This is a genomic window from Nocardioides sp. 1609 (assembly GCF_004522105.1).
Lineage (GTDB): Bacteria > Actinomycetota > Actinomycetes > Propionibacteriales > Nocardioidaceae > Nocardioides.
The window spans coordinates 57,231-104,950 of the sequence record NZ_SPUJ01000009.1; the positions used below are offsets into that span (position 1 = coordinate 57,231).

Annotated in this window: 33 protein-coding genes; 17 read left to right on the forward strand and 16 right to left on the reverse strand. The window is 72.2% G+C overall.

Going from position 1 to position 47,720, the window contains the following annotated elements; all coding sequences use genetic code 11:
• Positions 1-93: 93 nt before the first annotated feature.
• A complete protein-coding gene (locus E4623_RS21040) occupies positions 94-2,571 on the reverse strand; it encodes an alpha-L-rhamnosidase C-terminal domain-containing protein (RefSeq protein ID WP_134768545.1) in 2,478 nt (825 codons plus the stop codon).
• Between the two features lie 631 nt (positions 2,572-3,202).
• Between E4623_RS21040 and E4623_RS21045 the strand changes: the two genes are divergently transcribed.
• Positions 3,203-4,405: a hypothetical protein gene (locus E4623_RS21045; protein WP_134768546.1), complete on the forward strand. Its 1,203-nt coding sequence runs from the start codon at positions 3,203-3,205 to the stop codon at positions 4,403-4,405.
• Between the two features lie 145 nt (positions 4,406-4,550).
• Here the strand turns inward: E4623_RS21045 and E4623_RS21050 are convergent, their stop codons facing one another.
• Positions 4,551-6,461, reverse strand: coding sequence for a GAF domain-containing sensor histidine kinase (locus E4623_RS21050; protein ID WP_134768547.1), 1,911 nt, complete (start codon positions 6,459-6,461; stop codon positions 4,551-4,553).
• Positions 6,462-6,471: 10 nt separating this feature from the next.
• On the opposite strand from E4623_RS21050, the gene E4623_RS21055 reads away from it, so the two are divergent.
• The 3 genes from E4623_RS21055 (at position 6,472) to E4623_RS21070 (ending at position 11,668) form a co-directional block, all read left to right on the forward strand.
• Positions 6,472-8,502, forward strand: a complete 2,031-nt coding sequence (locus tag E4623_RS21055; protein ID WP_134768548.1) for an ATP-binding protein — start codon at positions 6,472-6,474, stop codon at positions 8,500-8,502.
• 179 nt (positions 8,503-8,681) lie between these two features.
• A complete protein-coding gene (locus tag E4623_RS21060; protein WP_134768549.1) occupies positions 8,682-9,332 on the forward strand; it encodes a hypothetical protein in 651 nt (216 codons plus the stop codon).
• A 968-nt stretch (positions 9,333-10,300) separates the two neighbouring features.
• On the forward strand, positions 10,301-11,668 hold the full coding sequence (locus tag E4623_RS21070; protein ID WP_134768551.1) for a hypothetical protein: 1,368 nt from the start codon (positions 10,301-10,303) through the stop codon (positions 11,666-11,668).
• A 189-nt stretch (positions 11,669-11,857) separates the two neighbouring features.
• Here the strand turns inward: E4623_RS21070 and E4623_RS21075 are convergent, their stop codons facing one another.
• The 8 genes from E4623_RS21075 to E4623_RS21110 all read right to left on the reverse strand — a co-directional run bounded on the left by E4623_RS21075 (position 11,858) and on the right by E4623_RS21110 (position 21,835).
• A complete protein-coding gene (locus E4623_RS21075; protein ID WP_134768552.1) occupies positions 11,858-13,642 on the reverse strand; it encodes an ABC transporter ATP-binding protein in 1,785 nt (594 codons plus the stop codon).
• Entirely contained in the window at positions 13,617-15,374 is a 1,758-nt protein-coding gene (locus E4623_RS21080) for an ABC transporter ATP-binding protein (RefSeq protein WP_134768553.1), read from the reverse strand. Before E4623_RS21080 ends, E4623_RS21075 begins: the two co-directional genes overlap by 26 nt.
• 26 nt (positions 15,375-15,400) lie before the next feature.
• Positions 15,401-16,402, reverse strand: coding sequence for a 2-dehydropantoate 2-reductase N-terminal domain-containing protein (locus tag E4623_RS21085; protein WP_167736792.1), 1,002 nt, complete (start codon positions 16,400-16,402; stop codon positions 15,401-15,403).
• A complete protein-coding gene (locus E4623_RS21090; RefSeq protein WP_134768555.1) occupies positions 16,399-17,568 on the reverse strand; it encodes an acyl-CoA dehydrogenase family protein in 1,170 nt (389 codons plus the stop codon). Before E4623_RS21090 ends, E4623_RS21085 begins: the two co-directional genes overlap by 4 nt.
• Complete coding sequence (locus E4623_RS21095) at positions 17,568-18,734, reverse strand: LLM class flavin-dependent oxidoreductase (protein ID WP_134768556.1); 1,167 nt, start codon at positions 18,732-18,734, stop codon at positions 17,568-17,570. The genes E4623_RS21090 and E4623_RS21095 overlap by 1 nt, the downstream gene beginning before the upstream one ends.
• Positions 18,731-19,906, reverse strand: coding sequence for an LLM class flavin-dependent oxidoreductase (locus E4623_RS21100; protein ID WP_134768557.1), 1,176 nt, complete (start codon positions 19,904-19,906; stop codon positions 18,731-18,733). Before E4623_RS21100 ends, E4623_RS21095 begins: the two co-directional genes overlap by 4 nt.
• 194 nt (positions 19,907-20,100) lie before the next feature.
• Positions 20,101-20,919: a sulfurtransferase gene (locus E4623_RS21105; RefSeq protein WP_245155204.1), complete on the reverse strand. Its 819-nt coding sequence runs from the start codon at positions 20,917-20,919 to the stop codon at positions 20,101-20,103.
• A 13-nt stretch (positions 20,920-20,932) separates the two neighbouring features.
• Complete coding sequence (locus tag E4623_RS21110) at positions 20,933-21,835, reverse strand: LysR family transcriptional regulator (protein ID WP_134768559.1); 903 nt, start codon at positions 21,833-21,835, stop codon at positions 20,933-20,935.
• Positions 21,836-21,976: 141 nt separating this feature from the next.
• Between E4623_RS21110 and E4623_RS21115 the strand changes: the two genes are divergently transcribed.
• Genes E4623_RS21115 through E4623_RS21130 form a run of 4 tightly spaced genes read left to right on the forward strand, consistent with a single transcriptional unit; the run spans position 21,977 to position 25,987 of the window.
• On the forward strand, positions 21,977-22,744 hold the full coding sequence (locus E4623_RS21115; RefSeq protein WP_134768560.1) for an alpha/beta hydrolase: 768 nt from the start codon (positions 21,977-21,979) through the stop codon (positions 22,742-22,744).
• A 2-nt stretch (positions 22,745-22,746) separates the two neighbouring features.
• Positions 22,747-24,105, forward strand: coding sequence for an FAD-linked oxidase C-terminal domain-containing protein (locus E4623_RS21120; protein ID WP_245155205.1), 1,359 nt, complete (start codon positions 22,747-22,749; stop codon positions 24,103-24,105).
• Between the two features lie 14 nt (positions 24,106-24,119).
• Positions 24,120-24,620 carry a flavin reductase family protein gene (locus tag E4623_RS21125; RefSeq protein ID WP_134768561.1) on the forward strand — a complete coding sequence of 167 codons (501 nt, stop codon included), beginning with the start codon at positions 24,120-24,122 and terminating at the stop codon, positions 24,618-24,620.
• Between the two features lie 5 nt (positions 24,621-24,625).
• Positions 24,626-25,987 (forward strand): MBL fold metallo-hydrolase, encoded by a 1,362-nt coding sequence (locus E4623_RS21130; RefSeq protein WP_134768562.1) that lies wholly within the window; start codon positions 24,626-24,628, stop codon positions 25,985-25,987.
• 25 nt (positions 25,988-26,012) lie between these two features.
• On the opposite strand, the gene E4623_RS21135 is transcribed toward E4623_RS21130, so the two are convergent.
• Positions 26,013-28,331 (reverse strand): molybdopterin-dependent oxidoreductase, encoded by a 2,319-nt coding sequence (locus E4623_RS21135; protein WP_134768563.1) that lies wholly within the window; start codon positions 28,329-28,331, stop codon positions 26,013-26,015.
• A 216-nt stretch (positions 28,332-28,547) separates the two neighbouring features.
• Here E4623_RS21135 and E4623_RS21140 point away from each other — a divergent pair, with 216 nt between their 5' ends.
• The 7 genes from E4623_RS21140 to E4623_RS21165 all read left to right on the forward strand — a co-directional run bounded on the left by E4623_RS21140 (position 28,548) and on the right by E4623_RS21165 (position 37,131).
• A complete protein-coding gene (locus tag E4623_RS21140; RefSeq protein WP_134768564.1) occupies positions 28,548-30,212 on the forward strand; it encodes an ABC transporter substrate-binding protein in 1,665 nt (554 codons plus the stop codon).
• Between the two features lie 7 nt (positions 30,213-30,219).
• Entirely contained in the window at positions 30,220-31,272 is a 1,053-nt protein-coding gene (locus E4623_RS21145) for an ABC transporter permease (protein ID WP_134768565.1), read from the forward strand.
• 67 nt (positions 31,273-31,339) lie between these two features.
• Positions 31,340-32,218, forward strand: a complete 879-nt coding sequence (locus E4623_RS21150; protein ID WP_134768566.1) for an ABC transporter permease — start codon at positions 31,340-31,342, stop codon at positions 32,216-32,218.
• Positions 32,197-33,927, forward strand: coding sequence for an ABC transporter ATP-binding protein (locus tag E4623_RS21155; protein ID WP_134768567.1), 1,731 nt, complete (start codon positions 32,197-32,199; stop codon positions 33,925-33,927). The genes E4623_RS21150 and E4623_RS21155 overlap by 22 nt, the downstream gene beginning before the upstream one ends.
• Entirely contained in the window at positions 33,924-35,015 is a 1,092-nt protein-coding gene (locus E4623_RS23060) for an LLM class flavin-dependent oxidoreductase (RefSeq protein ID WP_209020815.1), read from the forward strand. Before E4623_RS21155 ends, E4623_RS23060 begins: the two co-directional genes overlap by 4 nt.
• On the forward strand, positions 35,012-35,977 hold the full coding sequence (locus E4623_RS23065; protein WP_280633688.1) for an NAD(P)-dependent oxidoreductase: 966 nt from the start codon (positions 35,012-35,014) through the stop codon (positions 35,975-35,977). The genes E4623_RS23060 and E4623_RS23065 overlap by 4 nt, the downstream gene beginning before the upstream one ends.
• Positions 35,978-36,000: 23 nt before the next feature.
• On the forward strand, positions 36,001-37,131 hold the full coding sequence (locus tag E4623_RS21165) for an LLM class flavin-dependent oxidoreductase (RefSeq protein ID WP_134768569.1): 1,131 nt from the start codon (positions 36,001-36,003) through the stop codon (positions 37,129-37,131).
• Between the two features lie 126 nt (positions 37,132-37,257).
• Here E4623_RS21165 and E4623_RS21170 read toward each other — a convergent pair whose 3' ends face one another.
• Positions 37,258-38,076, reverse strand: a complete 819-nt coding sequence (locus tag E4623_RS21170; protein ID WP_134768570.1) for an NAD(P)-dependent oxidoreductase — start codon at positions 38,074-38,076, stop codon at positions 37,258-37,260.
• A 65-nt stretch (positions 38,077-38,141) separates the two neighbouring features.
• Here E4623_RS21170 and E4623_RS21175 point away from each other — a divergent pair, with 65 nt between their 5' ends.
• Positions 38,142-38,600, forward strand: a complete 459-nt coding sequence (locus tag E4623_RS21175; RefSeq protein ID WP_134768571.1) for a MarR family transcriptional regulator — start codon at positions 38,142-38,144, stop codon at positions 38,598-38,600.
• Positions 38,601-38,775: 175 nt separating this feature from the next.
• Here E4623_RS21175 and E4623_RS21180 read toward each other — a convergent pair whose 3' ends face one another.
• The 3 genes from E4623_RS21180 to E4623_RS21190 all read right to left on the reverse strand — a co-directional run bounded on the left by E4623_RS21180 (position 38,776) and on the right by E4623_RS21190 (position 45,139).
• The gene (locus E4623_RS21180) at positions 38,776-39,390 is read right to left on the reverse strand and encodes a GNAT family N-acetyltransferase (RefSeq protein ID WP_134768572.1); all 615 of its coding nucleotides are present in this window, start codon (positions 39,388-39,390) and stop codon (positions 38,776-38,778) included.
• A gap of 1,061 nt (positions 39,391-40,451) precedes the next feature.
• Complete coding sequence (locus E4623_RS21185) at positions 40,452-43,274, reverse strand: amidase (protein ID WP_167736793.1); 2,823 nt, start codon at positions 43,272-43,274, stop codon at positions 40,452-40,454.
• Between the two features lie 533 nt (positions 43,275-43,807).
• On the reverse strand, positions 43,808-45,139 hold the full coding sequence (locus tag E4623_RS21190) for a HEPN domain-containing protein (protein ID WP_134768574.1): 1,332 nt from the start codon (positions 45,137-45,139) through the stop codon (positions 43,808-43,810).
• A 740-nt stretch (positions 45,140-45,879) separates the two neighbouring features.
• Between E4623_RS21190 and E4623_RS21195 the strand changes: the two genes are divergently transcribed.
• A complete protein-coding gene (locus tag E4623_RS21195) occupies positions 45,880-46,458 on the forward strand; it encodes a hypothetical protein (protein WP_134768575.1) in 579 nt (192 codons plus the stop codon).
• A 393-nt stretch (positions 46,459-46,851) separates the two neighbouring features.
• On the opposite strand, the gene E4623_RS21200 is transcribed toward E4623_RS21195, so the two are convergent.
• Complete coding sequence (locus E4623_RS21200) at positions 46,852-47,310, reverse strand: hypothetical protein (protein WP_134768576.1); 459 nt, start codon at positions 47,308-47,310, stop codon at positions 46,852-46,854.
• Positions 47,311-47,720: the final 410 nt, after the last annotated feature.

Genomic DNA, 47,720 nt, shown 5'->3' on the forward strand with positions numbered 1-47,720 from the left:
GCGAGACTCTCCGGTCAACGTCGAGCGGACCCATGACCCCTCGAGCCGGTTGCGGTCGGACGGGTCCGACCGCAACCGGGTCTCGCGCGAGGATCAGCGGCGGACGGTGAGCACGACGACCTCGGACCTGCTCGCCTCGACCTGCGCGCTGTCCTTGAAGACCAGCCGGAGGCGGTGCCGTCCCGGGGCGAGCTTGGGGAGACGTACGACGCGTCGCTTGCCGCCGGCGGCGAGGCTGACGCGGGCCCTGACCTTCGAGCCCTCCTTGACCAGGAAGACCCCTCGGGGGTTGGCCAGACCGCGCACCGCGACCTTGGCGATGGCGACCGCACGGGTTCCGCGGTCGACGGTGGCCTTGCGCAGCTTCAGGGTCGCTCTCGAGGGGAGCTTGGTCGTCGGGGGCGTGACGGCCGGTGCTGCGGTGAACTCGTAGGTGCCCCCGCGCGAGACGGTGACGACGAGGTCCCCGTCGACCACCGATGCCGCGGTGATGCCGGTGGTCGGCGTGAACTCCTGGTGGGCCCACACGGTGACGCCGTTGACGGCGACCGAGGCGGTGGCCGACGGCAGCGGGATGCGGACCGTGCCGGACGTCGACGCCGGTGCTGCGAGGTCGAGGTCGAAGGTCGAGGCGGCGCGCTGCCACACGACGTCGATGGTGTCGCCGTCGGCGGTGGGGACGCTGCCCTGTGCCCACGTCAGGTCGCCCGGTTGCGGGGCGACCTCCCAGGAGGCGTAGCCGGGGTCGACGGGAGCCACACCGAGGACGTCCTCGGTGAGGACGTTGGTGATGCCAGCGCCCCAGCCGTGGGCCATGCTGTCGGCCGGGCGGAGCACGACGCCGTTGCGGTCGAGGAACTCCCAGGTGGTGCCGGTGTAGTACGGGCCGGTCGGGTCGACCTGCTGGCCCCAGTAGGTACGGGCGAGGTCGAGCCCGTCCTTCTCGGCGCCGGCGGCGAGTCGTCCCTGGACCGTCCAGTAGTTGGTGAGGGGCTCGACCTCGTGGCCGTTGCCGTCGGCTCGGCTGGAGCCGCCGGCGATCTGGGTCATCTCGATCCCGTAGGGGGTCTCCGCGCCCTCCAGCGTCTTCAGCAGCGCCGCGGAGCGACCGTCCGGCACCACTCCGAGTCGGAGGGCGTTGGCGTTGGCGTCGGTCGCGATCGTGGCGGCGTTCGTCGGGATGTCGAGGCTCAGCGGGAAGGCGCCGAGCTCGTCGTTCCAGAGGTGGTCGAGCATGGCCTGCTTCAGCGCCGTGGCGTCGTCGGCGTAGGCCGCAGCCTTGGCACTGTCGCCGAGCTGGTCCTCGAACCAGCTCGCGCGCTGCAGGAGCTCGAGGTAGACCATGTTGTACTCGCTGACCTCGCCGGAGAGGGGCGTCTGCCAGTAGTCGGGCTCGGAGACGACGTCGACCAGGCCGCGCTCGTTGATCTTGGTCGCCTGGTAGGCGATGGCGGCCTCGATCTGACCCTTCAGGCTCGCCGCGAACTCCTCGTCGCCGGTGTAGCGCAGGTAGTCGATCGCCGACAGCGCGGTGTAGTTGGAGTAGCTGTCGGAGTAGTACATGAGGAACGGCAGCCAGGTGGTCCCGGCCAGCCGGCCGTCGGGGCGCTGGTTGGCGAAGAGGTCCTGGATCGAGCCCTGGTAGTAGGAGCTCGCCTCGGGCCCGAACGCCTGGTGCGCGACGGGTCCCTGGATGACGATGTCACCGGACCAGACGCCGCGGTCGCGCTTGGCGCCGTCGAACATCACGTCCATGCTCTTGCCGGTCACCTCGGCCGAGGCCATCGTCATGGCGTTGGTGTAGGCGCCGGAGTACCAGGCGCGGTTGAGGGTGTCGTCGCTGGAGAGGAAGTGGCCGGCGTAGTCGTCGGCGTCTGCGGCGTAGGCGGCGTTCGTCAGCCGGTTGGAGGAGATCGTGATGGTCCCCGGGGTCGTCAGCTGGACGGCCTGGAAGCGGAACCCGCCGTACAGGTTGGTGGGGGTCACGTCGCCTGCGGCCGAGACGGGGACGGTCTGGGTCGAGGTGAGACCGAATCCGCCGCTGTCGCCGACGATCTGGTCGGCCGACCCGGCGGTGACCGGGGTCCGGGCGTAGAGGGTGCCGTCGACGGGGGTGTCGATGCCGACCCCGGACCCGGTCGCTCCCGCGGTGCCGACCGAGGTGACGACGGCGGTCAGGTCGCCGACGTAGATCCGCTGGCCGACTCGGAGTCCCGCGGTGGAGGCCACCTTGATGACCGTGTCGCCCTCGCCGGCCTGCGTGGCCAGCGTGGTGGGTCGGTAGAGGCCGAACCGGGTCTCGCTGGTGCTGACCTTCAGGGCGACGTCTGTCGCGCCGTCCGCGGGAGTCACCGAGTCGGCGGTGATCGTGAACCGGCCGCTGTGGAGGATGCCCCAGTCCAGCAGGACGGTCGCCGGGTCGGCGGCATCGACCGTCGTCAGGGTCGCCGAGCCCGTTCCGTCGACGAGTGCGCGCGCGTTGGTGACCGATCCGGAGGTGTTCACCACCTTCTCCGCGGACTGCACCGCCTCCCCGTCGCCCAGCACGTAGTCCCGCCACTGCGCGGACATCGGCAACCGCGCTGTGTCGGCGACCCCCGCCGGGTCTTCAGCCGCCTGGGCGGGCGCGGCAAGGCCGCACACGAGGAGGGACGCGGTTGCGGCGACGGCGATCGATACCGTCCTGCGCGGACGGCGCCCCTCGGGGTGTCCTTGCGAGAGATGGTGCACGGTTTCTCCTCTGCTCCGGGTGGGTGTGTCCGCACGGCGCCGGCGTGTCCGTCACCGACGAGCGACGAGGGCTCGGGTGGGGACGCCACGACGCCGCGTCGGACTGATCGGCTGTGGACACGCAGCCGGCGCGGCCACCCCATGTCGTACGACCGAGTGAATCGTTTCAGGTGGCGCTCGTCACTCTCGCCCACCGCGTGTGACTGACGCAACACATTGGCCGGATCGCACCCATTCCCTCTTCGTATACCCGGCTATGACCGCCCGTGCCACCGGACCGGACCGGTCGCCACCTGGTCCGGCTCGCTCGGAGCGAGCGTCGGTGAGAGTGCTGTCGGACGCGTCGACACGTGCGGTCGGACCGGGTCCTGGCTCCGGCGAGACCACCACCTGAGGTTCGACGACGGTCACCGCGACACGTCCCTGATCGCTTGCTGACAGGTCGCTGACATCCGCCCGCCAGGATGCCGCCATGACACGCATGACAACGCTGATCCGCCTCTCCGTGGCCGTGGTCCTGGCCGCCGCACTGCTGGCCGCGCTGCCGCTACCTGCCGGCAGTGCGAGCGTCGACAACCCGGTCCCCCCGGCCGTTCGGGTCTTCGACTACGACCTGGGCGACGGGGCCATGACCGTCGCCGGTTTCCACGCCATGGACCCACGTGGGATGCCATCGCCGGACCTGGCGCCCATCGAGCTGACCGGCCGGGTCTACGCCCCAGCGGACGCAGCCGGGCGTCGACTACCGCTCGTGGTCATCGCCCACGGCCTCTTCTGGAGCTGCGCCGACGAGGAGGCCGACAAGGTCGAGATGGGCTGGCCGTGCCAGGGACCCTTCACCGGTATCGACAGCGACCGAGGCTACGACCACCTCGGCCGCACCCTCGCCGCGCGCGGCATGGTGGTGGTCTCGGTCGGCGCCAACGGCGTCAACGCCGGTGAGCTCGGCGATGTTGCCGACCGGGCTCGCGCCAAGGTCGTCTTCCGTCACCTCGCGATGTGGCGCGACCTGGTCGAGCACGGCACGGGCCCGCTCGTCGGCGCGTTCCACTCGGCCCGTACCGGCGCCGCCGTCGACCCGGACCTCGACGGTGCAGCCGACCTCCGCAACGTCGGACTGGTCGGGCACTCCCGCGGTGGACGCGGGATGATGTGGGCCGCGGCGGAGAAGAACAGGGACAAGGTCCCCGAGGGTGTCCGGATCAGCGCCGTCTTCGGCCTCGCGGCAGCCGGGCCGCCCTTCATGGACAAGAACTTCCGGCGCGTCCAGGTCACTGACACTCCCCTGATGACCTGGTCCGGGACCTGCGACGCGACCGGTCGCGACGAGTACAACAGGCTCGCCCGCCGCCAGGGCAACCCGGTCAACATCGGTATCACCGTGCACGGCGCCAACCACAACAACCTCAACACCCGGTGGGCCGCCGGCGGCGGTGCTGGCGGCGAGGACGACGCTCTCCACCCGGCGGGCCACCCCGGACGCTGCACGGACGGATTCTCCGACGAGACGTCACGCACCCTTGGCCCCCGCGCCGAGCGGACCGTTGCGGCTACGTACGTGCGGGCCTTCCTCGCCCGCTACCTCCAGCACGACCGGTCCTACGACCCCATCCTGCGTGGACGCGTCCACCCGGTCGCCGGGCTCACCCAGGTCGAGGTACGCCGATACCGTTGAGAGCCGCGACTGCGCCTCCGGTCCGCACGAGCGGGTCCGAGGTCGCTGATCTGGCTGTCTGGGTGCCGTCGTCCGAGCCTGGGGTGATCGTCCACACCGACCCCGGGGCCCAGGTCACCTCCGGATCGTGGCAGGCACTCGCACCTCAGCCGGGGATCGTGAGGGTCACCGTCGTGCCCTGACCGAGCTCGGACTCGAGCTGGACGGTGCCTCCGTGGTCCTCGGCGATGCGCCGAACCAGAGCGAGACCGATGCCAGAGCCCGGTATCGCCTGCGCGTGCACGGTGTGGCTTCGGTAGAAGGGATCGAAGACAGCAGTCTGCTCGTCCGCAGCGATGCCGAGGCCTGTGTCGGTGACTTGGAACGTGACGTTGTCGTCGTGCGAACGCACCTCGAGCCCGACGGATCCGCCGTCGGGGGTGAACTTCACGGCGTTGCTCAGCAGGTTGAGCAGTGCTCGCTCCAGCTCCAAGGCGTCCGCCGAGACCACGAGGCCTTCGGCGACATCGATGGACGTCCCGAGATCGCGCCCGATCAGGTCTGGCTGGAGGCCCTCCCAGGCCAGGTCGACCAGGGCCATGACGTCGACGGTGGTTCGGACGCGGTCGCTGGCGGTGGCGTCGATGCGCGCCAGGTTCAGCAGGTCCTCGATGAGGTGGAGGAGGCGTCGACTGTTGCGGTCCACACGGTCGACCATGGCGCTCTGGGAACTGGACAGCTCGCCGGCGGCGCCGTCGGCAAGGAGCTCGGTGTAGCCGAGGATGCTGGTCACCGGGGTGCGGAGCTCGTGGCTCGCGGTGGCGATGAACCCACTGCGGGCGACGTCGAGGGCCTCGAGGTGCCGGACGACGATCTCCTGCTGTCGGACCGTCTCGCGAAGCAGGTGCTCGGTCCGGCGGCGAGCACTGACGTCGTCGCCGACGACGACGTACCCCTCGACTCCTCCGTTGACGTCCTGCACGACGCTGACCTGGACCGAGATGACCCGATGTGAGCCGTCGGTGGCCTCGAGGATCCAGTCCGCTGCACCGCCCGCGCCACTGTCGGCACCGGCGCTGGCGCTAGAGACGTCGGGTCGAGCGATCCGTGCGAGGTCTCCCAGCGTCCATGAGCCGACGATGGACGCGCTGTCGTGCTCCAGCGCGAGCACGGCCGCACGGTTCATCATCGTCACCACCCCCTCGCCGTTCGCGAGGACGATCATGGTGTTCTCGGCACCGTCGAGAACGCTCAGGAGTCGCTGGTGGTCGAGCTGCGTCTCTCGCCTGCTCAGACCCAGGGCGATCTCGGTCTCGACGGCGGTCACCAGGTCGCCGAGCCCCGTCAGCTGGTCCTCGGTCCACGTGCGTGGCACGACGTCGACCACGCAGAGCGCGCCGAGGACCTCTCCGTCCGGGTCGTGGAGGGGGAGGCCCGCGTAGGACACCACGCCGTCCTCCAGGACCGCCGGGTGCTGGGACAACACCGGGTGGACCCGAGCGTCCTCGACGACGAGGGGCGCATCGTTGATGACGACGAACTGGCAGAACGAGTGCGAGATCGGCCGGTCGCGCAGATCGGAGTCCGAGCCGTCCGCACCGTAGACGCTGGGATGGATCTGGCGGTCCGAGGTGACGAGGGAGACGGCGGCAGTGGTGGCTGCCGTGGTCTGGGCCGCGAGGCGCGTGATGGAGTCGAGGGCCAGTCTGCGTCTCGCATCGATCAGCCCGGTCTTGCGAAGACTCTCCAACCGGTTCTTGGCCCTGAGCCTGCCGTCCCGATCGGTGAAGGTGAATGGGACGGTGACACTTGAGCTGGTCATAGACGTCCATCTGCGTGGGGTCTCCCAGGACAGCACAGTCTGGGCCTGATCGCGGCTTCCTAGCGATGTTCCGTGAGGACCGGGGACAGGACTGGTCGCTCGCGAGGCAGAAGAGTGTCGCTCCCGGGCCGACGTGCTGCCACCGCAGGTTCGCTCAGTCCCGGTGACCCTCCGAGGGGCGCTGGACCATTTCGCTCGCTCAGACGCCGTGATCTGATCGGCACTTGCCCCGCGCGTGCGGCCGGATGCCCCCATACTCTCGAGGGTGAGGGAGCGACTCGCGGCGGTCGCCGGCCAGGTTGCCCGTGCCGCGGAGCACCGGGGCGCCGGCTTCGACCCCGCCGTGGCGGCGTCCCTCGCCGCGGTGGTGGAGGTCCTGTGCGAGGAGTACGGCGGCCTGCCCACCTTCGAGGACCCGTGGAAGGACGGGGCGGAGCCCGACCGGGCGAGCCTGCTCACCGACCGGTTCGGTCTCGACGGCCACGAGGTCCGGCTCCTGGTCACCGTGGCGGCAGGTGAGCTCGACCTCACCTTCGCCGGCGCCTACGACCTCCTCGGTGGTCGGCCCGGTCACGGTCTCGTCACTGCCGGCCTGGCCCTCGAGCTCTGCGGTCTGCCCACCGCCACCGCCGCCGGCGGACGGCGGCTCGCCCCGAGCAGCACCCTGCGGCGCACCGGCCTCATCGAGGTCGCCCACCCCGAGGCGCCCGAGGCCTGGCTGAACCGCCTCCTGCGGGTCCCCGACCGCGTACGCCGACACCTGCTCGGCGAGCACGCCGGCGGGCCCGAACCCGACGTCGAGCGAGCGCGCGTGCAACCAGTGCCGGTCCGTTCCGACACCTCACGGGAGGTGGCCCGCGCGGTGCAGCGCGGCGCCCGGCTCCTCCACCTGCACTCCTGGCCCGGTGCGGCGGGGATCGCCACGGCGGCGGCGGGTCTGGAGGAGGTGGGCCTCACCCCGCTGGTCGTCGACGTGCGCGTCGTCGCGATCGAGGACGTCGTCGAGGTGCTGCGCCGCGCCGTCCTGGAGGCGGCACTGACTGGCGGCGCCCTGGTGGTGACCGGCGGCGAGGTGCTGCTCTCCGACCGGGACCGGCGGCGGCTGCTGGAGCCGCTCGACGGCGCGCCGGTACCGGTGGTCCTCGTCGCCCACGGCGCCTGGCACCCGCGCGCGCTCTCCTCGGTCCCGCTCAGCCTCGCCGCGCCCCACCCCACCGGCAAGGACCGCGAGCGGCTGTGGCGCGAGCACCTCGGCGCCGAGGTGCTGGAGGACAGCGACTCCCCGCCGGTCTCCACGCTGCGGCTCACGCCGGAGGAGATCGCAGCGACGGCAGGCTACGCCCGCACGGTGGCCGCCCGCCTGGGCGAGCCCCTGAGCACCCGGCTGGTGCGCGAGGCCGCACGCGCCATGAGCGTGGGCGCGAGCCGGGGCGAGGGCGACCTCGGCCGCGGCCCCGTCCGGGTACCCGCCACCTTCGCCGACCTGGTGCTGCCCGACCACACGCTCGGCGAGATCAAGCGGATCGTGCGCTGGGCCAGCCGGCGCGACGACGTCATCGCCCGCACCCAGGTGCACGGCAAGGCCGGCAAGGGCACCGGCCTCGCGGCGCTGCTCACCGGCAACCCCGGTACGGGCAAGACGCTGGCCGCGAACGTGGTGGCCGACGAGCTCAATCTCGAGCTCATGCAGGTCGACCTCTCCTCGATCGTCGACAAGTACATCGGCGAGACCGAGAAGAACCTGGAGAAGGTCTTCGCGGAGGCCGAGAGCCGCGACGTCGTGCTGTTCTTCGACGAGGCCGACGCCCTCTTCGGCAGCCGCTCGGTGGTCAACGACGCCCGCGACCGCTACGCCAACCAGGAGATCAGCTACCTGCTCCAGCGCATCGAGCACTTCAACGGCATCACGGTGATGGCCACCAACCTGCGCGGGAACCTCGACGCCGCCTTCTCCCGCCGCATGCAGTTCATCGTCCACTTCCCCGACCCCGACGAGCCCACCCGGCGCCGCCTGTGGGAGCACCACCTCACGATGGCGGGAGCGCTCGACCCCGACGACCCGGTCGACGTCGCCTACCTCGCCCGCACCCTCGAGCTCGCCGGCGGCGACGTCCGCAACGTGATCCTCGGCGCGACCTACGACGCCGCCTGGGACGAGGCCCCGATCGGCATGCGCCACGTGTGGGCGGCGGTGGTGCGCGAGCACCGGAAGCTCAGTCGGATCGACCCCGTCGCCCCTCCTCCACCGGACGCCGACGTCGGGACCGGACCGGCACGACCACCGGCGTCGGCCTGATCCGTGGGGACGGCACTCGCCCCGTCCGCGGGCGCTAGCGTGCGCGGGACGGCACCTACCGCTGCGACTCTCGAGGAAGCGAGCTCCGCCATGGCGACACCGGGCAGCCGAGAGGCACGGCGGGGACGGGCCCGGACCGACCATGGCGAGGGCGGGGAGAGGTACGCCGCCCTCGCCGGGTGGAGGTGAGCGCGCTCGAGCGGTTCCTCCGGGCCGGGGACCTCGACGCGGCCGCGGTCGCCCGCGACCTCGTCGTCGACCTGTCTGCCGCCGACCTCGAGCGGGTGGCGCGCGCCGTCGACGGCGCCGAGGGGCCACAGGCACGGGCCAACCTGCTGATGCATCCCTCGGTGCTCCCCGCGGCCAGGCGCGGCGAGGCACTGGAGTCGGGACTGCGCGAGGGTCCGCGATCCTACGCCGCGCTGGCGGCCGCCGTCGGCCTGGACGAGGTGGACGTCGGCGACCTGGGCGAGCGCCGCGCCGGCGTCGTGGCGGCCCTGCTCGACCTCGTCGAGGCCGACACCGGCCTGGTGGCGACCCGGGCCGCGGCGGCGTCGTTCGGCCTCCTCACCGCGCCCGAGGCGGCCGAGGCGGTGCCGCTGCTGGTCCACCCGACTGCGCAGGTGCGACGCGCCCTGCTCGGCGCCGTCCTGCACGCCGTCGGCCCGACCGGGTTGAGGGCGGTGCTCGACTCCCCCGGGTTCGCCGACCCCGACGTCACTGACGAGGTCCGTCGCGCGTTCGAGGCCGACGGCTTCGTGCTCGACGACGCCGTCGCCCCGCTGCCGTCGCTGTCGTTCCTGCCGAACCTGGCGGACTGGCGGGGCTGAGCAGGATCGGGCCCGATGTCCAGAGGCCGCCCACCGACCGCGGAGCCAAGCCCCCCACGAGCTTCCTCGGCCGCCCGGGTCTCGCGGACTGGTCTGGACCTGCGGGCTCCAGTTCCCGCCGTGGTCGCTGGATCCCCGTCCCGCGTCCTACCCTGGGTCGACCGTCGGCCGAGGAGGGTGACCCCGTGGGACGAGGCAAGCGGAAGACGCGGCACGCACCGGCCGCGGCGTCACCGGCTGCGACACCCCGCCCGGTCGCCGCAGCCCCGCCGCCGCGGTTCCACCCCGCAGCCCCGGTGACCGGGCGCGCCTTCGGCCACGGGCTGCTCGGCCGCAACCGGCAGGCAGCCGGAGCGCCGGCTGGACCGGTGGCCCCGGCACCAGGAGGCCACGCCCCTGCTGCCGCACCGGCGGCGGTCACGGCTCCGACGGCGGCCCCGGCCCCGGCCTGGGACGTCGAGACCCCGCAGCGTCGGAGCGAGTCGGTGGGCGACACGCCGAAGCGCTCCCTTCCCCGCCGCGCGCCGCGGTCGGCGCCGACGTCGGCCACAGCGGCGGCGCACGCCCCTGCCTCCGCACCAGCGGCCATCACGGCTCCGACGGCGGCCCCGGCCCCGGCCTGGGACGTCGAGACCCCGCAGCGTCGGAGCGAGTCGGTGGGCGACACGCCGAAGCGCTCCCTTCCCCGCCGCGCGCCGCGGTCGGCGCCGACGTCGGCGCCCGGCCCCTCGCCCGCCGCGGGGCCGGTCGTCCTCGCCGCCGAGCTCGCACCCGGCGCGCCGTCGAGCGCGGCCCCTGCTCGACCGAGCGCCCGGACCGGCGCGCCGGCGCGCCTCGGTGCTCGCGCCAAGGCCGGCCGGAGGCCTGCTCCGGCATCCACGAGCGCCGCTCCGGTCGCGTCCCAGGCCCCCCGCGTCGTCGGGAAGACCCCCGGGACCGGTGAGACCCGCGCGCACCAGCCGTTCGCGATGGCCCGGCTCGGCCAGCCCTACCAGAGCGAGGAGGGCATGGCCCGCGTGCACGTCGGCGCAACCATCGCCGAGGAGCTCGCCAACCTCAAGGTGCTGACGCGTGCCGTGGCGAACATGACGGCGGTCGCCGAAGGTCTCGCCGAGATCGAGGGCGGCGCCGAGCTCTGGCGGGCCCAGTCGAGCGACCGCGACCAGCGTCGCCTCGCCCGCGCTGCCCGCCAGGCCGCGCGGGACGCGCGAGCGGCGGCACGCAAGGCAGCCGATGCCGCGAGCGGGCCTGTCGAGCTGAAATACCTCGCGGCGGGCGAGGACCCTGCTGAGAGCCTCGATCTCGACTCCGAGTCCGAGGACGAGGACGACCTCACGGAGGCCGACCTCGACGACATGGAGGCCGACCGCGACGACTGGGAGGCGCGGCAGGACGACGAGGCGCTGTTCGGCAACACCCAGCTCGGCCGGACCGGGGACCTGCTCAAGCTGCAGGCCACGGTGGTCGGATCGGTCGCACTCATCGAGAAGGGAGCGCTCGCCGCCCTGATCGCCGGCGCCCCACCGCACGAGGCGCTCCAGGTCCTGGTCGCCCGGCAGGTGCGAGAGCAGCAGAGAATGACGCGGCAGGAGTTCGCCGTCACGCCCGAGGGCGACCTGGACACGTCGCAGGGCGACCTCTTGAACCGCACGGTCGGCTACGACCGCGGCAAGGCCCAGGACGACACCCACGTCGCATTCAAGAACGGGAAGCTCGTGCACGGGCCGAAGGCCCAGAAGCAAGGTGCGGTCGACACCGCAGGCGGTGTCACCCACTTCTCCGGCCCCGGTTGGCAGATCTTCGCAGTCAGCTCCCACAACCAGCTGCACGTGGCCGACCACAAGATCGGCAAGTACCACCACTCCAGCCTGCTCGCCGGCGAGGACGTCGCGATGGCCGGCGAGATCCGCGTGGAGAACGGAGTCATCAAGGAGATGTCCGCGAAGAGCGGCCACTACCGGCCCAAGCGCGAGAACTGTGTCCAGTTCCTGCACTGGCTCGAGAAGGACGGCATCCCGCTCGACTTCGCGTTCGGCGGGCATGGCGAGAAGACGGTCCTGGCCTCCGACTACGTCCGCGGGATGGATACGACAGGTGTCACGAAGCCGGCGCTCGGCTACCAGGGAGCGAAGACCGCCTGGATCGTCGCCGCCTTCCGCGCAGAGCATGGGGAGGGCGCGCTGCAGACGAAGCTGGACAAGCACGAGTGGAAGCTCCGCGACGGCGACGTCGTCGACGCCAGCGGCGCGCTGGTGGATCCCAAGCTCGTGCGCACGGTCCTGAAGGCAAAGCTCACCAAGAAGCCGGCTCCCGAGGTGTCGACGTTCTTCGGCTGAGCTCAGCTGGCCTTCGGCTACGAGTCGTCGGACCCACGAGATGGGGTGGTGCGTGCGCGCGGGCGGGCCCGATGAGGCCCTGACTCTCGATCTGATGACAGACCGGCTCACCATGGAGCACGACGAGGCTGGTCGAGTGACGTGGTGCAGGATCGGCTGGCTCACCGGTCCGCCCACCACGCTCCTCCCTCAGCGCCAGGCCGCGAACAGGTCGGCGTAGGTGCCCGGAACGGACACCAGGTCGTCGTGGTGACCCGACTGCACCACCCGGCCGGCCTCGAAGACCAGCACCATGTCGGCGCGCTCGGCGGTGGCCATCCGGTGTGCGATCGAGACCGTCGTCCGGCCCTCGGTCAGCACGCCGAGTGCGGCCTGCACGCGGACGTCGGTCGCCGGGTCGACCGCGCTCGTGGCCTCGTCGAGGATCACCAGGTCGGGGTCGACCAGGGCCGTGCGGGCCAGGGCCACCAGCTGCCGCTCACCCACCGAGAGCAGGTCGCCGCGCGAGCCGACGCGCGTCGCGAGCCCGTCGGGCAGCTCGGCCAGCCAGTCGGCGAGGCCGAGCGCGGCGAGCACGCGGCGTACGTCGTCCTCGTCCACCTCGGGCAGGCCGACGGCGATGTTGTCGCCGAGCGTGGTGTCGAAGAGGAACGGGTCCTGCGGCACGATCACCACCCGTCGCTCCAGCGCGGCGTCGGCGATCGTCGCCAGCGGCCGGCCGCCGAGGCGGATCTCCCCGGTCACCGGCTCGATGCGTCGGGTGAGCAGCTTGGCGAAGGTGCTCTTGCCGGAGCCCGACTCCCCCACGACCGCGACGTGCTGGCCCGGCTCGACCCGCAGCGTGAGGTCGTGCACGACGACCGGCCCGCCGGCGTACGCCGCCGAGACGCCGTCGAGGTCGACCCCGACCGGTCCGTCGGCGAGCCCGGCGGCGTCGCCGGCGACCACGGCCGACGGCGTCGTCACCAGCTCGAGGGTGCGGCGCCAGCCGACGAGCGCGTTCTGCGCCTCGCCGAGCGACTGCACCAGGAACTGCAGCGGGCGCACGAAGAAGGTCACCAGGAACACCATCGCCACCAGCTGTCCCGAGCTCAGCGACGGGGCCGGGCCCCACTCCTGGTGCGTCGTCCAGGCGACGCCGAGCACGATCACGATGACCGTCATCGTCGAGATCGCGACCTCGCCGAGCGCGGTGTTGCCGTGCAGCGGCACGAGCGTGCGCAGCTGGCTGGCGCGGGTGCGGTCGACGGCGTCGTCCAGCTGACGGCGCATCCGCTCGGCCGTGCCGGTCACCCGGATCACCGGTGCGCCGATCACGGCCTCGGCGACGACACCCTGCATCGCCGCGACGTCGGCGCGCACGACGGCGAAGCGCCGCGCCACCACCCGCTGCAGCCGCATCATCGAGAACAGCAGCACGCACGCCAGCGCCACCACCGGCACCGTCAGCTGCCAGCAGGACGCCGCCATCACCACCGTGGCCAGCGCGAGCTGCGCGAGGTTGGTGATCATCTGCACGCCGCCGTTCTGGGTGAACGTCGTGATGGTGTCGACGTCGCTCGTCAGCCGCGCGACGAGATCGGTGCTGCGCACCTGGTCAGCGGTGGTGGCCGACATCTCGTGCGCCCGGGCCAGGCCCTGGCGGCGCAGCGACGCCAACGCCATCTCCGTGCGCCGCTGCACGCGGCGGTTGAGCGCCCACGACGAGACGCCGGCCAGCACCACGGCCAGCGCGCCGACCATCAGCGCGCGCTCGACCGCCGAGGGCGCCAGCCCCTGGTCGATCGCGCGCTGCACGGTGAGCGGCGCGACGATCCGCCCGGCGCCGGCGGCGAGCGCGAGCACGAGGGTCACGGCCAGGCCGGTCCGCAGCACAGGCGTGACCCGGACGCCGAGCGCGACCAGACCGCGCGGCGTCACGTGGCCGAGGTCGACGAGACCCGGGAGCTCAACCCGCGAGGGCGTGGTCGTCATCGCCGCTCCTCCCTGCGCCGGACGCGGTCTCGTAGGCCGCCACGATCAGCCGGTACCCCGGGTTGCGCTCGCGGAGCTCGTCGTGGGTGCCGGTGTCGACGACCCGGCCGTCGGCGAGGAAGGCCACCGTGTCCGCGATCGCGAGCGACGCAGGTCGGCTCGCGACCAGCACGACCGTCGGGCCGCCGGCGTCGACCAGCGCCCGGAGCCGGGCCAGCACCCGCAGCTCGACGCGGGGGTCGAGCGCCGACGTGGCGTCGTCGAGGACGAGCAGCCGCGGCTCGCGCAGCAGCGCTCGGGCCAGGCACACCCGTTGCCGCTGGCCGCCCGACAGCGTGGCTCCGCGCTCACCCACCACCGAGTCGAGGCCGAGCGGCAGCGCGGCGACGAAGTCGGCTGCGTCGGCCACCTCGAGCGCCGCCCAGACCTGCGCCTCGGTGTAGGTGCGGTCGAGGAGCAGGTTGTCTCGGATGCTCGAGCTGAACAGGAACGGCGACTGGCCGACCAGCCCGAGGCTCGCCGCGCGGGTCGCCGCGTCGAGGTCGGCCAGCGGCGAGCCGTCGAGCAGCACCTCGCCCGCGTCGGCCCCGACCTGCCCGCAGACGAGGTCGACGAGGGTGGTCTTGCCCGAGCCCGTGGATCCGACGACGGCGCAGACGCTGCCCGGGGCCACCGCCAGGTCGATGCCGCTCAGCAGGATCGACGACCCCCGGACGACGTCGGCGGCGCGCACCTCGAGCGCGGCCGGGCCGGCAGCCGTGCGGGTGTCGTCGCCGTACGACGCCACGGGCGCCCCGAGCACGGCCTCGACGCGCTCGTGCCCGGCGGCGGCGAGCGGCAGCATCGAGAGGAACCGGCTCAGCACACTCAACGGGATCGACACGGTGAGCAGCAGGTAGCTCACGCCGACCAGGTCGCCGAGGGTCATGGTGCCGGCCGTGACCGCGCGGGAGCCGAGGCCGAGCACCGCCAGCACGGCCACCGTCGGCAGCAGCTCGAGGAGCGGGTCGAAGACGGCGCTGACCGACGCCATCCGGGTGTTGGCCTCGCGCACCCGCTCGACGCCGGGCGCGAACCGCGCGTCCTCGGCGTCGGCCAGCCCGAGGCTGCGCACGACCGGACCGCCCTCGATGCTCTCGTGGGCGGTGCGGGCGACGTCGCCGCGGGCGGCCTGGCCGTCCCGGGCCCGGGGCGTGAGGAGCCGCTGGTAGGCGACGTTGACGACGAGCACGGCGGCCACGAGCAGCAAGCCGACGGTGGCCAGCGACGGCGCGGTGAGCGCGAGCTGCACCAGCGCGCCGGCGAGCATGAACACCATGCCGAGCGCGAAGTAGAGCCACTGCACCGGCGACCACACGGCGTCGACGTCGGAGACCGCGTGCGCCAGCAGCCGGCCAGGCGGGTGCCGACGGTGCCAGCCGAGGTCGAGGTGCAGGTAGCGACGCACGACGGCGCGCCGGGTCTCGGCCTGCGCCTGGTGCTGCACGCGACCGGTCGCCACGCCGCGCACCCAGATCGTGGTGCACCGCACCGCCGAGACCGCCAGGATCACGCCGGCGCTCCGCCACCAGGTCGAGGCCGGCACGTCGCGACCCGAGAGCACGGGCACCACGAGGTGATCGGTCGCCCAGCCCACCGCCGCCGCGCCGAGCACCATCGTGCCGCCGTTGACCACGCCGGCCGTGGTGGCGACCAGCGCCGCACGCGGGTGGTCGAGGGAGCCGCGCGCCATCACCCGCAGGCCGCGGCCGATCGCGCTCAGACCAGGACCCGGTCGGCCGCGAGCAGCTCGTCGTACGACGGGCTGGGCAGCTCGCCACCCGACCGGTCGGCGCCCGCGGGGCCGAGGAGGCGCTGGAGCGCCTCGTTGACCGGTGCGGGTACGCCGTGGCGCCGGGCGAGCAGGACGACCTCACCGTTGAGGTAGTCGACCTCGCTGGAGGCGCCGCGGGCGAAGGACTGCCACGTCGACAGCCTGCCGCCCACGTGGCCCTCGACGGGGAGCACGCGGAAGTCCACGGCACCGCGGTCGAGCTCGCCGCCCGGGGGCAGCGGCAGGCCGGCCGCGGCGAGGACCGCGAGCGCCTCGTCGCGGAGCAGGGTGCGCACCCGGTCGCGGTCGTCGTCGTCGCCGGTGAAGAGGTCGAGGCCGTTGCCGACGTTGCCGAGCAGCTTGGCGGCCTTCTCGGCGCGCACGTCGGGCACCGACCAGGCGGCGAAGCCCGCGCCGACCAGGTCGGCGACGAGCTCGTCCTGCAGGGTGTCGGGCGCGGCGAGGTAGCGACCGAGCCAGACCAGCCCGACGGCCGGCGGCAGGGACGGCGAGACGATCTCACCCGGGGTGAGGTGGCTGGCCGCGATGCCGATCGTGGCGCCGTACACGCGGTTGAAGCGGCGCAGCGCGAGGTCCTCGGTGAGCAGCCCGTTCTGGAAGGTCACCAGCGGCAGGTCGGCCGCGAGGCCGCCTCCCTCGACCGGGCGCCAGGCCCACGCGGCCAGCGCGGCCTCGGCGTCCTGCGTCTTGACGGTCAGCAGCAGCACGTCGTCGGGGCGCAGGTCGACGCCCTCGGGGCGCTCGACCACCGGCACGCCGACGACGTCGACACGGTCGGGGCGGCGTACGACGAGGCCGTGCTCGGCGATCGACTCGCCGTGCGCGCCGCGCGCGACAAGGACGACGTCGTGCCCGGACGGCACGAGCTGGGCGGTGAGGGCGCCACCGACGGCGCCGCCACCGATGACGACGTAGCGGCGCGTCACTGTCCCAGGATCCGTCGTCCGGCGGCAAGGAGCGCGGTGTCCTGCTGCGGCGGGTGGATGCGCACGCACAGGACGTCGCGCAGGTGCCGCTCGAGCGGGTTCTTGCGGGCCAGGGCCGGGTTGCCGAGCGCGGCGACGGCGGTCTGCACGGCCGCGACGACCGAGCGCGCGATCTGGGTCTTGACCACGGAGAGCTGGGCGCCGACGTCGTGCCCGGCCTCGAGGCGCAGCAACGTGCCGAAGAGCAGCGCCTCGGCCTGCGCGACCTGCGCCTCGATCTCGCCGGCGACGGTCTGGATGCGCTCGGTGGTGGCGATCGGCCGGCCGAGAGCGGTCGGCACGCGCTCCTGCGCGTAGGCGACGAACGCCGAGCGCGCGGCCCGGGCGACGCCGAGGTAGAGCGCGGGGTGGCCGAAGCTGCCGGGCCCGGCCACGGCGGCCGGGTCCCGGTAGACGCCGTCGGCCCCGCGCGGGATCTCGACGAAGTTCTCCAGCGGCACCGGGACGTCGTCGTAGACCACGTCGTGGGTGTTGGAGGCGCGCAGCCCGAGGTGGTCCCAGGTCTCGACCCAGGTGATGCCGGGCGCGTCGGCCGGCACGAGCAGGTGCCCCACGCGCTGCACCGGCTCGTCGGTGACGACCCAGACCACGTGGTAGGCCAGCGCCGTGCCGCCCGTGGCGTAGGTCTTGTGGCCCGCGAGCGACCAGCCGTCGGCCGTCCGACGAGCAGTCGTGGTGGGCAGTCCACCGCGGGCGGGCGCGCCGAGCTCGGGCTCGGCACGGATCGCGTTGGCGAGGGCGGGTCCGGCCTGCGACTTGCGCAGCAGGTCGTCGTACGCCGCCGCGGGCCAGTGGGCGTTGGCCGCCTGGCCCTGGTGGGTGTTGAGGTTGTTGGCCGCAAGCAGGCCCACCGAGGCGTCGCCCTCACCGAGCGCGACGAGCACCCGAGCGGTGTCGACGAGCCCGAGCCCGGGCCCGCCGAACTGCGAGCCGACCGACGCGGTCAGCAGGCCCGCACGGTGGGCGGCCTCGAGGCCCTTCCACGGCACGCCGCCGCTGCGGTCGTACTCGGCGGCGGTGCTCGCGACCTCGGCGGTCACGGCCGCGAGCGCCTCGGGCGAGACGTCGACGTCGGCCACCACGGCGCGGTCCGAGGTGAGCGTCATCAGGCGCCCGCCGTCGCGAGCGCGCCGAGGTGCTCGGCCTGCAGCGTCCCGCGCCGGCCGGTGGCCTCACGGTGGGCGATCTCCTGCTGCACGAGCGGGATGACGTAGCGGCCGTAGTCGATCGCGTCGTTGAGCGTGTCGTACCCGCGAATCGAGACCAGGTCGGCGCCGATGTCGACGTAGTCGAGGATCGCCGCGGCCACGGTCTCGGGCGTCCCGACGAGAGCCGTGCTCGCACCGCCGGCGTTGGTGGCGGCCGCCGTCCGCATCCACAGCGCGCGGTCGTAGACGTCCTGCTGGGCGGCGAAGCCCAGCAGGCGCTGGGACCCGACGTTCTGCGGGGGCTCGTTGCCGAGGTACTTCTTGTGGAACGCGCCGGCTTGGAAGGTGCGGCTGATCTTCTCGACGTAGTCGTGCGCCTTGGCCCAGGCGAGCTCGTCGGTCTGGGCGATGATCGGGCGGAAGGTCACCCAGATCCGCTGGCGCGGCCGGCCCGCGGCGTCGGCGATCGCGTGCACCCGCTCGATCTGCGCGCGGATGTCGGCCAGCGGCTCGCCCCAGAAGCTGAAGATGTCGCCGAGCTGACCGCCGAGGGTGAACCCCTCGTCGGACGAGCCGCCGATCGAGATCGGGATGGTGTCGCCGTACGGGGCGAAGCCCGGGCCGAAGTCGTCGAACTTGTAGTAGGTGCCGTGGTGGCTGAAGGCCTCGGGCTCGTGCCAGGCGCGGCGCAGGATCTCGACGTACTCGGTCGAGCGGGCGTAGCGCTCGCCCTTGGGCAGGTAGTCGCCCTGGCGGGCCTGCTCGGCGTCGCTGCCGCCGGAGATGATGTGCACGACCGCGCGGCCCTCGGTGAGCTGGTCGAGGGTGGCGAGCTTCTGGGCGCCCACCTGCGGCGGCGTCGTGTTCGGACGCAGCGCGACGATCGGCTTGATCCGCTCGGTGAGCTGGCCGACGGCCGAGGCGACCACGAACGAGTCGGCGGTGCCCGAGCCGTAGGGCAGCAGCGTGTAGTCGTAGCCGCCGTCCTCGAGCGCGGCGACGTAGCGCCGCATGTAGCGCAGGTCGATGCCGCGGGTGGGGATCGGCTCGAGCTCGGTCGAGGGGTTGAGGTGCGACAGGCTGATGAACTCGACCCTGCGGGCCGCGGTCTCGGGGAGGGTCATGCCAGGACTCCTTCGCGGGTGCTGGTGCTGGTGCTGGTGGCCAGGGCGCCGAGGTGGTCGTCCTGGAGGGTGCCGCGCTGCCCCGTGGCCTCGCGGTGCGCGAGCTCCTGCTTGACGAGCGGCAGCACGTGGCGGCCGTAGTCGACGAGGTCGTTGAGGTTGTCGTAACCGCGGATGGAGATCAGGTCGGCTCCGAGGTCGACGTAGTCGAGGATCGCGGCGGCCACCGTCTCCGGCGTACCGACGAGGGCGGTGCTTGCCCCGGCGGCGCCGGTGGCGGCGGCGGTCGGCGTCCACAGGGCCCGGTCGTGGACGTCCTGGCGCGAGGCGATCTCGAGCAGGCGCTGGGACCCGACGTTCTGCGGGTCGTGGCCGCCGAGGGTGATCGGCCGCCAGCCCGAGGCGCCGGAGACGCCGCCCTGGAGGACGGCGAGGGTGCGGTTCGCCTTGTCCCACGCCAGCTCCTCGGTGGCGGCGATGATGGGACGGAACGTCACCCAGGTGCGGGGCACGTCGGTGCGCCCGGCCCTGGCGGCCTCGGCGGCGACCCGGTCCATCTGGGCGCGGGTGTCGACGAGCGGCTCGCCCCACAGCCCGAAGATGTCGGCCCGCGAGCCGCCCACCTCGTAGGCCTCCTTGCTCGACCCGCCGACCGAGATCGGGATCGTGCCGTGGGTCGGGCGGATCGCGCTGACGAAGTCCTGGAACTGGTAGTAGGTGCCCTGGTGGTCGAAGGCCTCGGTGTGGGTCCACACCTTCCGCATCACGTCGATGTACTCCGCGGTGCGCTCGTAGCGCTGCTCCTTGGTCAGGTAGTCGCCCTCGCGCGCCTGCTCGTGGTCGCTGCCGCCGGCGATGAGGTGCACCGCCACCCGGCCGCCGCCGAGCTGGTCGAGCGTGGCGAGCGCCTTGGCCGCCACGGTCGGGAACATGGTGTTGGGCCGCAGGGCGACGATCGGCGAGATGTGCTCACTGGTGGCCACGACGGCGTTCGCGATGGCGAAGGGGTCGTGGTACGACGACGCGTAGGGCACCAGCGTGTAGTCGAACCCCGCCGCCTCCAGCTCACGCACGTAGCGGCGGAAGTACGCCGGGTCGACCGCCGTCCGCCCGAGCCGGTTGATCTCGTTGCTGGGGTTGACGTTGATGGCGCTGATGAACTCGACGGGCATGACGTCGACGCTAGGGACGCGACCGCCCCGCGGTCCAAGAGCAATGCGGGATGCGTATCCATAGTCGACCGTGATGCTTGACTTAAGACGGCCCGCCCTCGGGGAGGAACCCGTGTGCACCTGTCCCGTCCTGCTCCACATCGCGCTGGACGCCCGGGGCTGCCGCGGCCTCGCAGCGTGGCCGGCGTACGACGTCAGGCGCCGGTGGCCACCGGCTTGTCGAGGTTGCTCCACTGCGACCAGGAGCCGGGGTAGAGGGCGGCGTCGAAGCCCGCGATCTCGAGCGCGGCGACCTCGTGGGCGGCGGTGACTCCGGATCCGCAGTAGGCCGCCACGGCGCCGCCCTCCTCGACCCCGAGCGCCTCGAAGCGGGCCCGCAGCTCGACCGCCGGGAGGAAGCGCCCGTCGGGGGCGAGGTTGCCGCCGGTGGGGGCCGAGACCGCGCCGGGGACGTGGCCGGCCTTCGGGTCGACGGGCTCGACCTCGCCGCGGAAGCGCTCGGCGGCACGGGCGTCGAGCAGGACGCCCTGCCCGGTGAAGGTCTCGACGTCGTCGACGTCGAGCGTGAGCAGCGCGCCGCCCACCAGCTCGACGTCACCGGGCTCCGGCACGACGTCGTCGGTCGCCAGTGCGAAGCCCGCGGCCTGCCATGCCGGGAGGGCACCGTCGAGGAGGCGTACGTCGGCGTGGCCGCCCCAGCGCAGCAGCCACCAGGCGCGGGCGGCGGACAGGTTGCCCTCGCCGTCGTAGACGACCACGGTGCTGCCGGTCCGGACGCCCCAGCGGCGTGCGGCGTCCTGCAGCGCGACGAGCGACGGCAGCGGGTGCCGGCCGTCGGTCGGCTCGCCGTGCGAGGCGAGCTCGGTGTCGAGGTCGACGTAGACGGCACCGGGGACGTGACCAGCCAGGTAGGTCCCGTGCCCGGGAGGTCCGCCCAGCCTCCAGCGGACGTCGAGGACGACGAGGTCGGTCGACCCGTCCGCGACCAGCTCGGCCAGCTCGACGGCCGTCACGAGGACGCCCACCTCAGGCGCCGGACGTGGTGCGGACGAGGGTGGTCGGGACCAGGCGCAGCTGCGGCCGTGAGCTGAAGAACCGGGCGACCGCGTCGGCGGCGGCGAGCTCGACGTCGGGCTCGAGTCCGCGGCGCACCACCATGCGCAGGCTCACCTCGCCGGTCGCCGGCAGGTCGTCCCGGGGGACGAGGCCGTGCGGGCGGCCACCGCTGCTGGGGAGCAGGGCCACCCCGAGCGCGGCGCGCACGCCGGCCGTCACACCCTCGAGCGTCGAGGACTGCGCGGTCACGGTGACGCGGTGGCCGTCGCCGTCGAGTGCGACCAGGGCCCGCTCGCGCAGGCCGCACGGCTCCTCGAACGCGACCAGCGGCCACGCCGAGCCGTCGGCGGGCGGCGACCAGGACGCGGCGGCGTACCAGGTGAGCGGCAGGCGGGCGACCTGGTGGCCGGCCCCCGCCGAGCCGGGGTCGAGGACGAAGGCGAGGTCGAGGACGCCCTTGGCGACGGCGTCGGCGAGGGCGGTCGACCGACCGATCTCGAAGCGGGTGGTGGCGCCGGGGAACGCCGTGCTGAGGGCGCGCAGCATCTCGGGCAGCACCTGCTCGGCGGCGTGCTCGGTGCACCCGACGGTGATGGTGCGGGTCTGGGTGACGGTGAGCCGCTCCATGGCCTGGTCGTGCACGGCCAGGATCTGGCGCGCCTCGGCCAGCACCGCCTCGCCCTCGTGCGTGAACCGCATGACGCGGCCGTCCTTCTCGAACAGCTTGCGCTTGAGGCCTCGCTCGAGCAGGCGCACGTGCTGGCTCAACGCCGGCTGGCTGATGTGCCGGACGGCCGCGGCCCGACTGAAGCCCCCGCACTCGGCGATCGCCACGAGCGTGCGAAGGTGATCAATGTCCAGCGAGTTAGTCATCTTTGAACCCTAACCTCCCCAGCCACGTCGCGGACCCCGCTGGACCCGTGAATCCGTGGGACATCCATCACGATCGGGCAAGCAAAGCCATCCAGGACTGCTCTTGGACGCGGCGCCGATCGCGGTGCCAGCCTCCACGACGTGACCACCACCCTGATCTCCGACGCCACCACCAGCCCGACCGCCACCCCGGCCACCGCGTACGACGAGCCCGCCGGCCTCGCCGCCCGCGGTACCCTGATCCTGCTCACCGGCCGCGGCGAGAGCGCCGCGGCGTACGGCCGCTTCGGCCGGCGGATCTCCGCCGACGCCTACAAGGTGCGGGTCGTCGAGCTCGACCTCGACGACATCGGTGCCGCCCGCGACCAGGTGCACGCGCTGCTCGCCGACACCACGCTGCCGGCCCCGCGGGTGCTGGCCGGCACCGACGCCGGCGCGGCGTACGCCGCCGTGCTCGCCCGCGGCGGTCAGCACGCCGTCGACGGCGTGGTGCTCGCCGGGCTCGCCCTGCCGGGCGCCAGCGCGGCCGAGCAGGACTGGGACGACGAGCTCGAGACCCGCTCGGCCTGTCCGGCCCACCGTCGCGTCCTCACCGAGGACGGGTCCTTCGAGCGGGGTGCGCTCGCCCAGCCCCTGCCGCCCGCGTGGGACGAGTTCGGCCCCCAGCCGTCGGGCCTGCCGACGCTGGTCATCCACGGCAGCGACGACGACCTCACCCCGGTCGACGAGGCACTCGCGCTCTTCAGCGGCGCGCCGGCGACCGAGACCTGGGTCGTCGAGGGCGGCCGGCACGACGTGCTCAACGACGTCACGCACCGGTCGGTCTCGGCCACCGTCGTGCTCTTCCTCGAGCGGCTCAAGCTCGGCGCCGACCTGCCGGTCATCGTCCGCTCGGGCGATCGGGCCTGACCGTGCCTGACCCGCTGGTCGCGGCGCTCCTGGACCGCGTGCGCAGCGCCACCATCGATCCGGTGGCGCTGCGCTCGCACTCGACGGACCGTTCGGGGGCCGCCGCACCGGGACGCCCGCTGGCGCTGGTGCGCGCGGCGTCGGTCGACGACGTGCGCGAGACCATGCGGCTGGCCCACGAGCACCGGGTGCCGGTCGTCCCCCGCGGCGCCGGCTCCGGCGTCGCCGGCGGCGCGCTCGCCACCGAGGGCGTCGTCGTGCTCGACCTCAGCGCGATGGACCGCATCGTCTCCCTCGACCCCGTCGACGAGGTCGCCGTCGTCGAGCCCGGCGTGATCACCGCGCGCCTCGACGAGGCCGCGCGCGAGCACGGCCTGATGTACGCCCCTGACCCGGCCAGCGCCGCGATCTCCACGCTGGGCGGCAACATCGCCACCAACGCCGGCGGCATGCGCTGCGTCAAGTACGGCGTCACGCGCGAGGCCGTCCTCGGCCTCGACGTCGTGCTCGCCGACGGCCGGCTCGTCAGCACCGGGCGTCGTACGGTCAAGGGCGTCGCCGGGCTCGACCTCACCTCGCTCTTCGTCGGTTCCGAGGGAACCCTCGGCGTCGTGGTCGGCGCCGCGCTGCGGCTCCGCCCGGCCCCGCACACGACCCTGACGGCGGCGGCGGCGTACGCCGACGTCGACGTCGCCGCCGCCGCGTGCGCGGCCGTCACCCGCGAACGCCTGCAGCCGAGCCTGCTCGAGCTGCTCGACCACGCCACCCTCGACGTCGTCGACCGGGCGCAGGGCACCGACCTCGCCGCCCGCGGCGGCGCGCTCGTCGTCGCCCAGGCCGACGGCCCGGGCGCCCGTGAGGAGGTGGAGGCCATCGCCACCGTGCTCGGCAAGGAGGCGACGTGGGTCGAGCAGGGGGTCGACGAGGCGTCGACCGAGCGCCTGCTGGCCGCGCGCCGCCTGGCCCTGCCCTCGATCGAGACCTTCGGCCGCGCGCTGATCGAGGACATCTGCGTGCCCCGCTCGCGCCTGGCCGACGCGATCCGCGGCGTCGAGGCGATCGCCGCCCGCACCGGTGTCGCGATCTACTCCTTCGCCCACGCCGGGGACGGCAACCTGCACCCGATCATCTCCTACGACGCCGCGCTGCCCGAGGCGCCGCCGGAGGTGCACGAGGCCGCCGACGCGATCTTCGCCCTCGCGCTCGAGCTGGGCGGCACCGTCACCGGCGAGCACGGCATCGGGCTGCTCAAGCGCGCGTGGCTCGCCCGCGAGCTCGGGCCCGACAGCCTCGACGTGCACCGGGCCCTCAAGCACGCCCTCGACCCGCACGACCTCCTCAACCCCGGGAAGGCCTTCTAGCCATGGCACAGCCGATGAGCATCGAGAACGACCCCGCACTGCAGGCGGCCTTCCGCTCCGCGATGGGCAACGTCGCCGGGCCCGTCTCCGTCGTCACCACCCACGCCGCGGGCAAGCCGGCCGGCACCACCGTCTCGGCGTTCGTGTCGCTGTCGATGGAGCCGCCGATGCTGCTCGTGTCGTTGATGCGCGGGTCCTACCTGCTCTCGCTGCTGTCGGTCGGCTCGACCATCGGGGTCAACGTGCTCGGCGCGCACCAGACCGCACTGGCCACCCAGTTCACCGGTCGGCACGACGAGCGCTTCGTCGGCGTCGACTGGGTGCTGCTCGACGGCGCGCCCGCCCTGGCCGACGCCCATGCCTGGGTCTCCCTCCGCGTCGCCCGCCTCGTCCCGGTCGGCGACCACGTGCTCGTGCTGGGCGACGTCGTCAACGCCGTCAGCGAGGGCGCCGAGCTCCCGGGCGGCCCGCTGACCTACCACCGCCGCTCGTTCGGCACCCACCAGGCGCACTGACGCCGATGCGAGTCCGCACCCTCAGCACGCCCGAGCTGGGCAACCGCAGCTACGTCGTCGACGACGGCGAGACCAGCGTGGTCATCGACCCGCAACGCGACCTCGACCGGCTCGAACCGCTGCTCGACCTCGATGTCTCGCACGTCCTCGAGACCCACGTGCACAACGACTACGTCTCCGGCGGGCACGAGCTGGCCCGCCGCACGAGGGCGGCGTACGGCGTGAACGCGGCCGACGACGTCGCGTTCGAGCGACTGCCCCTGCACGACGGCGAGCAGCTGCGCGCCGGCTCGCTGTCGGTGTGCGTGCTCGCCACCCCCGGCCACACGCCGACACACCTGTCGTACGTCGTGCGCGACCTCGCCGACCCGGTGGCACCGCCGGCGGTCTTCAGCGGCGGGTCGCTGCTCTACGGCACGGTCGGCCGCACCGACCTGGTCTCGCCCGCTCTCACCCGCGAGCTGGCGGCCGCCCAGCACGACTCGGCGCAGCGGCTCGGCGCCCTGCCGGGTGACGCGGCGCTGTTTCCGACGCACGGGTTCGGGTCGTTCTGCGCCGGCGGCGCCGGGTCGGGTGCCGAGTCCTCGACCATCGCCGACGAGCGACGGCACAACGCGGCGCTGACCACGGCCTCGCAGGTCGCGTTCGTCGACGTGCTGGTGGCGTCGTTCTCGGCGTACCCGAGCTACTACGCGCACATGGCACCCCTCAACCGCGCGGCCGCGGCCGGCGTCGACCTGACGACGCCGCTCGTGCCGGCGACGCCCGCCCAGGTGACCTCGGCGCTGGCGTCCGGCGCCACCGTCGTCGACCTGCGGCCGGCCGAGGACTTCGCCCGCGAGCACCTCGCGGGCACGGTCAGCGTCAACCTCGGCGCCCAGTTCGCGACGTACGTCGGCTGGGTGACGCCCTGGGGCGGCCCGCTGCTCGTGCTGGGCGCGCGCCAGGACGAGGTCGCCGAGGCCCGCCGCCAGCTGACCCGGATCGGCGTCGACGACGTCACCCCGGCCTGGGGCCCGATCACCTCTCTCGCCACGGCCGGCGTCGAGCGTCGGTCCTACCGACGCGCGACCTTCGCCGAGCTCGCCGCCGAGCGCGCACCCGGCGACGTGGTGGTCGACGTGCGCCGCACCGACGAGCACGCCGAGGCCCGCGTGCGGGGGAGCATCAACCTGCCCGTGCACGAGGTCGAGGAGCGCCGCGACGAGCTGACCGCGGGTGCGCGGGTCTGGGTGCACTGTGCCGCCGGCCTGCGCGCCGGCATCGCCGCCTCGTTGCTCGACCGGCACGGCGTCGACGTCGTGCACGTCGACGACGGGTTCGAGTGCGCGGTGGAGCTGGGCCTGACGGACTCGTCCACGGGGTAGTCCCCGCCGGTCGAGCAGGTTGCGCTCAACCGTCTCGACGCCACCCGGCGAGCAGTGGTGGCGGCTCGTGGGCCCGCACGGGCGGGAGCGGCCCGTCGTACCGCTCGACGCGCACGAGCACGTGCGCGCCGCTGGTGGCCTGGGAGAGCGTCGAGGTCGGCTCGTCGGGGGTGAGCACGTTGACGTTGCCGTGCACGCAGTCGGCGACGTCGGGCGCCGACGGGTCCCACCACGCGCCGGTGTGCATCTGGGCGACGCCCGGCATGAGGGCGTCGCTCACCACGACCCCGGCCAGCAGCGAGCCGACCGCGCTGACGACCCGGACGACGTCGCCGTCGCACAGGTCGCGGGCGGCGGCGTCGTCGGGGTGCAGCCGCACCGGCTCGCGCCCGGCCACCTTGGTCGAGCGACTGGCGGCGCCCATGTCGAGCTGGCTGTGCAGGCGGTGGGTCGGCTGGTTGCAGAGCAGGTGCAGGTCGTAGGTGGCCGCGTCCGCGGAACCCCACCAACGCCTGGGCTCCCGCCACTCGGCGTGCGGCCCGACATCGGGCAGCGCGGCCGCCTCGATGGACGACGACCACAGCTCGACCAGCCCGCTCGGCGTCTGCAGCGGGTGAGCCGCAGGGTCGGCACGGAACGCCGTGAAGACGGGGTCGTCGTAGAGCGGCGCGTCGAGGTCGACCCCGCCGGAGGCCCAGAAGTCGGCGAACGACGGCGCCCCCTGCGGCGCCCCGCCACCACCGCGCCACTGGTCGTAGATCCGCTCGAGCCAGCCGAGTGCGTCGAGCCCGTCGTCGTGGGACCACCCGAGCCGTTCGGCGAGCCGCCCGAAGATCCAGAGCTCCTCGTGCGCCTCGGCGTACGGCGCCGCGGCCCGGGGTGAGGCGCGCAGCCGGGTGTCGCCGTTGCCGGCGGCCACGTCGTCGCGCTCGAGGCTCGACGCGACCGGCAGCACGACGTCGGCGTGCTTGGCGGTGGCCGTCCAGTGGGTCTCGTGGACGACGAGGGTGTCGAGCCGCGCCAGCGCACGCTGCAGGCGCTTGAGGTCCTGGTGGTGGTGGAACGGGTTGCCGCCGGCCCAGTAGGCGAGCCGCACGTCGGGCAGGGTGAGCGAGCCGCCGTTGTAGGGCAGGTCGGCGCCGGGCTCCAGCAGCAGGTCGGCGATCCGCGCGCACGGGATGTGGTCGGGCACCGGGTTGGTGCCCTGTCCGAACGTCGGCAGCGACACCCCGACCCGCCCCACGCCGTAGTCGCCCATCGAGCCGAGCCCGTGGGTGAAGCCGCCGCCGGGCAGGCCGACCTGGCCGAGGAACGCCGCCAGGGTGAGCCCCGCGAAGACCGGCTGCTCGCCCCGCTCGCCGCGCTGCAGGGCGTAGACGACGTTGACCAGGGTGCGTCCAGCGGCCATCTCGTGGGCGAGCGCACGGATGCGCGCGGCCGGGGCACGGGAGATCGACGAGGCCCACTCGGGCGTCTTGGGCACACCGTCGGTCTCGCCGAGCACGTAGGCGCGCACCCGGTCGGCGCCGACGGTGCAGCGCGCGAGGAACTCCTCGTCGGCCAGCCCGTCGACGACCAGCACGTGCACCAGCGCGAGCATCACGGCGGTGTCGGTGCCCGGCATCACGCCCACCCACTCGGCGTCGAGGCCGTCCATGGCGTCGTCGCGCTGCGCCGAGAGCGAGACGACCCTCGTGGTCCGGGCCGCGTCACGGGCGAGGGCGCCGCCGACGTGGCGGGTCTGACCGCCCGGCACCACCCACCCGTTGCTGCGTCGTACGCCGCCGAAGGTGACCAGCAGGTCGGTGTGCTCGGCGACCTGCGGCCACGACACCGGCTTCATCCGCACGTCGGAGGCCGCGGCGGCGCCGACCAGGTGCGGCAGCAGCACCAGGCTCGCGCCGCGGCTGTAGTCGTTGACCGAGCGGACGTAGCCGCCGCCGTCGTTGAGGAACCGGTGCACCTGGCTCTGCGCGTGGTGCAGCCGCCCGGCGCTCCCCCAGCCGTAGGAGCCGCCGAAGACCGCCGCGTCGCCGTACGTCGATCGCACGCGGGACAGCTCGCCGGCGACCAGGTCGAGCGCGGTGTCCCAGTCGACCTCGACGTAGTCCGCCCCCACCTCGCCGCGGCGCGGGTCCGGCCCTGGTCCATCCTCCAGCCACGCCCGTCGTACGGCGGGCCGGGCCACCCGGGAGGGGTGGCGGTGGGCGCCGGCCACGTTGCCCATGGCCGCCGACGCCTCGTCGCCGGCTCGCGGGCGGACCCCGACGACGGCCTCGTCCTCGTCGACCTCGACGAGGTAGGAACCCCAGTGGGCGCTTGTCTCCGTGGTCCGGGTCGTCACGACGCCCGACGGTAGCGCCGGTCGGGCGCCGTACCCACCCGGGCGGGACGGCCGGGGTGATCAGACTCGTGGATGGGATTGCATCCACGACTGCTCTTGGACCCCCCTCTCCCGGTCGACCTACAGTCGTCACGATCGCAATTAACTACTAAATCGATCGACATACCAGTGCAGTGCCGGTTCCGAGCGGCGCGACCCACCCGAGGAGAACCCCCGATGACCCCCATCCGACCGGTCCGACCCAGGCGCGCGAGGCGCCCCGGGCGCACCGCGGCCGCCCTCGTCGCCGTCCTCGCCCTGACCGCCGGCTGTGCCGCCTCGGGTGCCGGCAGCGAGCAGGGCAACGGCAAGAGGCAGGAGGGTGGGGACCTCACGTTCCTCATCGACTCCCTCGGCGACACGTGGATCCCCAACAACAGCGCGATCTCGAGCTTCCAGGGTCACATCTGGGGCCACGTCACCGACAAGCTCGTCTACGTCGACGAGGAGGGCACCGTCAGCCCGTGGGTCGCCGAGGAGTGGGAGCAGAACGACGACGCCACCGAGTTCACGATCACGCTCAAGGACGGCGTGACCTTCTCCGACGGCAGTCCGGTCGACGCCGAGGCCGTCGTGGCCAACCTCGACATCTGGGCCGACGGCCGCCCCGACGAGGGCATCAACCCGATCGGCCTGTTCCCGACGACGTACGAGAGTGCCGAGGCCGTCGACCCGCTGACGGTCAAGGTGAGCTTCAGCGCGCCGACGCTCGGCTTCATCCCGACGCTCGGCTACCACGGCTCGATCCTGATCTCGCCGGAGACGCTGGCGCTGTCGGCCGAGGAGCAGGCCGACCTCAGCAACGACATCGGCAGCGGCCCCTTCACCGTGAAGTCGTGGAAGGAGGGCGACAGCGTCGTCCTCGAGAAGCGGGACGACTACGACTGGGCCCCCGAGGCGCTCGACCACGCGGGTCCCGCGACCCTCGACACGCTGACCTACAAGCTCGTCGCCGAGCCGTCCGTGCGCACCGCGGCCGTGCAGTCCGGGCAGGCGCAGGTCGCCTACAACCCCTCGCCGCAGGAGCTCGGGCCGTTCAAGGAGCAGGGCTACACCGTGGCCGCGCCGCGCTACCTCGGTTTCGTCAACGGCTTCGCGCTCAACACCCAGGTCGCGCCGTTCGACGACGCGAAGGTGCGCCAGGCCGTGCAGGTCGGCATCGACCGAGACGAGATCCTCTCCACGGTCTACACCGAGGACTGGCTGCCCGCCGAGTCGTTCATCCAGAGCAACGTGCCCGGCGCGAGCGACCACAGCGACGAGTTCGCCTTCGACCCCGAGGCCGCCAAGACGCTGCTCGACGAGGCCGGCTGGCGGGCCGCCGGTGACGGCGTCCGCACCAAGGGCGGCAAGAAGCTCACGCTGACGCTCTACCCCAACCCCTACCTCGCGACCTCGCAGTCGATCGACGAGCTCGTCGCACAGCAGCTCGGCGACCTCGGCTTCGAGGTCGAGATCCAGGCCTACGACGTCGTGACCTACGGCGAGAAGGTCTCGTTCCAGAACCCCTCGGTGCCGGCCTACGAGGTCACCCGCAGCTTCATCGACGCCGGCACCGTGGCCGGCATCCTCACCGACACCGACGGCGGCGAGGACTGGTTCAACGTCGGCCAGGGCGACCCCGAGCTCACCCGGCTCGGCAACGAGGTGGCGGGGGCGATCAGCACCGAGGAGCGCGAGCCGGTGCTCGACGAGCTGCAGAGCTACGTGCTCCAGCAGGGCTACTTCGTCCCGCTGACGCAGATCGTGCAGCGGCTCTACCTGCAGTCGCCGAAGGTCAAGGGCGTCAGCTACAACGGCATCGCCTACGCCAACTTCTACACCGCCTACCTCGAGGGCTGAGGCGGCGATGGCGCAGACGCGGTCCAGCACGACGGTCAGGAAGCCGGACGCCCGGCTGACCCGCGGCGCGCGGCGCACCTCCAGTCCCTACCTGGTCTACGCGCTCCAGCGCGTGGCGCAGGCGGTGGCGGTGGTGCTGCTCGCCTACTGCTTCACCTTCCTGGTGATCAGCGTGCTGCCGGGTGACCCCGTCACCAACACGCTGCGCAACCCGGAGAACAACTTCACCGAGGAGGAGATCGCGCGGATCGTCGCCTACTACGGCCTCGACCAACCCGTCCACGTGCAGCTGTGGGAGTCGCTCTCGCGCTTCCTCACCGGCGACCTCGGCGTCTCCTTGCGCAGCAACCTGCCGGTCTCGCGGCTGATCGGCGAGATCATCGGCTCGACCCTGGTGCTGGCGGTCAGCGCCCTCGTCGTCGCCGTGGTCCTGGCCTTCGGGATCGCCTACGGCACGCGCAACCTGCCGGCGCCGCTGGCCCGGCCGCTGCGGGCCTTCCCGTCGCTCTTCCTCTCGGTGCCCAACTTCGTGATCGGCCTGCTGCTGATCAACATCTTCGCCTTCCAGCTGGGCCTGTTCCAGGTGATCGACTCCGAGGGTCCGGCCGCCACGTTCTTCGCCGCCGTCGCCCTCGGCATCCCGGTGTCGGCACAGATCGCCGAGGTGCTGATCGCCAACCTCGACCACGAGGCCCGTCAGGAGTACGCCGGCTTCGCGACGTCCCGCGGCCTCAGTCGGTCTCGGTTGTTCTGGCGCCACCTGCTCAAGCCGTCGTCGCTGCCGGTGGTCACCGTCGTCGCCCTCACCGTGGGCGAGCTCCTCGGCGGCGCGCTGATCACCGAGACGATCTTCGGCCGCACCGGCGTCGGCAGCCTCGTGCAGCGCTCGGTCACCACCCAGGACCTGCCGGTGCTGCAGGCCGTCGTGGTGCTCGCCGCGATCACCTTCGTGGTCGTCAACCTCGTGGTCGACCTCGTCTACCCGTTGCTCGACCCCCGGGTCGACCTGCGCGGCGCCACCAAGCGCGTCCGCCCCGTCACCGAGGGAGCGAGTGCATGAGCAGCCCACGACGTCCTCCGTCTCCCCCGCTCCGCTCCTCCGCCGGACAACGCCGTAGGGACCCCGCATGACGACCATCACCACCGAGGCGACCGAGGGACCCCAGGCCCCCGGAGGCTGGAAGCCGTCGGCCCTGCGCCGCGGCCGCGGATCGCGGCGGGTGCCTCCCCTCGGCGTCGTCGCCTCCTTCGCGATGCTCCTGCTGGTCGTGGGCTGGTCGCTCGCGCCCGGCCTGTTCACCGGCCAGGACCCCGCCCGCGGCGTGCCCGCCGACGCCTTCCAGGGCCCGAGCGTCGCCCACTGGTTCGGCACCGACCACCTCGGCCGCGACGAGTTCGCCCGCGTCGTCCACGGCTCCGCGTCGTCGGTGACCAGCGCGCTCGTGGCGGTCGCGATCGGCGTCCTGGTCGGCGGGCTGATCGGCCTGGTCGCCGGCTTCATCGGCAGCTGGGTCGACGTCGCCCTCTCCCGCGTCGTCGACGTGCTCCTCGCCATCCCGAGCTTCCTGCTCGCCGTCGTCGTGGTCAGCGCCCTCGGCTTCGAGACGATCAACGCCGCCATCGCCACCGGCGTCTCCGCCGTCGCCGTCTTCGCCCGGGTGATGCGCTCGGAGGTTCTCAGGACCCGCCGGGCCGTCTTCGTCGAGGCCTCGCTGCTGCTCGGCGGCTCACGGATGCACGTGCTCCTGCGGCACGTGCTGCCCAACGCGTCGCGCTCGGTGCTCAATCTCGCGGTGCTGCAGTTCGGCCTGTCGATCCTGGTGATCGCCGGCCTCGCCTTCCTCGGGTACGGCGACCCGCCGCCCGCCTCCGACTGGGGCCTCCTGGTCTCCAGCGGCAAGGACTACCCGCTCGCCCCCTGGCTGGTCTACACGCCCGCCCTCGTCACGATCGCCACCGTCCTCTCTGCGAACAGGATCAGCCGATGGCTCCGCAAGACCGACTGAACGACCAGCGCTCCGGCCGGACCGGGGGCAGCACCGCCACCCTCGAGATCCCGGTGGTCAAGGGCCCCGACGACCTGCTGCGGGTGCGCGACCTCTCCGTCTCCTACGGCGGTCACCAGGTCGTCACCGACGTGTCCTTCGACCTCCCGCGCGGGCACAGCCTGGCGCTGATCGGCGAGTCGGGCTCGGGCAAGTCGACGATCGCCCGCTCGGTGCTGCGGCTGCTGCCGGCCGGGGTGGGCCGGGCGACCGGCACCATCGAGGTGCAGGGCCAGGACGTGCTGGCGCTGCCCGAGCGCCACTTCCGCCCACTGCGCGGGCGCACCGTCGGCTTCGTGCCGCAGGACCCGTCGGCCTCGCTCAACCCGGTGCGCACGATCGGGTCGCAGGCCCGCGAGGCCGCCGCCCTGCTGCCGGGCGACCTCACGAAGGCCGACCGGCGCCGGGCCGTGGTCGACGTGCTGCTGCGCGTCGGGCTCGACGACCCCGAGCGGGTGCTCGCGTCGTACCCGCACCAGCTCTCGGGCGGGATGCTCCAGCGCGTGCTCATCGGCCTGGCCGTGCTCCCCCAGCCGGCCCTGCTGGTGGCCGACGAGCCCACGTCGGCCCTCGACGTGACCATCCAGAAGCGGATCCTCGACCTGCTGACCGACCTGCGCGACTCGCTCGACATCAGCCTGCTGCTGATCACCCACGACCTGGCGATCGCCGCTGAGCGCGCCGACTCGGTCGTGGTGCTCAAGGACGGACGGGTGCAGGAGGCCGGCCCCACGGCGCAGGTCTCGGGCGCGCCGACGTCGGACTACGCGCGCCGGCTGCACGCCGACGTGCCGGCCCTCAACCCCGACCGCTACGCCGGCCTGCGCGACGTCGGCGCCGCCCGCAGGGCGCTGTCGGAGGACGAGGAGCCCAAGATCGTCGTGCGGGGGGTCAGCAAGACGTTCACCGTCGACCGCAAGCAGCTGACCGCCGTCGACGACCTGTCGTTCGCGGTGCCGGCCGGCACGACGCACGCCATCGTCGGCGAGTCGGGCTCCGGCAAGACCACCACGATCCGGCTGCTCCTGGGTCTCGAGACGCCGGACACCGGCGAGATCATCGTGGCCGGCGAGCGGGTCGACGGGCGCTCGCACGCCCAGCTGCGCGCCGTACGCCGGCACCTGCAGTTCGTCTACCAGAACCCGTTCACCTCCCTCGACCCCACGTGGAAGGTCGAGCGGCTGGTGCGCGAGCCGCTCGACCGGTTCAAGATCGGCACCAAGGACGAGCAGCGCGAGGAGGTACGCCGCGCGGTCGACGCCGTCGGCCTCGACCACACCCTGCTCGGCCGGCGTCCCGACGCGCTCTCGGGCGGCCAGCGCCAGCGGGTGGCGATCGCCCGGGCGCTGGTGCTCAAGCCCGACGTGATCGTCCTCGACGAGCCCACGTCGGCGCTCGACGTGAGCGTGCAGGCCGACATCGTGCAGGTGCTGCTCACCCTGCAGGCCGACCTCGGGCTGACCTACGTCTTCGTCTCGCACGACCTGGCCCTGGTGCGGCAGCTGGCCCACACCGTCTCGGTGGTGCGGCGCGGCAAGGTCGTCGAGGAAGGCACCGTCGCCCAGATCTTCGACGCCCCGCGCGAGGACTACACGCGGGTCCTGCTCGACTCGATCCCCGACGCGACGCACGGCCGGCGCGAGGTCGAGCCCAGCGAGAAGGCGTCGTGACCGCCACCGCGCACGCGCCGGCGCCACGCGGTGCCGGTCCGCGCGCCACGCAGCGCCTGGGCTTCAACACCCGGGTGTCGTTCTCCGACGACGCCGGCCCGGCGGCCGGGCTGCAGGAGGCCATCGCGCTCTTCCGGGCGGCCGAGGAGATCGGTTACCAGTCCGGCTGGGTCTACCAGCGGCACTTCGACCACTACCTGTCGTCACCGCTGCCGTTCCTCTCGGCCGTCGGCCAGCACACGTCGTCGATCGCGCTCGGCACCGCGGTCCTGCCGATGCGCTACCAGGAGCCGGTGCTGCTGGCCGAGGCCGCGGGCGTCACCGACCTGCTGGTCGGCGGCCGGCTCCAGCTCGCCCTGTCCGCCGGCGCGACGGCGGCCTTCGACCCGGTCTTCGGAGCCGTCGACACCGACGCCCGCACCGAGGCGCAGCGCCGGCTGCGCCGGTTCCTCGCGGCCGTGTCGGGCGAGACCCTCCACGTCGTCGACGGCGACGGCCAGGGCGCCCCGGTCGGCACCGAGCTGAAGGTGACGCCGCACAGCCCGGGACTGCGCAGCCGGGTCCGCCAGGGCGTGGCCAGCGTCGGCTCGGCCGAGCACGCCGCCGACCTGGGGCTCGCGATCATCTGCGGCACCGTGCTGAGCGGCCTGGCCGAGGGCGAGACGTTCCCCGAGCACCAGGCGCGGGTGATCGCGGCCTACCGCGCGCGCTGGGCCACCGCCCAGGGCACCGAGCCGCCGCCGGTCGCGGTGGCCGCGTCGGTGCTGCCCGGCACGACGCCCGAGCGGCGCGAGCGACACGCGGCCTACGACCACCAGCGTCGCACCGAGGGGATGGCCGCCTCACGGCCCGCCGGCGCCCTGACCCCGGGCGTCTCGGCCGACCTCCCGGCCGGCATGCGGATCAGCCCGGTCCACCACGGCACCCCCGACGAGGTCACCGCGGCCGTGCTGGCCGACCCTGGCCTGTCGGCCGCCGACGAGCTGGTGCTGTTCCTCCCGCCGGCGTACGCGCTCGAGGCTCACGTGCAGGTGCTCACCGACCTCGCGCGCGAGGTCGGTCCCGGCCTGGGCTGGGTGGCGGGCTGAGCACCGTCGTCGTCGCTGACGAGGTCCGCCACGACGCCATCGCCGCGCTCGAGGCCGACCTCACCGTCCGGTACGCCGTCGGCACCGGCGGTGACGAGGCCGCGACGATCGCCGCCCTCCAGGACGCCGACGCGGTGCTGGTGCGCAACCTCACCGTCGTCAGCGCGGCGGTGCTCGAGGCCTGTCCTGGCCTGCGCGCCGTCGCCCGGTTCGGCGTCGGGCTCGACAACATCGACGTGGGCGCCGCCGACCGGGCCGGCGTCGTGGTGCTCAGCCCCCGCGGCGCCAACGCGGTCAGCGTCGCCGAGCACGCCCTCGGGCTCGCCCTCGCGCTGGCCCGTCGCACCGTGCCGGTCGACCGCACGGCCCGGGTGGGCGGCTGGGACCGCCGGTCCGGTCGCGAGCTGCACGGCGGTACCTGGGGCGTGCTCGGTGCCGGCGCGACCGGGAGCGCGGTCGCCGTCCGTGCCCGTGCGCTCGGGATGACGGTGCTGGCCCACGACCCCGGCGTGCCCGGCCGGCTGCTGCGCGAGGGCGGCATCGAGCCGGTCGGCCCCGACGAGCTGGCGGCGCGCTCCGACGTGCTCAGCGTGCACGTGCCGGGCGGGCCCGCCACGCGCGGGCTGGTCGGCGGCCACCTCCTCGGCCTGCTGCCCGACGGCGCCTACCTGGTCAACCTCTCCCGCGGCGACGTCGTCGACGAGGACGCGCTGCTGGCCGCGCTCGAGTCCGGGCGCCTCGGCGGAGCCGCGCTCGACGTACGCCGTCAGGAGCCGCCGGTCCTCGGCGCGCTCGAGCAGCGTGACGACGTCGTGCTCACCCCCCACGTCGGCGGCCTGACCACCGCCAGCACCGCGCGGATCGTGCACGCGCTCGTCGACGACCTCCGCCGCCTGTTCGCCGGCGCACCGGCCCACCACGCCGTCGGCACCGCCCGGGTCCTCACGGCCCCGGCGCCCTGACGCCCCACCACGAAGGAGCCACCATGACCGTCCAGGTCTCCGAGCAGACCCCTAGGCCCACCACCGCGACCCGCGTCGAGTTCGTGCACTCGTTCCTGCAGGCCATCACGGCCAAGGGCACCACGAGCTCGCCGGTGCGCAAGGCCACCGACCCCGCCCGGGCCGACCGGTTCGCCCGCACGCTCGACGACTACGGCTTCGACTACACCCTGCTCGGCTACAGCTCCGACGGCGCCGACCCGTTCGTCGTCGCGTCGCACGTGCTCGCTCGCACCGAGCGGCTCAGGACGATCGTCGCCCTGCGCCCCAACACGACGTACCCGACCGTCGCCGCGCAGTCGCTGGCCACCCTCGACCACCTCAGCGGGGGGCGCGCCGTCGTCCACATCATCTCGGGCGGCAGCGACGCCGAGCAGCGTCGCCAGGGTGACTACCTCGACAAGGCCGACCGCTACTCCCGCTCCGCGGAGTACATCGAGATCCTGCGCCGCGCCTGGACCGAGGACGAGGCGTTCGACCACGACGGCCGGCACTACCGGTTCGAGGGGTTCGGTCCGGGGTCGCAGCCGCTGTCGGGCCGGCCGCTGCCGATCTCGATCGGCGGCGCCTCCGACGAGGCGTTCGACGTCGGGTCGCGCCTCGCCGACGTCTTCACGCTGTGGGGCGAGCCCCTGCGCGAGACCGCCGACCAGATCGCCCGCGTGCGGTCGCTGGCGACGGCCGCGGGGCGCGACCCCGCACAGATCCGCTTCTGGGTGACGTTCCGGCCCGTCGTGGCCGAGACCGACGAGCTGGCCTGGCGCAAGGCCGAGGCGCTCGTCGCCCGCTCCGCCGGACGGCTCTGGCCGACCCAGGACGGTCGACGCGAGCAGCACACCAACGCCGGCTCGGTGCGGCTCCGCGAGATCGCCGAGCGCAGCGAGCGCCACGACACCGCGCTGTGGATGCCCCGCAGCATCGCCGGCGCCGGCGGCGCCTCCTCGCTGCTCGTCGGCAGCCCGGACACCATCGCCTCGGCCCTCGAGGAGTACGTGCGCCTCGGCGCTGACATCATCAGCCTGCCCAGCGCGGGCGACCTCGACGGCGCCGTCGACACCGGGCGCTACATCATCCCGCTGGTCCGCGAGCGGGTCGCCCGGGCCCAGGCCCGGTAGCACCCGGGCGGGTCGGACGGAGAGCGCCGCACCGTCCCGCGCCGCTGCGCTTGGTGGTGGCCCGCGGTCGGCACGCACGACAGGCGTGGGGGCCGCCACCCTCCCCGATCTGGGGCCGCACTGCGGTCAGAGGATGCCTTCGTCCGCTGCCGCCCGGATGGTCGGCACGGTGGGACGGAAGCCGAGCTCGCGTGCCAGGGAGCCGTCCATCCGTCCCGACCACGGATTCTCCAGCGGTGCGGACGACCCCTCGACCGGGTCGCCCGAGAGCTCGGCCATCTCCCACACGGTTGCGTCCGCGTCGTCGGTCAGGTTGACGATACGGCCGTCCATGGCCCCCGACAGAGCGAGCCGGACGATGACGTCGACGTCGCGGTGGTGAGCGACCGAGTAGGTGTGCGCGGGGTGCAGTCCGAACCGAGGCGCGAGCTGGGGGATCGACGCGAGGTGTCCGTCTCCGTCGCCGTACACGAACGGCAGCCGCAGGATCGACCACGTCAGCTCACTGTCTCGCAGGAGCGCCTCTGCGGCTACCTTGCTGGCTGGGTACGCCGACGTGGGTGAGCAGGCATCGGTCTCGAGGGACGGCCGGGTGGCTGCGGCGTCGTAGACGTTTCCCGTGCTGGCCATCACGAACCGCGCCCCAGGGGCGTGCGTCCGCACGGCGTCGATGAGGTGCCGCGTGCCGTCGAGGTTCGCCCGCCAGATGGCCACGTCGTCGGCCGTGCGGAAGAGCGCGGCGAGGTGGACGACGGCGTCGACCCCGTCGACGGCGGCTGGCAGCGAGGCGGGCTCGTCGAGGTCGCCCCGCACGGCGGTGACGCCGTCAGGCAGCTCGACGTCGCGTCTGACCAGGACACGGCAGTCGAAGCCGGCGGCCGTCAGGCGTGGGAGCAAGCGGGACCCGACGAGACCGGTGGCGCCGGTCAGGAGAAGTGTTGTCATAGAAATCGTTCCTCTAGGTGATCGTCAGCGTTACTGATGATTAGCGTACACCCTAGAATGCGGACATGGCAGACGACCGGGATCTCGGGCCCGCACTGCGCCGGCGGATGACCTACCTGCTCAAGTACGCGCTCATCACCCTCGACGAGCTGCACGAGGAGCACCTGGCACCGGTGGGCGTGACTCCACGCGAGCTCGCGGTCCTGCTTCTCCTGAGCGACCGCGAGCCGGAGTCCCAGCAGCAGGCGGCCCAGCGTCTGGGCGTCGACCGTACGACGATGGTCGGCCTGCTGGACGGCCTCCAGTCCAAGGCACTCGTCATCCGCCGCGCAGATGCCGCCGACAGGCGTCGTAACGTCGTCGAGCTCACCGATGCCGGGCGGGCAGCCCTCGAGAAGGCGACGCACGCGAGTGATGAGGCGGAGCGTCAACTTCTTGCCGACCTCGACGAGACGGACTCCGTCAGCCTGCGAGACCTGCTGACCAGGATCGCCACCGGCGAGCGCGCCGAGCGGACGTCTTGAGCGCTACCTGGCCCACCCTGGTGATGGGCGGTCGCGGTAGCGAGTCCGGCCCGGTCCTCGAACCTGCCATCGCAACGAGACCCGCCCAGCCGCCTCCCTGCGGTGCTCCATCCCGTGCCAGGCGCAGCGGGGCCCTGCCTGGTGGGCGGCCCCGGCGGTCGAGGCCAGGGCATCCTCAGGGCTTCGTCGTCCGGTCGCTCTCGTGTCGTGCGGTCACCACGCGGCGCATCACGAGTCGCGGCATCTTGCTGGCCATCGCCGCGGTCTCGCCGACGACCTCGAACCCGGCCTTCTCGAACATCCGGCGGGTCCCGACGAACGCCATCGTCAGGTCCATCCGACGTTCGCCCGGGTCGACCGGGTAGGCCTCGACCGCAGGGGCGCCGCGGTCGGCGGCGTAGGCGACCGCGCCCTCGATCAGCGGTGTGGTGACGCCGCGTCTGCGGTGGCCGCCACGCACCACGACACAGATGATGCTCCAGACCGGCACGTCGTCGATGGGGGTGATCAGCTTCGACGACGACAGCCGCGTGTTGTCGGCGCGGGGTCCGATGCTGCACCAGCCGACCGGGGTGCCCTGGTCGTCGTACCCGACGACACCGGGCGGGTTGCCGCGGCGTCCGAGGGCTCGTGCCGCGACCTCTCGGTCTCCCCCACCGAGGTCGTGGACCTCGCGCGCGGACAGGCGGTGGGACAGGCACCAGCAGTGCGTGTCGCGCCGGTTGGGGTTGACCACGGCAACGAAGTCGTCGAACCGGTCCGGTGTCACCGGGTGGGTGGTGAGATCCATGTCGAGATTCTCCACTGCATCGGCGCTTGGTCGAGGTCGATGAACATCCGGGCAAGCGTCTCGGGATCGAAGGTAGGTAGGTGCGTCCGAGAGCCCGAGCTCAGCCGCGCCAGTCGGGCGCAGCCCGGCGTCGAGAAACAGCGGAACCGCAGGTCAGCGGGCTGACCTGCGGTTCCGTGTGCTGCGCGCCTGTAGGGATTCGAACCCCCAACCTTCTGATCCGTGGTCAGAAGGTCAGAGCCCACAACGGGGCCCAATCCGCCTAGGCGCGCGGTCGAGCGTCGGTCGATCGACGCAGAATGACGCACCTAGTTGGCCCCCAGCTGGCCCCACGACGACGGCGCTCTCCGAGCGGTGTCGGGTGCGCGACGGGGAGCGTGGACGTGGCGGACGACATTGCGAGTACCTCTCGACGACCAGACGGATCCAGAGGCTAGGGGGCCGAAGCCCCGCCGTGCGTTAGACGATGCCCCTTTTCGCCGCCTCTGGGACAGGCTGATCCGTCTGACTGTGCCCAAGGTTGGGGGTGGCAAGGTCGCCATTGGTGGTCGGGGCGGCCTCAGCTGGTTTCGGAGCCGCTGACCCGGAACCCACCTGCCAGCAGTGGGGCGGGGCGGAGTCGAGCGAAGCAGCGCCGCCGTCGGAGGACGATTCGAAGTTGCCCGTGGAGCTACTCCTGGATCAATCGTGATGGGCGCGGAAGTGACTCGTCCGAGGAGGATGTGGGGCTGGGATCCAGGTCGCATCGAGTACAGAGTCGTTGCCTCGTTTGTCCTTCCGGGCCTGTTTCTCGCTGTACCCCGGTGCTCGAGTCGTCGAGCCTGGGCCCGGGAAGACGTTGTCTGTCAGTTCTCGCCTCGAGCACCGCATCGCACTCATCAGCGATTGTCCCCAGGCGCCTACTCGTGCAGTTCCCACCCTCGCCGTGTTGTGGCTGTGAGCGCGATCGTTGGATTCGGCTACCCGGCAACGGCCTCAGACGATCAGGCGCCGGGCAAGAGCGTGGCACCGCCGGCGGCGGTGGGAACTGGCCCCCACCCCGCCGGCGGTGATTCACAGGGCTAGCGGCGTACCCTCACCACGACCGGAGTCGTCGTGCTCTTGGTGCCGCCTGTGCCGACGAAGGCCACTCGGATCTTCTGCACCTTGCCGTTGCGAAGTCGGATCGAAGCGGCCCTGCTGAGCCTGACCTTGACCGTCTGGGCACTACCGGCACTGACGGTGGCGCGCGCGGTGGCCGTGCGCTCGCCGACCTTGGCCCGGACCCGACCGGTGCAGTCCTCGGCGCTGCTGGCGCAGCCGATGCTCAACATCACCGTGGCCCTGCCCCGGCGTACCTTGGCGCCGACGGTGCGGTCGAGCACGGTGAACCGGCGGGCCGGGGCGGGTGTGACGACGGGCGGTTCGGGCGTCGGGTCGAGCGGCTCGACGGGCGTTGGGAGAGCGCCCGCGTCGTACTCGAGCCTCGGAGTGACGCTGGTCGGCAAGACTCGGCCCTTGGCGATCTGGTCGAAGGCGTAGGCGAACCCCATGAGCTCGGCGTCCTGGAAGGCCTTGCCCTGCAACTGGAAGCCGACTGGGCTCCCGTTGGTGGTGGTTCCTGCCGGGAAGATCACCGTCGGGACCCCGGCTGCGGAGGACTGCGGGTCCCTGCGACCGAAGCTCGGCTGGATCGTGTCGTTGAGGTGGATCTCGCTGAGCTCGGTCGGATAGAGCACTGCATCGACGCTGTTGGTGTCCATCCAGCCGGCGACGTTGTCGCGGTAGAGGGCGCGGTAGGCCTCGAAGTCACGCTGCTGCTGGTCGGTCATCCCAGTTCCGTCGCCGGTGTACGGGCCGGGGTACTGGTAGGGCACCCGCAGCGGGTTGTTGGTGATCTGCTCTGGCCGGGTGTACGGCGCGTCCGGGTGCGCCTCCAGCCACTGCAGCCAACCTTCGTAGCCGGTGTTGCCGTAGTTGCCCCGGGTTGGCACGGCGGCGAAGTCCGGGATCACCTTGACGGTGGCGCCGGCCTCCTCGAAGACCTCGAACTTCGCCCGGAGCACGTCACTGACCTCGGTGGTGCCGAACGGGTCGTCGAACGCCGTCTCCGGCACTCCGATGACCTTGCCCTGCAGGGCGTCCTTGTCCAGGTACGTCGTCCAGTCCTGCGGTCGTTTGCCGTTGGCGACGTCGTCGAGCAGGTCGGCGGGGTTGTCGACGGCTGTGACGTCGAGCAGCATCGCCAGGTCGTCGATGGACTGGCCGATCCAGCCCACGTAGTCCTGGATCAAGGTGAGCGGCATGGTGCCGGCGCTGGACTGCATGCCGTCGGTGCCGCGCAGGGAGTACAGGCTCGCTGCTCCTGCCGGGCCCCACAGCGAGTCGCCGGTCTGGGTGCCCCACGCTGCGGGAGCGAAGCTGGAGGCTACCGCCACGGCCGAGCCGCCGCTGGAGCCGATCGGGCTGCGCGAGGGATCAAAGGCGTTCCAGACCGCCCCGTAGCCGTTCGGGCTGGCGTGGCCGTCGTTGGCGAACTCGGCGAGGTTGGCCTTACCGAGGATGATCGCTCCGGCATCACGCATCAGTTCGACCTGGAACGCGTCGGACTTGGGGCGGTACCCGTCGAAGACACGCGAGCCGCCGGTGGTCGGCATGTCCTTGGTGTCGATGATGTCCTTGGCGAGGACCGGGATGCCGAGCATCGGGCGGGTGTCGCCGTTCCTACGCGCAGCGTCGGCGGCTCGGGCCTGCGCCATGGCGTCGGGTGCCACGGTGATGACGGAGTTGAGGCCGAGCGGACCTCGGTCGTAGGCCGCGATCCGGTCGAGGTAGGCACGCACGATCTGCTGCGAGTTCGTCTTGCCGCTCTTCATGTCGGCCACGAGCTGGGTGATCGTCTTGCCCACGACGTCGTATGGCGAGGTGGTCGCCGGTGCGGTGGCCTGCGTCGACCCGACGGGCGTGTCCACGAACTCGTTCAACGGACGCTGATCACAGTCGGTACCGCCGAGTCCGAGCGCGCCGGGGTCGAAGTTGGCCACCGAGCAGAGCTCGGCGGTGCTGAGGCCATCAACCGCCGGCAGCGCTGCGAGCGTCTCTGCCACGTCCTCGACGCGGGTCACCTCGCTGCCCGCAGGCCGTGTGGCCCCCAGGACCGCTCGACCCTCGGGGAGGCCGGTCACCACGTAGCGCAACAGCGACACGCTGTCGCTCGGCTCGATGGTGATCGTGTTGACGAAGCCGGGGTGGTTCGCGGCGTCCCCAGTGGCGGGAAGCGCGTTCTCGAACGGGTCGAGCAGGAAGTTGCCCATGCGGGTCAGCGACGCGGCCCGGCCGGGCGTACCGAAGACGGTCGCGGACGGGCCATTCTGGCTAGGGGTGCCAGCCGCGGTGGTGGGGGTGAACCACGACGCCCACCCGTCCGCGCGGCTGATCGTGTCGTCGCCCGTCCCGGTGGTGCTGATCTCGCTCTGGTTCTCGCCGGTGCTGTAGCCGAGCTGCCCGCCGAAGGCGACGTCGAGGGTCACGTCCTCGTGCGTGGTGTTGGTGAACACGTCGAAGAACCGCCCGTAGTTCGACCCCTCCGGGACGAGAAGCTCACGACGCACGACCACGCCGTCGACATCGACGCCCTGCATGGTGGTGAACGTCTCTTGGCCGTCGTAGGTGAGCCCGAAGCCTCGGAGGAGCACGCCGTTGAGACGGCTGTCGCCCCCGTCGACCTCGACCCGGAGACCGCCGTAGCCCTGCAAGGCGTTGCCGCCTGTGTTGCGCACGCTGCCGGTGTCGATGCCGGGGTTGGCGGCGTCGTGGACTCCCCACGTGTCGCCCCCGCTGGTCGGCACCGCGTTCCACGCCTGCGCTTGGGGCGTGACCGTCGCCAGGACGCCGACGGCCAGCACTCCTGCCGCCCCCGCGGCAAGTCCGGGTAGGGCACGGTTGCGCCGTCTTGGCGTGCCTTGTTCGTGAATCAAGAGATGTCCCCTCTCCATCGGCCAGAGGCCGAGATCGGCCGTGAATCGGCCGGCATCCGAGTCAACCGCGCGGGTATTTCGTGGACGTGTCCGTTGCATCTCGCGCGGGAGGGAAACGCTCGCGGAGCGTGAACGCTTCGCCCCTGAACCAGCGCCTTGTCCAGGCCCGGCACGCCAAAGCGCTCAGCCTCGACGGGCGTTCCATCCGACTTCGGAGCAGCCCTTGACCTGGGCGCGACACAGCAACCCGGACTCCAGTCCAGTCTCTAGCAGCCGCAGACGGTGCGCTTCGGAGGCGCGTCTTATCGCCGCCTTCAGGCTCTGTCGAGGTGTCCGGAACTGCCGATGAGAGAGCGTTCCGACCGGTGCATGGCTTGGGACCCGTCGCGCATAACCCTTGTCATGCCGTCGCGCGCGCGGCCAGCAAGACCCAAACGCGGGGTCCCGGTGCTCCCGCCGATCTATCGAGTAGCTGCGATGTACGGATGGCGCTGCGGGTCCTCGAGAAGTCGTTCGCGCACCGCGCCGACGTCGACGCCAATCTCGATGGCGACCCACGCCCGGACCACCAACACGCTCGAACGCCACGCGTTGATGACATCGAGCTCGTCGGGAGCCGTCCGGTTGGCGTGCTTGAGACCGTTGTACGTCGTCACGGTCGAGGCCATCCATTGCTCGCCGTCGAAGGGCAGGCATTCGCCGACATCGACAAGGATCCTCTGGAACCTGCTCTGGAGGCTTGCGTCGCGCGCTGCGCGGGGCGAAGCCCCGTCTCGGAGCATCAGGAGGTAACCGAGGGCTTCTAGGCCGGGCCCGCAGTGCGCGAGCAGGGTGTGCGGCGTTGCATCGGTCAGGCCGATGCAGGAAATGACCGGGTCGAGGGCGCGGCCGAACTCGTCGCGAAGCGTGAGCCAACGGCGTATCCCTTCCTGGCCGAGGTCGGCGTACCTCATCAAGTGAGGTCGGTAGCGGCTCGGGGGCGGCGACGGTTCGTCCTCCGGCACCACGACGTTTCTCGACTGCCAGTGCTCGCTCGGATCGTCGTCGGCTGAGGGCAGGAAGTCATCGGTGCGCGCGATCGTCGCGACGATGCACGTCTCGCGTCGCCAGCGGGAGAGCACCAGGAGGTCTCGTACGCCGTAGTGGTCCTTTAGGTGGTCCTCCCACGTGCGTGGCTCATCGCTCCTTGTGCGGCACCAGAGGAGTTCGCGAAGGTGGATCTCGTCCTCTTCGGGGTCGACCTGCCACGCAGGGTTGAAGGTCAGCGAGATCCCGTCGCGCTGCCCGACTTCGATGGCCCCAGGTGAATCGGGCCAGAAAAGGTGGCGAGGGTCCTCGTCGGCGCCCCAGGAGGTGCGCCAGGACTTAATGCCCAGCCACTCACGCAGCCCGGAGATGCTCGAGCGCATGATGTGCGGCTGGTCGAAGTCGGCGTCCTCGTGCACGCCGATGATCGCTGCACGGGCCCACAGCGTCCCCGACCCGGGCCCGAACAGGTTCGCGTGGAACCCCCTCGCCCGGACGCCTATGAGCAGGACCGGCCCGTAGGAGTCGTTGAACAGGACGCGACGCGGTACCGGCGGAGGGGCGGGCGCCTTCGCCCGCGTGCGGCCGAACGCCGCGTCCTCGTGCAGGAACCAGCCGGCGTAGGGGCTAGTGGGATCGGACCAGGGGATCGTGATGCTGATCCCCTTGTTGGTTCGCGCGAGCGTGACTTGGACCTCGGGGGTCTCGGCGTTGAAGTCGATGAGCTCCCCGACACGGCTCGTGCCGCGTTCAAGCTTGTTCGGCATCAGACCCTCCCGCATCGTCCAGGTCGCTGGGTGGCGGTGCAGTCGCGAGCACCCCGAACCGGTCCGCGGCGCGCTGCAGAAGCGTTGCCCACCATCGCCATCCACGTCACCTGACTGGTTGGGTGGTGCGGCCAGAACAGGTCGTCGGCCGCCAGCGCGCTACTCGGATCTGGACTGCCGTCCCGGGCGCGTACGAGGTCGCCCAGGCTCGCTAGGTCGGGCACCTGGCGCCGGAACAACCCCACGGCCTCCCGGTCCTCATCGCGCATGCGACGCACCATACGGATACTCGCCCAAACTCCCGCGATGCGCGTCAGACCGACGCCCCACCTCAACACGTAACCGAGCTTGATTCGAGTGGTGTACGCGTCGGAAATCGTTAAGCGAGACGGCGCCATCTGGAGTCCACCTTTCTAGCGATGCTCATCAACGTCCGGATCTGCCGCAATCCGCGCTATCACGGACCTGCCTCCTATCACCGCGTCTGGGGTTTCCGCAGACCTCATTGGACGCCCCTCGGGCTACGTCGCGGCAGCAGTCTTGAAGGACTCCCGGGCTGAATGCCTCGCCGGCGGTAGCGCTGAGTGCGGCGCCACCAACGAGCAGAGGCCGACTGCTCGCCGACGCCCGCAATCGGAGGAGGTACATCTCCAACCTCCAAGGAGCCGCACCCATCCTCGGTACGGAATATCGCTACTCGATTCGGCGACAACACGAGTCTTCCTGGGTCAGGATGTGCCATGCCGACGACTGTGCGCACGAGACGCCCGTGGGTCCACCTCGCTTTCCTCGCCGTGGCCGCGGTGTTGGCCACCCTGGTCGTCTCTGGCGGGGCGTACGCCGAGACCGAGACGGTGCGCGACGAGAAGGGCAAGGCGCTGCAGACTGCCCCGTATCAGCTCCTGCGCGGCACCCTGTCGTACACCGACACCCGCACGGTCCTGACCGCGCGGATCGAACGAGTGAGCAAGAAGAAGACCTGGGTGGGCGGCAGCATCTACTACCCGGGTGACGGCGGCTACCTCAAGATGTTCACCACCTACCGGCGCGGCGTCCAGGTCGCCCGCGCCTACTACTCCTCATCCGACGAGCCGGCGCGAGCGATCCCGATCACGGCGCGCTGGGACGTGAAGCGTGACCGCGTCACTCTGATCCTGGACAACACCCTGAACGATCCCAAGCCCGGGAACCGGCGAGCCACCCTCGACCTGTACACGGTCACGAAGGGCTGGAACCACGGACCGCACTGCGGGATCAAGAACAACGGGCAGGTCAAACGCTGCAACGACGACTACGTCGCCGCCCGCCTGCGCCGCTAGCCACCTGGGCTTTGCCGACCGGGTCTGCCGTGCACGTGGCACTGTCAGAGCAACTTGACCCGACCACCCCGAGCGAGGGTACTTCGCGCTCACGCCAACGGCGGCTCATATCGCGAGTCGTGCGCTCGATGGTGCGTCTATCCACCGCGAGTCGGACACCGTCGGCGGCGCAAGCGCGCCTACACGGCTGATGGCATTCGCTTTGGGTCACACTCCGTCATGTGAGTCTTCCCTTTCTGACGTACGACGCCTACGACGGCCTTCGCAAGATGGACCTCCAACATCCCGACGTCGATGGCCGCTGGAGACTCGGGCATGCCGCCTCGTGGGCCCGATGGGCGAGGACACAGACGACCTGGTCCCCATCACCGCCGAGACCGAAGTTGAGTTCGCTCAGCTCGCGCCGCTTACGAGTTCTGTGGTGCTGTCGCGATCAACTGGGGTGGTACCGAACCTCCGCCAGATCCGGACGATTGGCGCAACTTTCACACTCGAGGTCATCGCGGTGACGGCACGTTGAAAAGCAGCGTCCGGATGGCGATGGACAGGGTCGAACAAGTCGTAGGGGTCCTCGCCGCTCCGTACCTGACCGACGTCTTCAAGCTGGTTCCGACACCCACGTCTGCCCAGTTGGGTCAGACGATCAAGGCTGACGCAAGCCGCGGAATCGACCACGTCGCTCGATGTGCTGAGGCGCTGGAACGCGAGCTGACGATGTGCCTCCAGGGCGCTGCGGGCCAGGTCCCGATCTTGTTGGGTATGGGCGGCGCCGCTTACGACTGGCTTCGAGGAGCGAAAGAAGACAGAAGGATCGCCGATGCAGTCGATCGAGTCTTGGGAGATGGTGCACACCGAGATGTCCGCAGGATGGATCATTACACCTTCGGCGTCGGGTCGAACGAAGCCCGGGCAACGGCTGTAGCAGAGGCCCTCATGGACGCGTCGTCGCGATAGTCCGCGACGACTACGACGGCGCCGTTGTGCAGATCCGGACGTAAAGCGCGTTCCATGCGTAGTCGCTACGGCTTCCTCGCTTCACGTCTTTCCACCGCCTCTGGGAAAAGCGATCCGTCTGATCATGCCGAGGCTCGCGCTGCGTCACGCCGGACTTGAAGGCCGCCGCGAGAGCGTCGTCTTGCTGTATCAGCGGCATGGCTGCGGGCGGTGGGTGTGTCAGTGCGCCGCGTCGTACTGCTCGACAACCGAGGATGCGATCCGTCCGCGCTCAGACACTCCGAGGCCTTGCTCGCGTGCCCAGTCAC

Coding starts and splice junctions, on each gene's coding strand:
- E4623_RS21040 (WP_134768545.1), bottom strand. CDS start 2,571: ATGTCCGCGCAGTGGCGGGACTACGTGCTGGGCGACGGGGAGGCGGTG.
- E4623_RS21045 (WP_134768546.1), top strand. CDS start 3,203: ATGACACGCATGACAACGCTGATCCGCCTCTCCGTGGCCGTGGTCCTG.
- E4623_RS21050 (WP_134768547.1), bottom strand. CDS start 6,461: ATGGGGGCATCCGGCCGCACGCGCGGGGCAAGTGCCGATCAGATCACG.
- E4623_RS21070 (WP_134768551.1), top strand. CDS start 10,301: ATGGCCCGGCTCGGCCAGCCCTACCAGAGCGAGGAGGGCATGGCCCGC.
- E4623_RS21075 (WP_134768552.1), bottom strand. CDS start 13,642: ATGACGACCACGCCCTCGCGGGTTGAGCTCCCGGGTCTCGTCGACCTC.
- E4623_RS21080 (WP_134768553.1), bottom strand. CDS start 15,374: ATGGCGCGCGGCTCCCTCGACCACCCGCGTGCGGCGCTGGTCGCCACC.
- E4623_RS21090 (WP_134768555.1), bottom strand. CDS start 17,568: ATGACGCTCACCTCGGACCGCGCCGTGGTGGCCGACGTCGACGTCTCG.
- E4623_RS21095 (WP_134768556.1), bottom strand. CDS start 18,734: ATGACCCTCCCCGAGACCGCGGCCCGCAGGGTCGAGTTCATCAGCCTG.
- E4623_RS21100 (WP_134768557.1), bottom strand. CDS start 19,906: ATGCCCGTCGAGTTCATCAGCGCCATCAACGTCAACCCCAGCAACGAG.
- E4623_RS21110 (WP_134768559.1), bottom strand. CDS start 21,835: ATGACTAACTCGCTGGACATTGATCACCTTCGCACGCTCGTGGCGATC.
- E4623_RS21125 (WP_134768561.1), top strand. CDS start 24,120: ATGAGCATCGAGAACGACCCCGCACTGCAGGCGGCCTTCCGCTCCGCG.
- E4623_RS21130 (WP_134768562.1), top strand. CDS start 24,626: ATGCGAGTCCGCACCCTCAGCACGCCCGAGCTGGGCAACCGCAGCTAC.
- E4623_RS21140 (WP_134768564.1), top strand. CDS start 28,548: ATGACCCCCATCCGACCGGTCCGACCCAGGCGCGCGAGGCGCCCCGGG.
- E4623_RS21145 (WP_134768565.1), top strand. CDS start 30,220: ATGGCGCAGACGCGGTCCAGCACGACGGTCAGGAAGCCGGACGCCCGG.
- E4623_RS21150 (WP_134768566.1), top strand. CDS start 31,340: ATGACGACCATCACCACCGAGGCGACCGAGGGACCCCAGGCCCCCGGA.
- E4623_RS21155 (WP_134768567.1), top strand. CDS start 32,197: ATGGCTCCGCAAGACCGACTGAACGACCAGCGCTCCGGCCGGACCGGG.
- E4623_RS21165 (WP_134768569.1), top strand. CDS start 36,001: ATGACCGTCCAGGTCTCCGAGCAGACCCCTAGGCCCACCACCGCGACC.
- E4623_RS21170 (WP_134768570.1), bottom strand. CDS start 38,076: ATGACAACACTTCTCCTGACCGGCGCCACCGGTCTCGTCGGGTCCCGC.
- E4623_RS21175 (WP_134768571.1), top strand. CDS start 38,142: ATGGCAGACGACCGGGATCTCGGGCCCGCACTGCGCCGGCGGATGACC.
- E4623_RS21180 (WP_134768572.1), bottom strand. CDS start 39,390: ATGGATCTCACCACCCACCCGGTGACACCGGACCGGTTCGACGACTTC.
- E4623_RS21190 (WP_134768574.1), bottom strand. CDS start 45,139: ATGCCGAACAAGCTTGAACGCGGCACGAGCCGTGTCGGGGAGCTCATC.
- E4623_RS21195 (WP_134768575.1), top strand. CDS start 45,880: ATGCCGACGACTGTGCGCACGAGACGCCCGTGGGTCCACCTCGCTTTC.